General features: G+C 61.9%; 49 protein-coding genes and 1 pseudogene (1 of these 50 running past the window's edge). 33 read left to right on the forward strand and 17 right to left on the reverse strand.

The window, feature by feature from the left end; genetic code table 11:
* Window positions 1–65: 65 nt before the first annotated feature.
* From EXW71_RS27850 to EXW71_RS27870, 5 genes are all read left to right on the forward strand, one after another.
* Complete coding sequence (locus EXW71_RS27850; RefSeq protein ID WP_134661193.1) at window positions 66–866, forward strand: GNAT family N-acetyltransferase; 801 nt, start codon at window positions 66–68, stop codon at window positions 864–866.
* Window positions 867–950: 84 nt separating this feature from the next.
* On the forward strand, window positions 951–1,880 hold the full coding sequence (gene pcaQ, locus EXW71_RS27855) for a pca operon transcription factor PcaQ (protein WP_134661194.1): 930 nt from the start codon (window positions 951–953) through the stop codon (window positions 1,878–1,880).
* Window positions 1,881–2,009: 129 nt separating this feature from the next.
* Complete coding sequence (pcaH, locus tag EXW71_RS27860; protein WP_134661195.1) at window positions 2,010–2,729, forward strand: protocatechuate 3,4-dioxygenase subunit beta; 720 nt, start codon at window positions 2,010–2,012, stop codon at window positions 2,727–2,729.
* Between the two features lie 12 nt (window positions 2,730–2,741).
* Window positions 2,742–3,344 carry a protocatechuate 3,4-dioxygenase subunit alpha gene (pcaG, locus tag EXW71_RS27865; RefSeq protein ID WP_134661196.1) on the forward strand — a complete coding sequence of 201 codons (603 nt, stop codon included), beginning with the start codon at window positions 2,742–2,744 and terminating at the stop codon, window positions 3,342–3,344.
* Window positions 3,345–3,529: 185 nt separating this feature from the next.
* A complete protein-coding gene (locus tag EXW71_RS27870) occupies window positions 3,530–4,348 on the forward strand; it encodes an alpha/beta fold hydrolase (protein WP_134661197.1) in 819 nt (272 codons plus the stop codon).
* A gap of 236 nt (window positions 4,349–4,584) precedes the next feature.
* On the opposite strand, the gene EXW71_RS27875 is transcribed toward EXW71_RS27870, so the two are convergent.
* Window positions 4,585–4,971: a DoxX family protein gene (locus EXW71_RS27875; protein WP_123717997.1), complete on the reverse strand. Its 387-nt coding sequence runs from the start codon at window positions 4,969–4,971 to the stop codon at window positions 4,585–4,587.
* A 177-nt stretch (window positions 4,972–5,148) separates the two neighbouring features.
* Between EXW71_RS27875 and EXW71_RS27880 the strand changes: the two genes are divergently transcribed.
* Window positions 5,149–6,147 carry an NAD(P)H-quinone oxidoreductase gene (locus EXW71_RS27880; protein ID WP_134661198.1) on the forward strand — a complete coding sequence of 333 codons (999 nt, stop codon included), beginning with the start codon at window positions 5,149–5,151 and terminating at the stop codon, window positions 6,145–6,147.
* Here the strand turns inward: EXW71_RS27880 and EXW71_RS27885 are convergent, their stop codons facing one another.
* Together EXW71_RS27885 and EXW71_RS27890 are read right to left on the reverse strand one after the other, a co-directional pair.
* The gene (locus EXW71_RS27885) at window positions 6,148–7,272 is read right to left on the reverse strand and encodes an alkene reductase (RefSeq protein WP_134661199.1); all 1,125 of its coding nucleotides are present in this window, start codon (window positions 7,270–7,272) and stop codon (window positions 6,148–6,150) included.
* An 80-nt stretch (window positions 7,273–7,352) separates the two neighbouring features.
* The gene (locus tag EXW71_RS27890; RefSeq protein ID WP_134661200.1) at window positions 7,353–8,030 is read right to left on the reverse strand and encodes a type 1 glutamine amidotransferase domain-containing protein; all 678 of its coding nucleotides are present in this window, start codon (window positions 8,028–8,030) and stop codon (window positions 7,353–7,355) included.
* 157 nt (window positions 8,031–8,187) lie between these two features.
* On the opposite strand from EXW71_RS27890, the gene EXW71_RS27895 reads away from it, so the two are divergent.
* On the forward strand, window positions 8,188–9,144 hold the full coding sequence (locus EXW71_RS27895; RefSeq protein WP_123717993.1) for a GlxA family transcriptional regulator: 957 nt from the start codon (window positions 8,188–8,190) through the stop codon (window positions 9,142–9,144).
* Between the two features lie 30 nt (window positions 9,145–9,174).
* Here EXW71_RS27895 and EXW71_RS27900 read toward each other — a convergent pair whose 3' ends face one another.
* Complete coding sequence (locus EXW71_RS27900; protein ID WP_134661201.1) at window positions 9,175–9,681, reverse strand: GNAT family N-acetyltransferase; 507 nt, start codon at window positions 9,679–9,681, stop codon at window positions 9,175–9,177.
* Between the two features lie 376 nt (window positions 9,682–10,057).
* On the opposite strand from EXW71_RS27900, the gene EXW71_RS27905 reads away from it, so the two are divergent.
* Window positions 10,058–10,927 carry an undecaprenyl-diphosphate phosphatase gene (locus EXW71_RS27905; protein WP_134661202.1) on the forward strand — a complete coding sequence of 290 codons (870 nt, stop codon included), beginning with the start codon at window positions 10,058–10,060 and terminating at the stop codon, window positions 10,925–10,927.
* 144 nt (window positions 10,928–11,071) lie between these two features.
* Here EXW71_RS27905 and EXW71_RS27910 read toward each other — a convergent pair whose 3' ends face one another.
* Both EXW71_RS27910 and yghU read right to left on the reverse strand, forming a co-directional pair.
* Window positions 11,072–12,034, reverse strand: a complete 963-nt coding sequence (locus EXW71_RS27910; RefSeq protein WP_134661203.1) for a Dyp-type peroxidase — start codon at window positions 12,032–12,034, stop codon at window positions 11,072–11,074.
* Window positions 12,035–12,122: 88 nt separating this feature from the next.
* Window positions 12,123–12,950 (reverse strand): glutathione-dependent disulfide-bond oxidoreductase, encoded by an 828-nt coding sequence (gene yghU, locus EXW71_RS27915; RefSeq protein WP_123717989.1) that lies wholly within the window; start codon window positions 12,948–12,950, stop codon window positions 12,123–12,125.
* A gap of 88 nt (window positions 12,951–13,038) precedes the next feature.
* Between yghU and EXW71_RS27920 the strand changes: the two are divergent.
* The 3 genes and pseudogenes from EXW71_RS27920 to EXW71_RS27930 all read left to right on the forward strand — a co-directional run.
* A pseudogene (locus EXW71_RS27920) lies at window positions 13,039–13,218 on the forward strand (LysR family transcriptional regulator); the annotation flags it as partial.
* Complete coding sequence (gene mug / locus EXW71_RS27925) at window positions 13,215–13,748, forward strand: G/U mismatch-specific DNA glycosylase (protein WP_123717988.1); 534 nt, start codon at window positions 13,215–13,217, stop codon at window positions 13,746–13,748. The pseudogene EXW71_RS27920 and the gene mug, both read left to right, overlap by 4 nt.
* Before the next feature lie 30 nt (window positions 13,749–13,778).
* The gene (locus tag EXW71_RS27930; protein WP_134661204.1) at window positions 13,779–14,381 is read left to right on the forward strand and encodes a glutathione S-transferase family protein; all 603 of its coding nucleotides are present in this window, start codon (window positions 13,779–13,781) and stop codon (window positions 14,379–14,381) included.
* Between the two features lie 2 nt (window positions 14,382–14,383).
* Here the strand turns inward: EXW71_RS27930 and EXW71_RS27935 are convergent, their stop codons facing one another.
* Both EXW71_RS27935 and EXW71_RS27940 read right to left on the reverse strand, forming a co-directional pair.
* Window positions 14,384–15,424: a GGDEF domain-containing protein gene (locus tag EXW71_RS27935; RefSeq protein ID WP_167659707.1), complete on the reverse strand. Its 1,041-nt coding sequence runs from the start codon at window positions 15,422–15,424 to the stop codon at window positions 14,384–14,386.
* 2 nt (window positions 15,425–15,426) lie between these two features.
* The gene (locus tag EXW71_RS27940; RefSeq protein ID WP_177421611.1) at window positions 15,427–16,278 is read right to left on the reverse strand and encodes a hypothetical protein; all 852 of its coding nucleotides are present in this window, start codon (window positions 16,276–16,278) and stop codon (window positions 15,427–15,429) included.
* 334 nt (window positions 16,279–16,612) lie between these two features.
* Here EXW71_RS27940 and EXW71_RS27945 point away from each other — a divergent pair, with 334 nt between their 5' ends.
* From EXW71_RS27945 to EXW71_RS27955, 3 genes are all read left to right on the forward strand, one after another.
* Entirely contained in the window at window positions 16,613–17,488 is an 876-nt protein-coding gene (locus EXW71_RS27945; RefSeq protein WP_134661207.1) for a bestrophin family protein, read from the forward strand.
* 114 nt (window positions 17,489–17,602) lie between these two features.
* Window positions 17,603–20,011 carry a glucose/quinate/shikimate family membrane-bound PQQ-dependent dehydrogenase gene (locus EXW71_RS27950; RefSeq protein ID WP_134661208.1) on the forward strand — a complete coding sequence of 803 codons (2,409 nt, stop codon included), beginning with the start codon at window positions 17,603–17,605 and terminating at the stop codon, window positions 20,009–20,011.
* Window positions 20,012–20,067: 56 nt separating this feature from the next.
* Entirely contained in the window at window positions 20,068–21,333 is a 1,266-nt protein-coding gene (locus tag EXW71_RS27955; RefSeq protein WP_134661209.1) for a carbohydrate porin, read from the forward strand.
* Here EXW71_RS27955 and EXW71_RS27960 read toward each other — a convergent pair.
* Window positions 21,330–22,505 (reverse strand): XylR family transcriptional regulator, encoded by a 1,176-nt coding sequence (locus EXW71_RS27960; RefSeq protein ID WP_134661210.1) that lies wholly within the window; start codon window positions 22,503–22,505, stop codon window positions 21,330–21,332. The two genes, EXW71_RS27955 and EXW71_RS27960, sit on opposite strands and share 4 nt — an antisense overlap.
* A 139-nt stretch (window positions 22,506–22,644) precedes the next feature.
* On the opposite strand from EXW71_RS27960, the gene xylA reads away from it, so the two are divergent.
* From xylA to EXW71_RS27990, 5 genes are all read left to right on the forward strand, one after another.
* Window positions 22,645–23,961, forward strand: a complete 1,317-nt coding sequence (xylA, locus tag EXW71_RS27965) for a xylose isomerase (RefSeq protein ID WP_134661211.1) — start codon at window positions 22,645–22,647, stop codon at window positions 23,959–23,961.
* Between the two features lie 149 nt (window positions 23,962–24,110).
* The gene (gene xylF, locus EXW71_RS27970) at window positions 24,111–25,109 is read left to right on the forward strand and encodes a D-xylose ABC transporter substrate-binding protein (protein WP_123717980.1); all 999 of its coding nucleotides are present in this window, start codon (window positions 24,111–24,113) and stop codon (window positions 25,107–25,109) included.
* A 129-nt stretch (window positions 25,110–25,238) separates the two neighbouring features.
* Window positions 25,239–26,783, forward strand: a complete 1,545-nt coding sequence (xylG, locus tag EXW71_RS27980) for a D-xylose ABC transporter ATP-binding protein (RefSeq protein ID WP_134661212.1) — start codon at window positions 25,239–25,241, stop codon at window positions 26,781–26,783.
* A complete protein-coding gene (locus EXW71_RS27985) occupies window positions 26,784–27,920 on the forward strand; it encodes a sugar ABC transporter permease (RefSeq protein WP_123717978.1) in 1,137 nt (378 codons plus the stop codon). It abuts the gene before it with no gap.
* 460 nt (window positions 27,921–28,380) lie between these two features.
* On the forward strand, window positions 28,381–28,689 hold the full coding sequence (locus EXW71_RS27990; protein WP_123717977.1) for a DUF6124 family protein: 309 nt from the start codon (window positions 28,381–28,383) through the stop codon (window positions 28,687–28,689).
* A gap of 1,286 nt (window positions 28,690–29,975) precedes the next feature.
* Here the strand turns inward: EXW71_RS27990 and EXW71_RS28000 are convergent.
* From EXW71_RS28000 to EXW71_RS28010, 3 genes are all read right to left on the reverse strand, one after another.
* Window positions 29,976–31,226, reverse strand: coding sequence for a glycoside hydrolase family 68 protein (locus tag EXW71_RS28000; protein WP_134661214.1), 1,251 nt, complete (start codon window positions 31,224–31,226; stop codon window positions 29,976–29,978).
* Between the two features lie 251 nt (window positions 31,227–31,477).
* Window positions 31,478–32,416, reverse strand: coding sequence for a pectate lyase (locus EXW71_RS28005; protein ID WP_134661215.1), 939 nt, complete (start codon window positions 32,414–32,416; stop codon window positions 31,478–31,480).
* Between the two features lie 225 nt (window positions 32,417–32,641).
* A complete protein-coding gene (locus EXW71_RS28010) occupies window positions 32,642–34,141 on the reverse strand; it encodes a CoA-acylating methylmalonate-semialdehyde dehydrogenase (RefSeq protein ID WP_134661216.1) in 1,500 nt (499 codons plus the stop codon).
* 110 nt (window positions 34,142–34,251) lie between these two features.
* On the opposite strand from EXW71_RS28010, the gene EXW71_RS28015 reads away from it, so the two are divergent.
* The 4 genes from EXW71_RS28015 (at window position 34,252) to EXW71_RS28030 (ending at window position 39,416) form a co-directional block, all read left to right on the forward strand.
* Window positions 34,252–35,181, forward strand: a complete 930-nt coding sequence (locus tag EXW71_RS28015; RefSeq protein ID WP_134661217.1) for a LysR family transcriptional regulator — start codon at window positions 34,252–34,254, stop codon at window positions 35,179–35,181.
* 197 nt (window positions 35,182–35,378) lie between these two features.
* Window positions 35,379–35,831, forward strand: a complete 453-nt coding sequence (locus EXW71_RS28020; protein ID WP_134661218.1) for a (2Fe-2S)-binding protein — start codon at window positions 35,379–35,381, stop codon at window positions 35,829–35,831.
* The gene (locus EXW71_RS28025) at window positions 35,831–38,068 is read left to right on the forward strand and encodes a molybdopterin cofactor-binding domain-containing protein (RefSeq protein WP_134661219.1); all 2,238 of its coding nucleotides are present in this window, start codon (window positions 35,831–35,833) and stop codon (window positions 38,066–38,068) included. Before EXW71_RS28020 ends, EXW71_RS28025 begins: the two co-directional genes overlap by 1 nt.
* Window positions 38,069–38,084: 16 nt before the next feature.
* Window positions 38,085–39,416 (forward strand): cytochrome c, encoded by a 1,332-nt coding sequence (locus EXW71_RS28030; RefSeq protein ID WP_134661220.1) that lies wholly within the window; start codon window positions 38,085–38,087, stop codon window positions 39,414–39,416.
* Window positions 39,417–39,467: 51 nt separating this feature from the next.
* Here EXW71_RS28030 and EXW71_RS28035 read toward each other — a convergent pair whose 3' ends face one another.
* From EXW71_RS28035 to EXW71_RS28055, 5 genes are all read right to left on the reverse strand, one after another.
* Window positions 39,468–40,730 carry a HAMP domain-containing sensor histidine kinase gene (locus EXW71_RS28035; RefSeq protein ID WP_134661221.1) on the reverse strand — a complete coding sequence of 421 codons (1,263 nt, stop codon included), beginning with the start codon at window positions 40,728–40,730 and terminating at the stop codon, window positions 39,468–39,470.
* A gap of 26 nt (window positions 40,731–40,756) precedes the next feature.
* Window positions 40,757–43,834: an efflux RND transporter permease subunit gene (locus EXW71_RS28040; RefSeq protein ID WP_134661222.1), complete on the reverse strand. Its 3,078-nt coding sequence runs from the start codon at window positions 43,832–43,834 to the stop codon at window positions 40,757–40,759.
* Window positions 43,831–44,994: an efflux RND transporter periplasmic adaptor subunit gene (locus EXW71_RS28045; RefSeq protein WP_134661223.1), complete on the reverse strand. Its 1,164-nt coding sequence runs from the start codon at window positions 44,992–44,994 to the stop codon at window positions 43,831–43,833. The genes EXW71_RS28040 and EXW71_RS28045 overlap by 4 nt, the downstream gene beginning before the upstream one ends.
* Window positions 44,991–46,367 carry an efflux transporter outer membrane subunit gene (locus EXW71_RS28050; protein ID WP_134661224.1) on the reverse strand — a complete coding sequence of 459 codons (1,377 nt, stop codon included), beginning with the start codon at window positions 46,365–46,367 and terminating at the stop codon, window positions 44,991–44,993. Before EXW71_RS28050 ends, EXW71_RS28045 begins: the two co-directional genes overlap by 4 nt.
* 82 nt (window positions 46,368–46,449) lie before the next feature.
* A complete protein-coding gene (locus tag EXW71_RS28055) occupies window positions 46,450–47,118 on the reverse strand; it encodes a response regulator transcription factor (RefSeq protein ID WP_134661225.1) in 669 nt (222 codons plus the stop codon).
* Window positions 47,119–47,234: 116 nt separating this feature from the next.
* Between EXW71_RS28055 and EXW71_RS28060 the strand changes: the two genes are divergently transcribed.
* The 10 genes from EXW71_RS28060 to EXW71_RS28110 form a co-directional block, all read left to right on the forward strand.
* A complete protein-coding gene (locus EXW71_RS28060) occupies window positions 47,235–47,927 on the forward strand; it encodes a response regulator transcription factor (protein ID WP_134661226.1) in 693 nt (230 codons plus the stop codon).
* Window positions 47,905–49,263, forward strand: a complete 1,359-nt coding sequence (locus tag EXW71_RS28065) for a HAMP domain-containing sensor histidine kinase (RefSeq protein ID WP_134661227.1) — start codon at window positions 47,905–47,907, stop codon at window positions 49,261–49,263. Before EXW71_RS28060 ends, EXW71_RS28065 begins: the two co-directional genes overlap by 23 nt.
* A gap of 189 nt (window positions 49,264–49,452) precedes the next feature.
* A complete protein-coding gene (locus tag EXW71_RS28070; protein ID WP_134661228.1) occupies window positions 49,453–50,469 on the forward strand; it encodes an iron ABC transporter substrate-binding protein in 1,017 nt (338 codons plus the stop codon).
* Window positions 50,470–50,487: 18 nt separating this feature from the next.
* Window positions 50,488–52,062, forward strand: coding sequence for an iron ABC transporter permease (locus tag EXW71_RS28075; protein ID WP_134661251.1), 1,575 nt, complete (start codon window positions 50,488–50,490; stop codon window positions 52,060–52,062).
* Entirely contained in the window at window positions 52,059–53,126 is a 1,068-nt protein-coding gene (locus tag EXW71_RS28080) for an ABC transporter ATP-binding protein (RefSeq protein ID WP_134661229.1), read from the forward strand. Before EXW71_RS28075 ends, EXW71_RS28080 begins: the two co-directional genes overlap by 4 nt.
* A gap of 59 nt (window positions 53,127–53,185) precedes the next feature.
* Complete coding sequence (locus EXW71_RS28085; RefSeq protein WP_134661230.1) at window positions 53,186–53,950, forward strand: hypothetical protein; 765 nt, start codon at window positions 53,186–53,188, stop codon at window positions 53,948–53,950.
* 23 nt (window positions 53,951–53,973) lie between these two features.
* Window positions 53,974–54,402, forward strand: a complete 429-nt coding sequence (locus EXW71_RS28090; RefSeq protein WP_134661231.1) for a hypothetical protein — start codon at window positions 53,974–53,976, stop codon at window positions 54,400–54,402.
* Window positions 54,403–54,475: 73 nt separating this feature from the next.
* A complete protein-coding gene (locus EXW71_RS28095) occupies window positions 54,476–55,141 on the forward strand; it encodes a response regulator transcription factor (protein ID WP_134661232.1) in 666 nt (221 codons plus the stop codon).
* Window positions 55,117–56,463 carry an ATP-binding protein gene (locus EXW71_RS28100; RefSeq protein ID WP_134661233.1) on the forward strand — a complete coding sequence of 449 codons (1,347 nt, stop codon included), beginning with the start codon at window positions 55,117–55,119 and terminating at the stop codon, window positions 56,461–56,463. Before EXW71_RS28095 ends, EXW71_RS28100 begins: the two co-directional genes overlap by 25 nt.
* Before the next feature lie 1,052 nt (window positions 56,464–57,515).
* A protein-coding gene (locus EXW71_RS28110) for an ornithine cyclodeaminase family protein (RefSeq protein WP_134661235.1) crosses the window boundary here: on the forward strand, window positions 57,516–57,671 show its beginning. The gene runs 792 nt beyond the window's last position; only the first 156 of its 948 coding nucleotides appear in the window; it begins with the start codon at window positions 57,516–57,518; its stop codon lies off the right edge, out of view.

Raw genomic sequence — 57,671 nt, forward strand, 5'->3', positions numbered from 1 at the left:
CCCCGAGCGTACTGTTCCCCCCACCTCCCCCCACCTTCGAAATCCAAAAAAAAAGGACAACCAACATGGATCTTGAACTGGCTCACAAGATCGAGGCCGCAGAAAGCGAGTATTTACGCTCGCGTGTAGAGAGCCTGACAGCGGTCAGCGGAAACCCTTATGGCGCACGCGTTTTTCTCAACGGTGACTTCCCGTGCTTTGAAGTGAAAGCGTCGCCCAGCCCTATGTTCAACCGTATTTACGGTGACATCACCAACGATCCCCACGCAGTGCTGAAATGGCTCAAGAGGTCAACGACGCATTCGGCTGTCACTCCCCTTATCGGAAAACCTTCGGCGCTGGAGCAGTACGCTTTGGTGGGCGAAGCCCGGCTTGAGCGTTTGAGGGGGTGGACTCACTTGCAATTCGCTTATGCGATTGAAAAGTCGGTGTTGAGTCGTGCTTCATTCGACATTGAAGAGGTCACACCGAGCACTCTGGCGGTCTTTGCGGGCTTGCACGCGAGCGGCTTTCGTACCAAGCCGGAGCATCGGCTGCTGAATCAGGCGTCCTTTGCCGGGCAGTCGCCTGGCGGGCGTCTGAACATCTACCTCTTGAAAGCCCAAGGGGAGGCGGTAGCCGGGGCGTCGATGTATTTGGCCAGCAATGGGATTGCCTACCTTGGCACGGCTGCAACCCGAAAGGATGCCCGGGGCCGTGGCTACCATGGCGCGCTGATTGCTCACCGGATAGCGCAAGCAAAGAAGCTGGGCTGCCGCTGGGTCGCTGCGACCGCGTTGGCCAATTCCCAAAGCCGCCGAAACCTGGAGCGCGCCGGGTTGACGGCATCCCATGCCCAAGCGCTGTACCGCCTGGCCGATGATTGAGAAGCGCAACATCGGCAGCGTAACCGCCCAAACGCTTCACATCCGGCAATAATGGCGGCCATACCACGAAGGAAGCGCGTGCGATTGAACATAGATACTCGAATCAAATTCCGTCATCTGGTGTGTTTTCTCGAGGTGGCGCGCCAGGGCAGCCTGGCGCGTGCTTGCGACAAATTAGCAATCAGTCAGCCCGCCCTTTCCAAGACGTTGAAGGAATTGGAATCGCTGCTCGAAGCCAGCCTGTTTGAGCGGGGTAAAAAAGGCTCGACGCTCACCGAAGCCGGCGTGGCCTTTTTGCGCTACGCCGCGCCGAGCGTGCAATCGCTGCGCGAAGGGGTTCACCATTTACGCTCGGGCGTGCATAAGCCCATCACCGTGCAGTTGGGCGTCCTGTCCACCGTCGAAAGTCTGCTGGTGCCCGAAGCGGTGTGCCGCTTGCACGCCCTACACCCCGCGTTGGTGGTCAGTGTCGTGACCGGGCCCAGTGCCTACCTGCTGTCGCGGCTGCGCGTCGGCGAGCTGGACCTGGTGGTCGGCAGAATGACCGATAGCCCGTTGATTCAGGGGTTGGCGTTCGAACATCTCTACAGTGAATCCATGACGCTGGTGGTCCGCAACGGCCATCCGGCGCTCGCCGACTCACCAGGGCAGCAACACCTGGAAGACTACCCGCTGGTGTTGCCGTCTGAGGGGACAACGATCCGCAAGTTCGCCGACAGCCTGTTTGTGCAGCACGGGATAACGCCTTCGCGTCAGCGCCTGGAGACGCTGTCGGTAGCCCTGAGTCGACGCTACGTTCAATGCAGCCAGGCCATCTGGGTCGCCCCTCTTGATGCCGTCAGGCAGGACTTGCAGCAAGGTGCCTTGGTCGAGTTGGACCTGGGCATGCGCGAACCTGGCGGCTCCGTGGGGTTCTGCTCGAATCCGGCCTTGCCGCTGGCGCAGGCGGCACAATGGTGCGCGCAGGCGCTGCGCGAGGTGGGGCAGGAATACCGGGAGGGGAAGTATCCATAACCATTTGAATATGGATAAGGTCGATTTTTTCAATGTTGGGCTGGGCCGTTTGCGAGGACAGTAGGCGCAGGGACGCTGTCAAGGCAGCGTCCGCCGCCTCTGTCCAACCATAACAATAGGAAATACGACATGTCTGATGCGCATGACAGCCGCTTCGTCATTCGTGACCGTAACTGGCATCCCAAAGCCCTGACCCCTGACTACAAGACGTCGATCCTGCGCTCGCCTCGCCAGGCGCTGGTGAGCATCCCCCAGTCGTTGTCCGAAACCAGCGGCCCGGACTTTTCCCACCTGAAAATGGGGCCGCACGATAACGATCTGCTGTTGAATTTCAACCACGGCGGCCTGCCCATCGGTGAGCGCATCATCGTCGCCGGTCGTGTGTGCGATCAGTACGGCAAGCCGATTCCGCACACCTTGGTAGAGATGTGGCAGGCCAATGCCGGTGGCCGTTACCGGCATAAAAAAGACACTTACCTGGCCCCGCTTGATCCGAACTTCGGTGGCGTCGGCCGGGTTCTGACCGACAGCGAGGGCAACTACAGCTTCCGCACCGTAAAGCCCGGCCCCTACCCTTGGCGCAACGGCCCCAACGATTGGCGACCGGCCCATATCCATGTCTCGATCAGTGGCCCGTCCATCGCCACGCGGTTGATCACACAGCTGTATTTCGAAGGCGACCCGCTGATTCCGATGTGCCCGATCGTTAAGTCGATCGCAAATCAGGACGCCGTGCAAAGCTTGATCGCCAAGCTGGATATGAGCATGGCCAATCCCATGGATTGCCTGGCTTATCGCTTTGATATCGTCCTGCGCGGCCAGCGCAAGACCCACTTCGAAAACCGCTGAGGAGGCCTGCGCATGCCCGTTCAACTTCTGCCGGAAACCCCGTCGCAAACAGCCGGCCCGTATGTCCACATCGGCCTGGCGCTGGAAGCTGCCGGCAACGCGCCGCGCCCGCAGGAAATATGCAGCGAGATGGCCAGACCTGGCGCGCCCGGCGAGCATATTTTATTGATGGGCCACGTCTATGATGGGAATGGCCAGCTGATCCGGGATGCCTTTCTGGAGTTCTGGCAGGCCAATCACGAGGGTATCTACGACAGCGCCTACGACCTGGAAAAACTGTTCAACGGGTTTGGCCGTACCGCCACCACCGATGCCGGTGAATGGACGATCAAAACCTTGAAGCCCGGAAGCGTGAAAACGCCTTCGGGGGTTCCGATGGCGGCGCATATAAACGTCGCGCTGTTTGCTCGCGGTATCAACATTCACCTGCAGACCCGGCTGTATTTCGATGACGAGCCCGAGGCCAATGCACTGGACCCGGTATTGAATCTGATCGAACAGCCCCACCGTCGCGCCTCGCTGATCGCCAAGCGCTGTACGGTGGAGGGTCAACTGGCCTACCGCTTCGATATTTATGTGCAAGGCGAAGCGGAAACCGTATTTTTCGACTTCTGACGCCCGAAGTCAGGTGTCGAGACGCAAGTGCTCGGCACCTGGCTGTCGATACCCGCCTGAAGAACCGCGCCCACGAGCCCCGCCTCTTTACCTGAACCATCAACCGAGCACAGGCATACAAGACCTGCGTGCCGTTTCACACGATAGTGCCTATGAACCACTTGCCCCTGACCAAGGAGTTTTCCATGAGCACATTCGTAGCGAAAGACGGTACACAGATCTATTTCAAGGATTGGGGCAGCGGCAAGCCCGTCCTGTTCAGCCACGGTTGGCCGCTGGATGCCGACATGTGGGAATACCAGATGGAATACCTGAGCAGCCGCGGCTTTCGTACCATCGCATTTGACCGCCGTGGTTTCGGCCGCTCGGACCAGCCGTGGACCGGCAACGACTACGACACCTTCGCCGACGACATCGCCCAGTTGATCAACCACCTGGACCTCAAAGACGTGACCCTGGTCGGCTTCTCCATGGGTGGCGGCGACGTGGCCCGCTACATTGCACGCCATGGCACCGCCCGCGTGGCCGGCCTGGTACTGCTGGGCGCGGTGACGCCGCTGTTCGGGCAGAAACCGGATTACCCGCAGGGCGTGCCGACCGACGTGTTCGATGGCATCAAAGCCGGTCTGCTCAAGGACCGCGCGCAGTTCATCGCCGACTTCAATACGCCGTTCTTCGGCCTCAACAAGGGCCAGAAGGTCTCGGATGGCGTACTGACCCAGGCCCTGCAGATCGCCCTGCAAGCCTCGCTCAAATCCACCGTGGATTGCGTTACCGCGTTCTCGCAAACCGACTTCCGCCCGGACATGGCCAAGATCGACGTACCGACCCTGGTGATCCACGGCGACGGCGACCAGATCGTGCCAATCGAGACCACCGGCAAGGTCGCCGCGCAGATGATCAAAGGTGCCGAGCTGAAGGTCTACAAGGACGCGCCGCACGGGTTCGCGGCAACGCACGCACAGGCGTTGAATGAGGACTTGCTGGCGTTCCTGAACCGCTGAAACACCCTCTCCTTATTTGGTCGGGCCTGCCCTGATGCCAGTCAGTCAAGGGTGAACGCTGTATGTGTGGCGAGGGAGCTTGCTCCCGTTGGGCCGCGAAGCGGCCCCGCTCTTTGTTTACAAAGATGGGACTGCTGCGCAGTCCAACGGGAGCAAGCTCCCTCGCCACAGGTTACTCGTTGTCCGCTCTATCGCTTAACTGACTGGCATCAGGGCCTGCCCGGCCCTTTTTTTATTCAGGCCCAACGCTGAGCGACGGTAAAACGGCCAGGCCCACTGATCAGCACGCTGGTGAAAATGATCAACAGCAACCAGCCGAACTGCCCTTCGAACAACGTCCACTCGGGGTGCACCACCAGCATCGCAATCAGCAATACGGCCAGGATCGGCAAGCACGCCAGGCGGGTCAGCACCCCGGCGAGGATCAGCAACGGGCACAGCACTTCGGCGAAGATCGCCAACAGCAAAGTGACATTCGCGCCCAGGTGAAAAGGGTCTTCGATCAATTTCAGTTGCGCGCCGTAGTTCAGCACCTTCGGCAAACCATGGACCCACAGCAGGAACAGCGCCCCGCTGGCTCGCAAAAACAGCAGCCCGGCATCCTGGTGTTTTGATTCGTTCATAAGCACCTCGTGTGCAAGAAAACCGACCGGCGCCTGTGCACCGGAACCCGGTACGATTGTCTTGCAACGACGAGCCGGCGGCTTGCAGCCATGTGCTGACATGAAAGGGTTCCGATTGAATCAACGGCCGCGTAAGGTAGTCCCACTTCATATGTTCACGACTACAGGAATCGCACGATGTCCCTGCCCCAAGACATGACCTTGATCGAAATCACCAGCCCAGGCGGCCCCGAAGTGCTCAAGCCACGCTCGGCACCGGTGCCCTCCCCGGGAGCCGGCGAAATCCTGATTCGCGTGCGAGCCGCCGGGGTCAACCGCCCCGACGCGCTGCAACGCGCCGGCAAGTACCCGATGAAGCCCGGCATGAGCCCGATTCCGGGGCTGGAAGTGGCGGGTGAAGTGGTGGCATTGGGCGACGGTGTGACGGCGTACGCCGTGGGCGACAAAGTATGTGCGCTGACCAATGGCGGCGGTTACGCGCAATATTGCAGCGCGCCTGCCGGCCAGGTGTTGCCGGTCCCCGACGGCCTGGACTGGATTCATGCCGCCGCCATCCCCGAAACCTTCTTTACCGTTTGGGCTAACCTGTTCGGCCTGGGCGGTGCGCACAAGGGTCAGCGAGCCCTGATCCACGGCGGTACCAGCGGCATCGGCACTACCGCGTTGATGCTGTGTCGCGAGTTCGGCATCCAGGCTTTTGCCACGGCCGGCAGTGCCGACAAATGCGCCGCCATCACCGGGCTGGGTGCCGAGGCGATCAATTATCGCGAGCAGGATTTCGCCCAGGTCATCGCCGAGAAAACCGGCGGCCACGGCGTGGATGTGGTGCTCGACATCATGGGTGCCTCTTACCTCAACAACAACCTCAAGGCCCTGGCGATGGACGGCCGCCTGGTGATGCTCGGCTTCCTCGGCGGCGGCAAGGCCCATGACGTCGACCTGCTGACCATCCTGGCCAAGCGCGCCAACATCACCGGCTCGCTGTTGCGCCCGCGCACCCGGGAAGAGAAAGCCGCCATCGCCGACCAATTGCGCGAACACGTATGGCCGGTGCTGTCAGCGGGACGTTGCGTGCCGATGATCGACCAGGTGTTCGATTACACCGAAGCCGACAAGGCCCATGCGCGGATGGAAGGTGGCGACCATATCGGCAAGATTGTGTTGCGGGTAGCCTGATTACCCGGCGTAAACCGGGTAATCGGTGTATCCCACCTGCGTCCCGCCATACAAGCCTTCGGCCCGCAGCGGATTCAGTGGCCAGCCATTGAAGATCCGCTGCGGCAGGTCCGGGTTGGCAATGAACGGACGCCCGAACGCGATCAGGTCCGCCAGGCCCGCCTCGACCAACCGTGCGCCACGCTCAGCGGTATAGCGCCCGGCGTAGAGGATGCGGCCGCTGAAAGTGCTGCGTACGGCTTCGCGGAACGTGTCGGGCAGGTCCGGTGCGTTGTCCCAATCCGCTTCGGCGATCGAGACATAGGCAATCCCCGAGGCCTCCAGCACCTTGATCGCTTCGATATAGGTGTGATGCGGGTCGTCTTCCACCAGGCCGATATACACGCGGTCCTGTTCCGTGCCGCTGAACAGCGGCGAAAAACGCACGCCGAGGCGCTGCGGCCCGACCACCGCACTCACGGCCTCGACAATTTCCCGCAGGAAACGCAAACGATTGTGCAGCGAGCCACCGTACTCGTCGTCACGCTGGTTGGCATGGGCCGAGATGAACTGGTTGACCAGGTAACCATTGGCGGCGTGGATCTCCACCCCATCAAAGCCTGCGTCCAGGGCGTTGCGGGCGGCCTGGGCGTAATGCCCCACAAGCTCCTCGATCTCCAGCACGCTCAACGCCCGCGGTACGGGCGGTTGCACCAGCTCACCGGTGCCCGGCGCGGTTTCAATAAAGGCTTTCGCTTGTCGGGCAGCAATGGCGGACGGCGCGACCGGTGCGGCGCCCTCCGGTTGCAGCGCGTTATGGGAAACGCGGCCGACGTGCCACAACTGCGCAAAGATCACCCCGCCTTCGCCATGTACCGCGTCGGTGACTGTGCGCCAGCCGTCGATCTGCGCGGGGGTGTAGATGCCCGGCGTCCACGCGTACCCCTGGCCTCGGGGCTCGATCTGCGTGCCCTCGCTGATCATGAAGCCGGCAGTGGCACGCTGACGGTAATACTCGGCCATCAGCGCCGTGGCGATGTCGCCGGGTTGGGCACTGCGTTGGCGAGTCAGGGGCGGCAGGACGATACGGTTGTTCAAGGTATGGTTGCCCAGCTTGATCGGGGCATTTAAAACACTGTGGATCATGAGCGATATTCCAAATTCGGCGCGAACAAAAGCCTTGGCGACTCTAAAGAGTCGCCAAGCGATACAGCGGTTTTAGTGATTTACGCGGTGAGTTTCAGCAGGGCCTGGGCCACGTCGCTGGAGCTGGCCGGATTCTGCCCGGTGACCAGCAAACCGTCTTCGAGCACAAAAGACTGCCAGTCGGCGCCTTTTTCATAGTGGCCGCCGAGGGCCTTGAAATCATCTTCAATCAGAAACGGCACCACGTCGGTCAGGCCTACGGCCGCCTCTTCCGAATTGGAGAAGCCGGTGACTCGGCGGCCCTTGACCAGCGGCTCACCGTTCACGGCCTTGACGTGGCGCAGCGCACCCGGCGCGTGGCAGACAAAGCCGATGGGCTTGCCGGCACGTTCGAAAGACTCGATCAGCGCGATGGACGTAGGCGACTCAGCCAGGTCCCACAGCGGGCCATGGCCGCCGGGGTAGAACACGGTGTCGAAGTCAGCCGCCTTGACCGTGTCCAACCGGACGGTGCTCGCCAGCGCCTGTTGCGCCGCCGGGTCCGCCGCAAAACGCCGCGTCTGCTCGGTTTGCGCATCCGGTTGATCGCTCACCGGGTCCAGGGGCGGTTGCCCGCCGGCTGGGGAGGCCAGTACCACTTCGGCACCGGCGTCTTTGAATACGTAATAGGGTGCAGCAAACTCTTCAAGCCAGAAGCCGGTTTTCTTGCCGGTGTTGCCAAGCTGGTCGTGAGAGGTCAGTACCATTAATACTTTCATCGTTCAGTGCCTCGGGATGTCTGTGGGTTGAAGCTTATGAGCCGGGTGATCGCCGCACAACGTCATATCCGCAAGGTTTTCGGACATGCCATCGCGGCAGTTGCCGTTTGCCTGCCATCCACCGACAATCCTTCACCCCTGCCCCTGGAGAAACACGATGCACAGCATCGCGCTGTTGGTTTACCCGAACTTTCAATCCCTGAGCCTGAGCCTGGCTTCGGTGTTCGAATGCGCCAACCTGCTCCAGGGCGAGCCGGCTTACGCGTTCCATCTGGTGTCGGAGCATGGCGGTGCGGTGATGACGTCCCAGGGATTTTCGGTCAACACCACGCCGATGCGGCCTGAGGGCTATGACACGTTGATCGTCAGCGGTTACCTGGAGTTCCAATTACCCGAGGCCAACCTGCCGGCACTGGTCAAGACCGCCTCTGCGCAATCACGCCGGATCGCTTCGCTGTGCATGGGCATCTTCGTGCTGGCCGAAGCCGGGCTGCTCGACGACAAGCGTGCCACCACCCACTGGATTCACGCCCCGGCGTTCCGCAAGCGCTACCCCCACATTCATCTGGAAGAGGACAAACTGTTTGTCGTCGATGGCCAGGTGTGGACCGGCGCCGGCATGAGTGCCGGTATGGACCTGGCGCTGGCCATGGTGGAGAACGACCTGGGCAGCGACCTGGCCCGGCGTATCGCACGCAAACTGGTGATCGCCCAGCGCCGTGGCAGTGAGCAGTCGCAACTGTCGGCGCTGCTGGAGCTGGACCCCAAGTCCGACCGTGTGCAATTGGCCCTGGCCTATGCCCGCGAGAACCTGACCCACGACTTGTCGGTGGAGGCCCTGGCCGACGTGGCGCGACTCAGCCCACGCCAGTTCAGCCGGGTGTTTCGCGAAGAAACCGGGCAGACCCCGGCCAAGGCTATCGAGTCACTGCGGGTGGAAGCGGCCCGGGCCTTGATGGAAACCAGCCGGCATCCGGTCGAAGTGGTGGCCCGCGAAACCGGGTTCGGTGATCGCGAGCGCATGCGCCAGGCGTTCCTGCGCGCCTTTGGGCAACCGCCGCAGGCCATGCAGCAGCTGCTGTTCGCGACACGCACGGGGAGCACCCGCGCCTGACCGCCGGGCATCTCGACATCCACCCCTATCTCAGTGCAGCGCAGCCCGGGTGATCAGGTAATTCACCAACTGCGGCTCATCATCCAGTTCGATGGTTTGCACCAGGCGCGGCAGGTTATCCAGCACGGTGCGCCAGAACGCCTGCGCCACTTCATCTTGGTCATAGAAACGCAACAGCCACTGGGTATCGCCGCTGCACAGCACCTGGGTGGCGATGGCGCGGCCGATGCCTTTGCGGCGGTAGCGCTTGAGGATGAACAGGTCGGCCAGTTCCAGGGCGTGGATGCCCGGCAGTTCACTGCCTTCGATCAACAGGAAGCCGGCGATGCAGCCATCGACCAGCAACAGGTTGGCGCTCCACTGCGGGTCTTGCCAGTAACGGTCCAGGTGCTCGTCGTGGATGTAGAAACGGCCGTCCGCTTCGACATCTTCCTGCTCCCAGTCCGAAGACTCATAGGCGTAGTACTGGTAGAGATTGCGGATCAGCTCGGCGGCTTCGGGGCCGGTCTGGATCAGTTCGACGGTGGTTTCAGGCATGGGGCTCTCAGTGAAAAAACGCAGGGCGCCATTGTTCACAAAACCCGGAGGCAGGCCAATACATTGTCCAACCTTTCTGTTGGCTGAACCGATTGCGTATTTATCCCGCCCCGGCCAAAATCCTGAAACATTTAGAATAAACTTTACCGATTACCCCTAATGCCAGTCAGTTAAGCGATAAAGCGGACAACGAATAACCTGTGGCGAGGGAGCTTGCTCCCGTTGGACTGCGTAGCAGGCCCAGTCTTTTCAAGCCCAAAGCTGGGGCCGCTTCGCGACCCCCGCGGGAGCAAGCTCCCTCGCCACAGTGACTATGCTCCTCCTTAACTGACTGGCATTTACCGATCACCCCGCCCTTTATTCAAGGAAGCCTATCTTGACAAACGTTTGTACCGCCGGCCTGGACGTGGGTTTCGCCTCCCTGGATTACCTGCAAATCTTCATCCTGGGTGTGATCCAGGGCATTACCGAACTCTTGCCGGTGTCGTCTACCGCCCACATGCGCGTGGTGCCCGCCCTGCTCGGCTGGCAAGACCCCGGCTCGGCATTCTCCGCCGCCATGCAATTGGCCGCGCTGGCGGCGGTGGTCAGCTACTTCTGGCACGACGTACGCCAGGTGACCACCGGCAGCATCAGTGCAGTGCGCCGGGGTGACTACAACGACCGCTGGTTCAAGCTGGCGGTGGCGATTGTGCTGGCGACCATCCCGATTGGCATCGCCGGCCTGGCGCTGTCTTCCACCCTGAACGCCTGCAACTCGCCGTTGCGCGGCCTGATGGTCGTCGGCATTTCCTGCGTGGTGATGGCGGTGTTGTTGGCGGTGGCCGAGGTCCGTGCCCGACATACCCGGGAAGTGAGCGAAATGCGCCTGCGCGACGCGTTGATCGTGGGTATCGCGCAGATCGGCGCCTTGATTCCGGGCGTATCGCGTTCGGGCTCGACCCTGACCGCCGCACTGTTTCTCAACTTCAAGCGTGAAGAAGCCGCACGCTTTTCCTTCCTGCTGGGCCTGCCGGCCATTGCGTTGGCCGGTTTGAAGGAACTGTGGCTGCTGCACGTCGAGATGCCCGCCCATGCCTGGTCGCACTTGCTGTTCGGCCTGGTGGTTGCCAGCGTATCGGCGTTCTTTGCGATCTGGGGCCTGATGAAGTTCCTGGAGCGCTTCTCCACCTGGCCATTCGTGATCTACCGCGCGCTGCTGGGGATCTTCCTGATTGTGGCGGTCAGCACTGGTCTGCTGAGCTGACGCAAAATGAAGAAGGGAGTTCGCGCCTGACACCAGTCAATCAAGGCTTTTTGTAGCGAGCTTGCTCGCGAAAAAACTCACAGACGCCGCGCTCATTCAGGCAACACGCGTTATCGTTGACGTTTTTCGCGGGCAAGCCCGCTCCTACAGCCCGCTCGTACGCTCAGCCAGCGCTTCGAGCAGGTCGGCCGAAGGCACGAAAAACAGACCACCAGTGACGGCGGTGCTGAAGTCCAGCAAGCGGTCATAATTGCCGACCGGACGACCGACGAACATGTTTTCCAACATCTGCTCCAGTGGCTGCGGCGAACGCGCATAGCCGATGAAGTAGGTGCCGAACTCCCCGGCGCCGGGGCGGCCGAAAGGCATATTGTCGCGCAGGATCTTCACTTCTTCACCGTTCTCGTCGGTGATGACGGTCAACGCACTGTGGGAGTTGGTCGGCTTGGTCTCGTCATCCAGTTCGATGTCCGACAGCTTGGTACGCCCGATCACCTTCTCCTGGGCTTCCACCGTCAGGCCGTTCCACGCCGTCATGTTGTGCAGGTATTTCTGCACAAGCACGTAGCTGCCGCCACTGAAGCCCGGGTCTTCGTCGCCGACGAGGGTGAAAGCCTCGGCCTTGCGCCCCACCGGGTTCTCGGTGCCGTCGACAAAACCGATGATGCTGCGCATATCGAAGTAGCGGAAACCCTGGACTTCATCCACCACTTTCACGCTGTCGCCCAAGGCTGTCATCAGTTGGGTGGCCAGCTCGAAGCACAGGTCCATCTGGTCGGCGCGGATGTGCAGCAGGATGTCGCCGGGAGTGGCCACCGCCTTGCGCCCCTCCACGCCGAACTCGCGAAACGGATGCAATGCCGCCGGGCGCGGGGCGCCGAAAAGCCGGTCCCACGCCTGTGAGCCGAACCCGCACACACAGGTAAGGTTGCCCGACGGCACGCGTTTGCCCACCGAACGCACCAGGCCGGCGATGTCGGCGCACCAGGCACGCACGCCGTCGATATCACCGGGTGCGAGGGTGGCGACCATGAAAATCGCGCTGCTGGTGATCGGGTGGCAGACGGACTGCGGCTCCAGGGGCGGCTGTACAGGGCATGTTTTCATGAGGGTGTTCCACAAACAAAAGAGGGGTTGAATTCGGGCAGATCAAAAAAGCGAGCAGACTGGCTCGCTCCCGCACGTTGACTGAGGGTCAGTCCAAATCGCTGGCATCATGGCGCTCAAGTATGCCCTCGTCCGCCGAAGCGCGATTCACCCGCCGCCCCCGTTGCACCGCCGGGCGCGCCTCAATGGCCTCGGCCCAGCGCAACACATGCTTGTACTCATGCACCGACAAAAACTCCGCCGCGCCATATAAACGCCCTTTCACCAACCCACCATACCAAGGCCAGATCGCAATATCGGCAATGGTGTATGCGTCCCCGGCAATGTATTCGCTCACCGCCAGGCGCTGATCCAAAACATCGAGCTGGCGCTTGGTCTCCATGGCGAACCGGTTAATGGGGTATTCCATCTTGCTCGGCGCATACGCATAAAAGTGCCCGAAACCACCGCCCAGATACGGCGCGCTGCCCATCTGCCAGAACAACCAGGACAGGCATTCAGCGTGCGCAGCAGGCTCAGTGGGCAAGAACGCCCCAAACTTCTGCGCCAGGTACAGCAGGATCGCCCCCGACTCAAACACCCGGATCGGCGTATCGCCGCTGTGATCCATCAAGGCCGGGATCTTGGAGTTCGGGTTGACCGACACAAAGCCGCTGCCGAACTGATCGCCGTCACCGATCCTGATCAGCCAGGCGTCGTACTCGGCGCCGGCATGCCCCAACGCCAACAGCTCTTCCAGCAGGATCGTCACCTTCTGCCCGTTTGGCGTAGCCAGGGAATACAGCTGCAATGGATGTTTGCCGACGGGCAAGGCCTTATCGTGGGTGGCACCGGCGACAGGTCGGTTGATGCTGGCGAAGGTGCCGCCGTTTTCGGTGTCCCAGGTCCAGACTTTCGCAGGTACGTAATCGGTCATGCTGAGTGCTCCAGAAGCGCTTGCGATCAACGAAGCGCTCCAGACTAAGCCATTGGCGGGTGGTTGGTCACGCGATGGATGCCGCCACCTGGTCAGCCAGTTGCTCAGTCGCCAGGCGCGGGCAGACGGGTTGCTGTCGCCCCTGGCGCAAGCCACTATACGCGGGCCCCGTTGGGCATTGCTGGCCCATCGTGACAGTGAACACGAGCCCATGGCGCGCCGTTTCACCGCGTGGCTGCCGACCCATTTGCAGGTGAACCCTACATGAACGAGCGGCTTGAAGACATCCTCGCCGAGCACCTGAGCGTGGTGTTCTGCGGCATCAACCCCGGCAAGGGCTCCGCCGCCATCGGCCAGCACTTTGCCAATCGCAGCAACCGCTTCTGGCGCACGCTGCACCGGGCGGGTTTCACGCCCCATGAGATTCGCCCCGAGGACGGCCCCACGTTGTTGCAATACCGCTGCGGCCTGACCACGCTGGTGGAGCGGCCCACCGCCAGCGCGGGGGAATTGGCCCGGCATGAATTCATGCAGGCGGCGACGGCGTTCGAACAAAAAATTGGCCGCTGCCGGCCGCGCTACGTGGCGTTTCTCGGCAAGGCGGGTTACAGCGCACTGTCCGGCCGGCGCACGATTGCCTGGGGGTTGCAGCCGCAACCCTTCGCCGGGGCGAATGTGTGGGTGCTGCCCAACCCCAGCGGGCGCAACCTGGCATTCAGCCTGGAACAATTGGTGCAGGCGTACCAGCCACTGCGTGAAGCCATTGCGCACGCCGAGCCGGTGCCCTTACTCTCTTGAGCCCGACACCCCGAAAGCAATGGAGGCTTCATGAAACTGATCGGCATGCTGGACTCGCCCTACGTACGCCGCGTGGCCATTTCCCTGGACCTGTACGGGGTGGACTTCACCCATGAAGCGCTGTCGGTGTTCAGCACTTACAGCGAATTCGCGCAGATCAACCCGGTGGTCAAGGCGCCCACCCTGGTGCTGGACGATGGCACGGTGCTGATGGATTCGAGCCTGATCCTGGATTATCTGGAGACCCTGGCCCCGGCCGGTAAAAAGCTGTTGCCTCAATCGCCCGCTGCACGCGCTCACGACCTGCAACTGCTCGGGCTGGCCCTGGCCGCCTGTGAGAAAAGCGTGCAGATCGTGTATGAGCAAAAGCTGCGCCCCGCCGAGAAACAACACGCTCCCTGGCTCGAACGCGTCAGCGGGCAACTGCTGGCCGCCTTCGGCTTGCTCGACAAACAGCTGGGCCAGGCCGCTGGTAATGTGCTGTCCCAAGCGTCGCTGACGGCGGCAGTGGCCTGGTCCTTCAGCCAGTTCACCGTGCCCTCGGTGGTAAAGGCCGACGCATTTCCCAACCTGCAACGCCACGCCGAGCAGTTGGAGCAGCACCCGGCCTTCAAACGCTACCCCATCGAGTAAACTCACTCAGTCGTCGCACCGCACGGTGCGGCGACGGGCTCGCCCTCCAGATACACGCAATCCTTGCCATTACGCTTGGCGCTGTACAAATTCCTGTCGGCGACCTTGAGCACCACCGACATATCCGCCCCCGCCGAAAACCGCGCCATGCCCGCACTGCAGGTGTAGTTGTGCGGCGCGGCAACACTGCGCCGGATCGCCTGCAACAGGTCCAGGGCAAAGTCGCAGGCAAGCGCCGAGTCATCGCCCAGCCACAGCACGCCGAACTCTTCGCCGCCGATCCGGCCGAAACTGTGGCTGCCTTTAGCATTTCTCAGGCAGGCGGCCATGGCGCACAGGATCTTGTCGCCGACATCGTGGCCGTAGAGGTCATTCTTGGATTTGAAACTGTCGATATCCAGCATCAGGAAGTAGCCGCTTTGGCCATCGGCAAGCAGATCGTCGAAGCACTGCATGAACGCGCGTCGGTTGAGGATGGACGTCAGGTAATCGGTCTCCGCCATCACGCGGAACTCGCTTTCCACCAACAGTACCGAGCGCAGGGTCTTCAAATAGGAAAAGCTCAGGACAAAGCCGATCGACACCGACGACGCGCAAAAAAGCCACAGGAAGGTCTGCGTTTCAACGTAGACATCCGTCTGCATCAACGGCCACAGGATCAGCCATACCAGCGAAGTACAGATCAGATAGTCCTGGACACTGATAAACAGGATGGCGCTGCTGATGACCAGTATGACCGCCAACGGCAAGACGAAAACACGCAACTCGTCATGAGCGCCGATGACATAGGCAAAACCTGCCGACAACACCACCACGTAGACAACCCCCAGCAAGCGCCACAGGTGCAAGTTCTCGATGACGTAATGAAGCCGGCACACCACCAGCAGGCAAGCACTGAGCAACAACGAGAAACTGTCGAACTCAATGGCCGGATGAATCAGCAGCAGCGCCGCCCAGGCCACAATGCCAATCCCTTCGGCCTGGATGACCGCCGGCGAGAGCAACCGGCGCATTCTGAGTCTCAACTTCAAGTGAGCAGGCATCTCTACGCTCCCATCTCAACGGCATGCACGCTCACCGCAAATGAAAAAGCCATGAACCGCCGCACCAGGCTGGCAAACCGCGGCAGCACTTCCAATCGGGTTTTGGAGTGGACTTTGAAATAGCCCTTTTCAACCCCCTCCTGCACCACTCGGATAACGTGGGTTTTCGACACTGAAAGTTGTTTGGCCAAGGCCAGGTAGGAAGACGAACGAAACCGTGCCCGTTGATTGTCCGGCGCAAAAGCATCGTTGTAGATCGCGAGCATCAACATATGCCCGGCATCTCTTTTAACCAGCCAGTAACACTCGGGCAGCAACACATCGACGGTGAGGTCGGCGGCCAGAATGACGCCAAAGCCTTTGAAATAGGTGGCCAGGAACTGCTGATCGTCCAACGCGTGCATTTGCCGGAGGACGGCGCGTTCCGGGCACATCAGCGTCAATGAGTGAGTAATCGACGTCAACATCAAACGTACTTCGCGGCAAGCTTCTTCCGACGGCGCATACACCCGGAAGCGGCTGTCTTCGGGGTGCGGCGCGACGTCCATGAAGCCCAGCGCGCGTAACAGCGAAAAGATCGATTCCAGGCTGTTTCGCGAGCAATACCCCCGCGCCACACAAAAGCTTTTGACATCGGACAGTAACGGCGTCGGTTTGCAGAAGTAATCACTCAACAAAGCCACGGACACCATCAAACGGCTGTACTTGAGTGCGCTTTTGTAGAAAAACGGCCGTTTTGAATAGGGACCCAACTGCACCGTGTAATGCGCCCGGATGAAACGTTCAAAATCCACATGGCGTTCGAGCTCCTGCGCCGTGTGACATATAGCCAACTTCAACGAACTGACGTGCATGAATGAGCCCTGACCAACCAACTATCTTCCACTGATCTCGGCCACAGAAGTTCCTGTGACCCGGTCCCAAAACAACTCACGTCGCAAGACTTCAGGTAATAGCGCTTTGCCTGATGGCGCAATGTACAGCGATTGACCGACCAGACGTCATCAGTACCAAAGTTGTTCCAAGGGGCTAATCGCCCATAACCCAGAGAACGCTTGTGACACTTCTCCCGTAATTACGCCTTGCACTTATTGAATAACTCCATCCAGACATTGATCAGCGAACCTTCTCGGACTGCGCACGTCCGAATCAGAGCACTGTTATCAACCGTCCCTGCGAGGTCTTGATTTGAAAGCCGCCATCCTCAAGAAGTACCGTCTGATCATCAAAACCATGGGTTATGTGGGCTGGTCGCTGTTATGGCTGCTGTTGTGGGATATCGCCGTCACGGTGGACTTCATGCTGTTCCTCAATGCCAAGATCAACCTGCCGCTGATGCCCCTTACACTGCTGGGTTCGGCCCTGGTGGTATTGATCAGTTTTCGTAACAGCAGCGCTTATAACCGTTGGTGGGAAGCGCGCACGTTGTGGGGGGCGATGGTCAACAACTCGCGCAGTTACGCACGCCAGGTGTTGACCTTGCTCGATGATGCCCAAGGCGAAGTGAACCCGGTCAAATCGACCCTGTTGCGTCGCCATGTCGCCTACGTGAACTGCCTGGCGGCGCACCTCAGGGGCCGACCATGCCCCGATGAGGTGCGCGCGTTCATTCCTGCGGACGAGTTCGCACGCAACGGCGCCACCAATAACTTTGCCAATGACCTGCTCACCGGTTCGGCCACCTTGCTGGCCCGGGAATACCAGGCCGGGCGCCTGGACAGCATTCGCCTGGCGCGGCTGGAGTCGACCCTGGTGGATTTGTCCAACAGCCAGGGCGGCATGGAGCGGATTGCGAATACGCCGCTGCCCTACCCTTACGTGTACTTTCCCCGGTTGTTCATTACGCTGTTTTGCCTGATCGTGCCGGTGGGCCTGGTGGAGTCCCTGGGCTGGTTTACCCCGCTGGCTTCAACGGTGGTGGGCTTCATGCTGCTGGCGATCGAACGCATCGGCACCGACCTGCAAAGCCCGTTTCGCTCCAGCGAACACCAGATCCAGATGGAAACCATCTGCGAGAACATCGAGAAAAACCTGCAGTCCATGCAGCGTGATGCCCTGGCTTGATGCCGGGCATCATTGCCGAACCGGTAACAGACTATTCTCGAGCACAATGTACTAACTGGTTACTTATATTGCTAAAATCGCGCCTCTGCCTCTCACCTTCGAGCCTTTATCGATATGAAACGAGCATCGCGCGCCGCTGGCGCTTCAAGATTTCTCCTGCTGGGCCTGGGCATCATCATCGGCCTGCTCGGCGTGGCGCTGGCCGTGGGCGGTGCCAAACTGGTCAGCCTTGGCGGCTCCTGGTACTTCCTGGTCGGCGGCACCGCGATGGCGGTTTCCGGGCTGTTGATCGCCCAGCGCAAACCCGCCGGCGCCTGGTTGTTCGCGACGTTCCTGACAGGTACCGCCGTGTGGGCCATAGCGGATGTAGGCCTGGTGTTCTGGCCGTTGTTCTCGCGGGTGTTCATGTTCGCGGTGATCGGCGTGGCGGTGGCGCTGGTGTATCCGCTGCTGGTCAACCGGCCTGCACGCGGCGCCTATGGCGTTGCCGCCGTGCTGGCAGCAGGCGTGGCGGTCGCGGCAGGCAATATGTTTGTCGCCCACCCCAGCGTGGCGCCGACCGGTAAAGGCCCCGGCATCACGCCGGTGGCCGCAGCCGACGCACAAAAAGACTGGGCGCACTACGGCAATACCGAAGGCGGCAGCCGCTTTGCCGCGCTGGACCAGATCAACCGCGACACCGTCAATAAGCTCAAGGTGGCCTGGACCTACCACACTGGCGACGTGGCCATCAGCGACGGCAACGGCGCCGAAGACCAACTGACGCCACTGCAGGTCGGCAATAAGGTGTTCATCTGCACCCCGCACAACAACCTGATCGCACTGGATGCCGACACCGGCAAAGAGCTGTGGAAGAACGAGGTCAACGCCAAGTCGGCGGTCTGGCAGCGCTGCCGTGGCATGGCCTATTTCGACGCCACCGCGCCGATTGCCCAACCGACTCAGCCCAACAGCTCGCCGATCCTCGCCGCCAGCGTACCGGCCGGTGCGCAATGCCAGCGTCGCCTGCTGACCAACACCATTGATGCGCGCCTGATCGCGGTGGATGCCGACACCGGTAAATTCTGCGAAGACTTCGGCACCCACGGCCAGGTGGATCTGAAAGCCGGCCTGGGTGATGTACCGGACAGCTACTACCAATTGTCCTCGGCGCCATTGATGGCCGGCACCACCGTGGTGGTCGGCGGGCGCGTGGCGGACAACGTGCAGACCGACATGCCTGGCGGCGTGATCCGTGGTTTCGATGTGATCAGCGGGCAAATGCGCTGGGCCTTCGACCCGGGCAACCCCGAGGACAAACAAGCCCCCGCAGCCGGCAGCACCTACGTGCGCAGCACGCCGAACAGCTGGGCACCGATGTCCTACGATCCGTTGATGAACACCGTCTTCCTGCCGATGGGCAGCTCCTCCACCGATATCTACGGCGTGGAGCGCACCCAGCTCAACCACAAATACGGCGCCTCGGTGTTGGCCCTGGATGCGTCCACCGGTGCGGAAAAATGGGTGTACCAGACCGTCCACAATGACCTGTGGGACTTCGACCTGCCGATGCAGCCGAGCCTGATCGACTTCACCCCGCCGGGTGGCGACAAGGCCGTACCCGCCGTTGTGATCGGCACCAAGGCCGGGCAGATCTATGTGCTCGACCGCGCCACCGGCAAGCCACTGACCGACGTCAAGGAAGTGCCCGTCAAAGCGGCGAACATCCCTAACGAGCCGTACTCCCTGACCCAGCCAAAATCGGTGGGCATGCCACAGATCGGCGCGCAAACCCTGACCGAGTCGGACATGTGGGGCGCCACGCCGTACGACCAGTTGCTGTGCCGCATCGACTTCAAGGGCATGCGCTACGACGGCCTGTACACCGCACCGGGCACCGATAAATCGCTGAGTTTTCCAGGCTCCCTGGGCGGCATGAATTGGGGCAGCATTTCCACCGACCCGGTGCACGGCTTCATCTTCGTCAACGACATGCGCCTGGGCCTGTGGATCCAGATGATCCCGTCGCAGAACAAGGCTCAAGCCTCGTCCGGCGGTGAAGCACTCAACACCGGCATGGGCGCCGTACCGCTCAAGGGCACGCCGTATGCGGTGAACAAAAACCGCTTCCTGTCGGTGGCCGGCATTCCGTGCCAGGCGCCGCCGTTCGGCACCCTGACCGCCATCGACATGAAGACCCAGCAGGTTGCGTGGCAAGTCCCCGTCGGCACCGTGGAAGACACCGGCCCACTGGGTATCCGCATGCACCTGCCGATCAAGATCGGCCTGCCGACCCTCGGCGGTACGCTGTCGACCCAGGGCGGCCTGATCTTTATCGCCGGGACCCAGGACTTTTACCTGCGCGCCTTCAACAGCGGCAACGGTGAGGAAATCTGGAAAGCCCGCCTGCCCGTCGGCAGCCAGGGCGGCCCGATGACCTACGTATCGCCGAAAACCGGCAAGCAGTACGTGGTCATCACCGCGGGTGGCGCACGCCAGTCCACCGACCGTGGCGACTACGTGATCGCCTACGCCCTGCCCTGACCTCCCCTTGTTTGCGCGGTGCTCCTGCACCGCGCCTTCTGTCTGGAAGAACCTGCATGATCCCCGTTTCTCCTATTTCCATTGGGCGCCTGTTGCTGGGCCTGGCCTTTGGCGCCGCCCTGCCCGCTCAAGCCGATGACACCCGCCTGACCGGCGACTGGGGCGGCCTGCGCCGTGAATTCGACGAACAAGGCATCCGCTTCACCGGCGACTACAGCGGCGAGACCGCCTACAACGCCGACGGTGGCCTGCACCGCTCGGCGCGCTACTCGCAGAACATCAAGCTCGGCGTGCAGTTCGACCTGGGCAAGCTCTACGGTTTCAACCATGGCGACCGCATCCAGGTCACCGTCAATGACCGTCGCGGCAACAGCGCCTCCGAGGATCTGGTGGGCAACCGCCTGCCGATCCAGGAAAACTACGGCGGTCTCTACACCCGCCTCACCGAACTGAGCTACGAGCGCACGCTGTTCACCCCCGCGCTTAACGTCAAGCTGGGCTACATGGCCATGGGCAATGACCTCGGCGGCCTCGACAGCGGCATTCTGTGCAACTTCATGAACGCCGGTTTCTGCGGGCACCCGCTGAACATGTCCGGCGGCAGCGGTTGGACCAACTACCCGAATGCGCGCCTGGGCGCCCGAGTGAAATACGATTTTTCACCGGCGTGGCAACTGCGCGTCGCGGCGTTCAATGTCGACCCCGAGAGCAACGGTAATTCCAGCCGCGCCTGGCGCCTGGACCCGAAACACACCACCGGCACCGTGGTGCCGGTGGAGCTGGTCTACAAACACGCAGGCCCGCTGCCAGGTGAATACAAGCTGGGTTATTACTACGACAGCTCCACTGTCAAACGCATCGGCAGCAACAAGGACGTCAACGGACGCGGCGGCCATTACCTGCTGATCGATCAAGCGGTGTGGGCCTCCGACTCCTCCGCCGGCCGCACGCTGCATGCCTTCGGCCAGTACTCCGCGGCCAGCGCGGCGGCGTCGCCGTTCAGCAAGTGGTATGGCGCGGGTGTGGTGCTGTACAAACCGTTCGAAGGCCGGCCGCGAGACACGCTGGCCCTGGGGTATGGACGGGCCGTGCCGAACCCGCGCAGCCGTGATGTACAGGAACTGGCGGCGTTCAACGCGGGAACCGAGTACCCCAATCTGAACAATGCAGAGCAGTTGATCGAACTCAGCTATGGCTACCAGGCCACGCCCTGGCTGGCCCTGCGCCCGGATGTGCAATACATCATCGAGCCGGGAGCCTTTTCGGGTGAGCAAATCGACAACGCGCTGGTGCTGGGATTGCAGGTCAAAGCCGTGTTCTAGGCCGCGCCTTGCTGATATTCCCGTGGCGTGCAGCCGAACTCCCGGCGAAACACCGTGTGCAGGTACTGCGCCGATTTGAAGCCGCAGCGCGCGGCAATCTCGGCAATCGCCACGGTGTGGTTCTGCAGGCCCTTGGCGGCAGCCGCCAGTTTGAAACGCAGGATCTCGTCGTGCACGCTGCAGCCGCGCTCCTTGCGAAAGTGCGATTCCAGGGATGAGCGCGATACCCCCACGTACGCCGCCACCTGGGCGGTCTTGATGCCCTGGCACGCGTATTGGCGGATAAACAGCAGGGCCTGCATCACGTAGGGGTTGCCCAAGGGTTGGTGCAGGCTGGAGGCTTGCACGTTGATCGCCTCCGGTGGCACCAGAATCTGCGTACCGGCGCAGGGTTTGCCGTGCAGCATCTGGTGCAACAGGGCGGCGGCGGTGCGGCCCATGGTTTCGGTGCCCTGGATCACCGAACTCAGCGGCACCCGCGTAAGGGTGCGGGTCAGTGGGTCGTTGTCGATACCGATCAACGCCACTTCTTCCGGCACGGCGATCCCCGCCGTCAGGCAGGCTTGCAGCAGTTGCCGGGCGCGGGCATCGGTGACGGCGATGATGCCGATGGGTTTGGGCAGGCTTTCCAGCCAGGAGATCTGTTGCTCCACCGCGCTGTCCCACAGCGGCGCACTGGTGCCCAGGCCGCGATAGATCTCCACCGGTAAACCATCACGCGTCAACAGCGCGCGAAAGGCCTTTTCGCGCTCCTGCGCCCAGCGGTTGGCCTGGGCTTGGGGCAGGCTGAAACAGGCAAACCGGGTCAACCCCGCCTCAATCAAATGCTCATACGCCAGCTTCATCAAACCGTGATTGTCGGTGGCTACATAGGGAATGCCTTTGGGATAGGCGTGTGCATCCTCGTAGGAGCCCCCCACCGCCACCACCGGCAACCGGCTCCCGGCCAGCGCTTCGCCGATCAGCGGGTCGTCGAAGTCAGCAATGATGCCGTCGCCCTGCCAACGCTCGATGCCCCTGAGGCGGCACAGGAAGTCTTCCTCCAGAAACAGGTCCCAGGACGCACGGGTACTGCTCAGGTAATTGCCAATGCCGGCGATGATGCCGCGGTCGTAGATTTTGCTGCCGTTGAACAGCAAGGCGATACGGTGAACGGGCGGTAGGGTTTTCATTGTTGTTGTCCTGAGGCCAGTCGTCACAGACTAAACCTCACCACTCAAAATCGCACCCTCCCTTGGTGATTTTCATAATCGGCGGGCCCGACGCCGTTGCTAGTATCCAGACACCGCCAAGAACAATAAGGAAAACGCCATGCAGTATTTCCCCGGTGTCGAGAAGGTTCGCTTCGAAGGCCCTGACAGTGAGGCGCCCCTCGCCTTCCGCCATTACGACGCCGACAAGCTGATCCTCGGTAAACCCATGCGTGAGCACCTGCGCATGGCCGCCTGTTATTGGCACACCTTTGTGTGGCCCGGTGCAGACATGTTTGGCATGGGCACCTTCAAGCGGCCGTGGCAGCGCAGCGGCGAGCCGATGGACCTGGCGATTGGCAAGGCGCAGGCCGCTTTCGAGTTTTTCTCCAAGCTGGGCATCGACTACTACAGCTTTCACGACACGGACGTCGCCCCCGAAGGCAGTTCACTCAAGGAGTATCGCTACAACTTTGCGCAGATGGTCGATCACCTGGAGCGCCATCAGGAAGCAACCGGTATCCAGCTGCTGTGGGGCACCGCCAACTGCTTCAGCAACCCGCGCTTTGCCGCCGGCGCCGCCAGCAACCCCGACCCGGAGGTGTTTGCCTACGCAGCCGCCCAGGTGTTCAGCGCAATGAATGCCACGCTGCGGCTCAAGGGTTCCAATTACGTGCTGTGGGGCGGCCGTGAAGGCTATGAAACCCTGCTCAATACCGACCTCAAGCGCGAGCGTGAACAGCTCGGCCGGTTCATGCGCATGGTGGTTGAGCACAAACACAAGATCGGCTTCAAGGGCGACCTGCTGATCGAGCCCAAGCCCCAGGAGCCGACCAAGCACCAATACGATTACGACAGCGCCACGGTGTTCGGCTTCCTGCATGAGTACGGCCTGGAACAGGAGATCAAGGTGAACATCGAGGCCAACCATGCGACATTGGCCGGGCACAGCTTTCACCATGAAATTGCCACCGCCGTGTCCCTCGGCATTTTCGGCAGCATCGACGCCAACCGCGGCGACCCGCAGAACGGCTGGGACACCGACCAGTTCCCCAACAGCGTCGAGGAGATGACCCTGGCCACCTATGAAATTCTCAAGGCCGGCGGTTTCAAGAACGGCGGCTATAACTTCGACTCCAAGGTCCGTCGTCAGAGCCTGGACGAAGTGGACCTGTTCCATGGGCACGTGGAGGCCATGGATGTACTGGCCCTGGCCTTGGAACGCGCAGCCGCCATGGTGCAGAACGACCGCTTGCAGCAATTCAAGGACCAGCGTTATGCCGGTTGGCGGCAGCCGCTGGGCCAGGCCGTACTGGCCGGCGAGTTCAGCCTGGAATCGCTGGCCGAGCATGCGTTCGCCAATGAGCTGAACCCGCAGGCCGTGAGCGGGCGGCAAGAAATGCTGGAGGGCGTGGTCAACCGCTTCATCTATCGCTGACCCCTGTGGCGAGCGAGCTTGCTCGCGCTGGAGTGCGCAGCGCTCCCTGTTTTGTGGGGCCGCTGCGCAGCCCAACGCGAGCAAGCTCGCTCGCCACGCGTACGATGTTTGTCTAGAGTCTTCCAACAACAATAAAAGGACGCGCTACCATGAAGTCATTCAAACGTACCCTGCTCGCCACCGCCCTGGCCCTGCTCGCCCTGCCGGTGATGGCCGACTCCGCGCACCCGAAAATCGGTTTTTCCATCGACGACCTGCGCCTGGAACGCTGGTCCCGCGACCGCGACTACTTCGTTGCGGCAGCGGAAAAACTCGACGCCAAAGTCTTCGTGCAATCGGCCGACGCCAACGAGCAGAAGCAGATTTCCCAGATTGAAAACCTGATCTCCCGTGGCGTCGATGTGATCGTCATCGTGCCGTTCAACGCCACCGTGCTCACCAACGCCGTCGCCGAAGCCAAGAAGGCCGGGATCAAGGTCGTGTCCTATGACCGCCTGATCCTCAATGCCGATATCGACGCGTACATCTCCTTCGATAACGAAAAAGTCGGCGAGATGCAGGCCGGCGGCGTGCTGCAAGCGGCGCCCAAGGGCAATTACTTCCTGCTCGGCGGCGCGCCCACCGACAACAACGCCAAAGTGCTGCGCGAAGGTCAGATGAAGGTGCTGCAACCGGCCATCGACAAAGGCGATATCAAGATCGTCGGCCAGCAGTGGGTCAAGGAATGGAACCCCACCGAAGCCCTGAGCATCGTGGAAAACGCCCTGACCCGTAACGACAATAAGATCGACGCCATCGTTGCCTCCAACGACGCCACCGCCGGTGGTGCGATCCAGGCCCTGGCCGCGCAGAAGCTGGCCGGCAAGGTGCCGATCTCCGGCCAGGACGCCGACCTGGCCGCCGTCAAGCGCGTGCTCGACGGCACCCAGACCATGACCGTGTACAAGCCGCTCAAGCTGATCGCCACCGAAGCGGCCAAACTCTCGGTACAGCTGGCGCGCAATGAAAAACCGACCTACAGCTCGCAATACGATAACGGCAGCAAAAAGGTCGACACTATCCTGCTCACGCCCACCCCCTTGACCAAGGCCAATATCGACGTGCTGGAAAAAGACGGGTTCTATACCAAGGCACAGATCGGCCTGTAGGCGCCGGCTTGCCGGCGAAGATCGTCAACGAAAACGCGGGAAACCTGGATAAACGCGGTGACTTGACGTTTTTCGCGAGCACGCTCGCTCCTCCAGTAACGTCGTCAGTCCTTTGTGTGAGCCATGGTCATGTCCGATTACCTGCTGCAAATGCGCGGCATCGTCAAAACCTTTGGCGGTGTCCCCGCCCTGAACGGTATCGATATCAACGTGCGGCCGGGGGAATGTGTCGGCTTGTGCGGTGAGAACGGTGCCGGTAAATCCACCTTGATGAAGGTGCTGTCGGCGGTCTACCCGTACGGCACCTGGGACGGTGAAATCCTCTGGGACGGGCAACCGCTCAAGGCCCAGTCGATCAGCGAAACCGAGGCCGCCGGCATCGTCATCATTCACCAGGAACTGACCCTGGTGCCTGACCTGTCGGTGGCCGAAAACATCTTCATGGGCCATGAACTGACATTGCCCGGCGGGCGCATGAACTACCCGGCCATGCTCCACCGCGCCGAAGCCCTGATGCGCGAGCTCAAGGTGCCGGACATGAATGTGGCGCTGCCGGTGTCGCAGTACGGCGGCGGTTACCAGCAACTGGTGGAAATCGCCAAGGCCCTCAACAAACAGGCACGCCTGCTGATCCTCGACGAACCCTCCTCGGCCCTGACCCGTTCGGAAATCGAGGTGCTGCTCGATATCATCCGAGACCTCAAAGCCAAGGGCGTGGCGTGCGTGTACATCTCCCACAAGCTTGATGAAGTGGCGGCGGTGTGCGACACCATCGCCGTGATCCGCGATGGCAAACACATCGCGACCACCGCCATGGCCGACATGGACATCCCGCAGATCATCACCCAGATGGTCGGCCGCGAAATGAACAACCTCTACCCCACAGAACCCCACGCGGTGGGCGAGGTGATTTTCGAGGCGCGCAACGTCACCTGTTATGACGTCGACAACCCCAAGCGCAAACGCGTCGATGATATTTCCTTTGTGCTCAGGCGCGGGGAAATCCTCGGCATCGCCGGGCTGGTGGGCGCCGGGCGCACGGAACTGGTGTCGGCGCTGTTCGGTGCCTACCCCGGCCGCTACAGCGCCGAAGTGTGGCTGGACGGCGCCGTGATCGACACGCGCACGCCGCTCAAGGCGATCCGCGCCGGGCTGTGCATGGTGCCCGAAGACCGCAAGCGTCAAGGCATCATCCCGGATTTCGGGGTGGGCCAGAACATCACCCTGACGGTGCTGGAAACCTACTCCCACCTGACGCGCATCAACGCCGAGGCCGAGCTGGGCAGCATCGACCAGCAGATCGCACGCTTGCACCTCAAGACGGCCAGCCCGTCGTTATCGATCACCAGCCTGTCCGGTGGCAACCAGCAAAAAGCCGTGCTGGCGAAGATGCTGATGGCCAAGCCCAAGGTGCTGATCCTCGATGAACCCACGCGCGGGGTGGACGTGGGGGCCAAGTATGAGATCTACAAACTGATGGGCGCCCTGGCGGCCGAAGGCGTGTCGATCATCATGGTCTCCTCGGAACTGGCCGAAGTGCTGGGCGTGTCCAACCGCGTGCTGGTGATTGGCGACGGCCAGCTGCGGGGGGACTTCATCAACGACGGCCTTACCCAGGAACAGGTGCTCGCCGCCGCGCTCAGCCAACACAATAATGATCGGAAGACCGCGTAGATGAATCAGGTCAAACACCTTTTTACCCGCTACAAAATGCTTGCCCTGGTTATCGCCGTGGCGTTTATCTGGCTGTTCTTCAGTTGGCAGACCGAGGGCGGTTTCGTGACGCCGCGCAACCTGTCCAACCTGCTGCGGCAAATGTCGGTCACCGGGATCCTGGCATGCGGCATGGTGCTGGTGATTATCAGCGGCGAGATCGATTTATCGGTGGGTTCGTTGCTGGGGCTGCTGGGCGGGCTTGCGGCGATTCTGGACGTGGTCTACCACATTCCACTGCTGGCCAACCTGAGCCTGGTGGCGTTGTGCGGGTTGATGATCGGGTTGGCCAACGGCTACATGACCGCTTACCTGCGCATCCCGTCGTTTATCGTAGGCCTGGGCGGCATGCTGGCGTTTCGCGGGATTCTGCTGGGAATTACCGGCGGCACGACCATCGCGCCGGTATCGCCGTCACTGGTGTACGTGGGCCAGGGGTATTTACCGCATGCGGTGGGTGTCGGCCTGGGTGTGCTGCTGTTTGCGCTGACCTTGTTCCTCACCTGGAAGCAGCGGCGCAACCGGGCATTGCATGGTCTGGCGGCTCATTCCCTGGTGCGTGACGTGTTGCGCGTAGGGGTGATCGGCGCCGTGCTGGCCGGGTTCGTCACAACCCTCAACAGCTACGACGGCATCCCGGTGCCGGTGCTGTTATTGCTGGTGCTGCTCGGCGTGTTCAGCTACGTCACCAGCCAGACCGTGTTCGGCCGCCGCGTATACGCGGTGGGCAGCAACATGGAAGCCACGCGCCTGTCGGGCATCAACGTGCAGGCCGTCAAACTGTGGATCTTCGGCATCATGGGCGTGATGTGCGCCCTCGCCGGCCTGGTCAACACCGCCCGCCTCGCAGCCGGTTCACCGTCGGCGGGCAACATGGGCGAACTCGACGCCATCGCCGCGTGCTTTATCGGCGGCACGTCGATGCGCGGCGGGTCGGGCACCGTGTATGGCGCGTTGCTCGGGGCGCTGGTGATTACCAGCCTGGACAACGGCATGTCGATGCTGGATGTGGACAGCTACTGGCAGATGATCGTGAAGGGCAGCATCCTGGTGCTGGCGGTTTGGGTGGATGTGAGCACGCGGGCGGGTCGGCGCTGAACCACAAATCCCCTCTGCAAAAGGGGCTTGCCCTCGAGGGTGATGGGCCAGTGAAACCTACCTGGCTGATCCGTCGCTATCGGGAGTAAGCCCCCTGCTACATCGAGCGCATTCGATTGTTTGATCGGCGGGTGAGTGGCAGTTGGTCATGGTTTGTAAAGGGCCAGCAAGGCGGGTCGCTTTTAATTGCGGGACGTTTCCTAGACAATCCCTGCCGCCTTGTGCCTGTTGGAATCGGTGGCTAGTCTGCGGTCCGTCACTGCCAATTCAGTGATCGGGTTTAGTCGCCCGAACTCGGAACAGGCGCATGCCCCCATGAAGCTTTATGGTGGCTGTGCGCAGGGCGCCCTCGGGCGCGCCGGGTTCCTGTTCTGACCGGTCGACTAACCTGCGTACAGCCGCCACCTTCGTTTAGTCGCGAAAAGTGTCAGCTCCTTGATATTCAGACAGGAACTACACCATGAACAAAGTCCTACCCGACCCACCTCTCGATCCCGCCAAAGCCCGCGCAGCCTTCAACCGCGCTATCGACCACTACCTGCCCACCCAAGGCGTTCACTGCGTCAACGACGACCTGAGCTTCGAAGACGCCCTGCTCTACACCGCCAGTTTGCTCGACAGTGCTTCGGCGACTGCGCTGGACTGCGGCGAGCTGCTGGAAAACCCCGAGCGGGCGAAGATCCTCGCGGTATGGCATTTGCTGGAGATTGCCAGGACCACGGTGGATCGCTCCATCGAATGCCTGAAGCCGTCAACGGCGCCTGCCTGAAAAAAAGGCATAAAAAAGCCACTCCTGAGAGTGGCTTTCCAGACAGTTAAACGATAAAGCGGACAACGCGTAACCTGTGGCGAGGGAGCTTGCTCCCGTTGGACTGCGCAGCAGGCCCAGTCTTTTCAAGCCCAAAGCTGGGGTCGCTTCGCGACCCCACGGGAGCAAGCTCCCTCGCCACAGTGACTATGCTCCTCCGTAACTGACTGGCATTTCTCCTGAGAGTGGCTTTCCAGACAGTTAAACGACAGAGCGGACAACGAGTAACCTGTGGCGAGGGCGCTTGCTCCCGTTGGACTGCGGAGCAGGCCCAGTCTTTTCAAGCCCAAAGCTGGGGCCGCTGCGCGACCCAGCGGGAGCAAGCTCCCGTTGGACTGCGCAGCAGGCCCAGTCTTTTCAAGCCCAACGCTGGGGCCGCTGCGCGACCCCGCGGGAGCAAGCTCCCTCGCCACAGTGACTATGCTCCTCCTTACTGACTGGCATTTCTCCTGAGAGTGGCTTTCCAGACAGTTAAACGATAGAGCGGACAACGCGTAACCTGTGGCGAGGGAGCTTGCTCCCGTTGGACTGCGCAGCAGGCCCAGTCTTTTCAAGCCCAAAGCTTGGGGCCGCTTCGCGACCCAGCGGGAGCAAGCTCCCTCGCCACAGTGACTATGCTCCTCCTTACTGACTGGCATTTCTCCTGAGAGTGGCTTTCCAGACAGTTAAGCGATAGAGCGGACAACGCGTAACCTGTGGCGAGGGAGCTTGCTCCCGTTGGACTGCGCAGCAGGCCCAGTCTTTTCAAGTCCAACGCTGGGGCCGCTGCGCGACCCCGCGGGAGCAAGCTCCCTCGCCACAGTGACTATGCTCCTCCGTAACTGACTGGCATTTCTCCTGAGAGTGGCTTTCCCGACCGTTAAACGATAGAGCGGACAACGAGTAACTTGTGGCGAGGGAGCTTGCTCCCGTTGGACTGCGTAGCAGGCCCAGTCTTTTCAAGCCCAAAGCTGGGGCCGCTGCGCGACCCCGCGGGAGCAAGCTCCCTCGCCACAGTGACTATGCTCCTCCGTAACTGACTGGCATTTCTCCTGAGAGTGACTTTCCAGACAATTAAACGATAGAGCGGACAACGAGTAACCTGTGGCGAGGGAGCTTGCTCCCGTTGGACTGCGCAGCAGGCCCAGTCTTTTCAAGCCCAAAGCTGGGGCCGCTGCGCGACCCAGCGGGAGCAAGCTCCCTCGCCACAGTGACTATGCTCCTCCGTAACTGACTGGCATTTCTCCTGAGAGTGGCTTTCCCGACCGTTACTGACTCAACACAACATCACGCATCGCCGGGATGTAACCGTAGTCGTAAGCCTCCTGCACAAACGAGCGATCGCCCTTCAACACAATCCGCACCGTAGGTGCTTCGGTGCCACCGATGCGGTAGTCATCGCCGTGGGTGGGCACGCTGTCGATAAACGACGTCACCAGCCCGTTGGGCATTACGCAGTGGGAATAGGTCTGGAACGGCTGCGAAGGCGGATTGCCGAGCACCAGGCCGGAAGCATTCATCGGCGTATAGGGACCAAACAGGTGGTCGCTGACAAACCCATAGACGCCATCCGGGCCGGTCACGCCGTCCGCGTAGGTGAATTTGTGGCTGATGGTGAAAAGGTAATACCGGTTGTCCTGGAACACATAGTGCGGACGCTCGGTCTGGTCGTTGACCCCCACGGCAGTGACCAGCGGCGGCAGGATTTCCCATTCGTCACCGTTGAGATCCTTGGCGACGGCAATGCCGATGCAACCGACCTGGTAGCGGGCACCGCCCACGTCTTCGTGCCCCGGTGGCACCAGGCCCAGCTCGTTCGGCCCCACCTCGTGAGTACCGCGCTCGCCGGCAACGTTGCCTTCAAACACCATGTACAACTTGCCATCTTTGGGATCGATAAAGGGGCTCGGGTCGCGAAAGTTCCAGGTCGCGTTCTGCGCTTCGGTCTGGTAATAGGTGCCGTCGGCCTCGAACAACGCTTTGACCTGATCAAAGCCCTGCAGGGTGACGCCGGTGTCGGATGTGACGACCCGGCCCCTGACCTTGGCAATCGTGGCGCCCGGGGTGACGCAGGTGTAGTACAGGTCGATGTCACCGTTGTTGTTCAACAGGATCGGCGTGCCCGCCCATTCACGCGTGGTGGGCGAAACGCCTTCGGCCATGACGCGACCGCCGAAGATCCAGTCCTTGCCGGTGCGCGAATACCAGTAGCAGATACGTGCATGGCCGTGGCGGTCTTCCCAGTCGCGCTTGATGTCGTAGCGGCCATCGGCGTTGATGAATTGCGGATCATGGGGACGACGGTCGGCGGTCAGGGTGAAGATCACGGACCAGCCGTTGACCGATACCACCGTGCCATCCAGCTCACGCAAGGGCATGGTGTCCCAGATAAAGACCGTGTCACTCATGACAGGAAAGTCGGGACTCACTAACGGCTGTGTAGTCGTCGGGTCATTCTCATTAACTTTCAGCGCATCGGCCCGTGTCCAGCGAGTGGGTGTGTGATTCGCATGTTTCATGATGATGTCCTTTTGCTAACGCTTAAGTGGCAAGCGAAGATTAAATAGCTCCTGACAGCCAGCAACTTAATGATGACTGAAAGAGCAGTAGATAGTTAACTCCGCAAATGCGATACAAGGTTTAACATGGAAACCTTTCTATCACAACATGAAGAATTATTTAGATTAGAAACGCCATCACTGTATTTATATCCTTGATATAAAAACAATGGCACTTTCAATACAGCCTGACCAACTAGAAAGCTAGCTAATCAACTACCAAAGACCAAGGCCACAGACTGCGCACCGGCATTCTTCTGCGTGAAGTCTTTGGCTTGTGCGGCCGTCTTCAAGGTATAGGCGTAGTTGGAAGTTGCTGTCCATTGTGCCTTGGGCGACTTCTGGTTGGTGATTGCAGGCACACTGCCCGTGTCCGTGAAAGTGCCCGTGCCTTTATCATCCAACATGCCTTTATTTTGGCTGCCTTCGCCAAAGTAATTACTTTCGGAAAGGATATTGGCGTTCTGCGCCAGAGTGAAACCGAGGTGAAAGTTATTGACATAGTTGTTATACACATGGAAATAACCGTAGCGCATCAGGCCGGGCGCACGCACTTCCATATTCTCGAAGCGGTTATGGCACAGTGTCAGATGTGGGTAACCGTTGAACTCCACCTTGTTGTCATCCGCCGGATGACCGAAGATCAGGCCGTACTTGTGGCTGCCAAAGAAGCAGTTGCTGATGGTGGCATAATCGGCCTTTTCACCGATATACAGCAGTTTGTCCTCACTGCCGTCAGTGGTGGACCAGCTGTGCCCGACGAAAGAGCAATGGTCGATCCAGTACTTGCTGCCGTAGTTCAGATAGACCTGGATGTCGTCATTGGCCTTAATACTCGCCGAATGCTTGAAGATAATATTCTGCAGAATAATGTTCTGCGACTGCGCGGTTGCACGCAGGTGAATATTCTCCAGAGTGCGGTTCTGGAACGAGCCGATCAGGGTCTTGTTGGCGCCCATGTTTACTTTGGTAAGGCTTGATGCCGAAATATTGCCGTTGATCACCAGTACCCGAGGGGTGGTGTCGCCAATATTGGCCTTGAGTTGATCCAGGGTAGTGATACTGACCACCGGGCCGGACCACCCGCCGGTCACTTTTGCCGCTTGGGCGAAACCGGTCAACCCGGTAAGTTTGCTTTCTGGGTACGACATGAGTTCCCTCTCTATCAATAAATACGGCCCGATAAGACGGGCCTGTGCATCAAGTTAATCCGTTAACTTGCACACAGTGTTTGGCATGGCTGAAGTTGCCGGTGTTGGTCGGTCAGCGCTTAAACACTGTGTTTATATACAGTATTCAGCATTCGCCCAGCCGTCAACCCTTGCACGGTCAAAAAAAGTGGGAGGGTGCAGGCGCCCTCCCACACTTGCCTCGCGTTATCTGGACACCGGCATCGCGAACTCCGCGCCCTGCTCGATGCTCTCCGACCAGCGCTGCATGATCGATTTCTGCTTGGTGTAAAAGCGCACGCCCTCGGTGCCATACGCATGCATGTCGCCGAACAGGCTCTTCTTCCAGCCACCAAAGCCGTGCCACGCCATCGGCACCGGGATCGGCACGTTGATGCCGACCATGCCCACTTCAATCCGCCGGGCAAATTCACGGGCAATGTTGCCGTCGCGGGTAAAGCAGCTCACGCCGTTGCCGAACTCATGCGCGTTGACCAGCTGGATGGCCTCGGCGAAGTCATTCACGCGCACGCAGGCCAGCACCGGGCCGAAGATTTCTTCGCGGTAGATGCTCATGTCTGTGGTCACGTGGTCGAACAGCGTGGCGCCGAGCCAGAAGCCGTTTTCCAGGCCGGCTTCGGAGGGCACGTAGCCACGCCCGTCGAGCAGCAATTGCGCACCGGCCTGCACGCCTTGTTCAATGTAGCCGCTGATGCGTTCCAATGCGGCACGGGACACAATCGGGCCCATTTCGGCTTTCAGGTCCCGGCCGTCGGTGATGCGCAGTTGCCTGGCCCGTTCGCTCAAGGCGGCGATGACCTTGTCGCCCACATCACCCACCAGCACCGCCACCGAGATCGCCATGCAACGCTCGCCGGCACTGCCGTAGGCGGCGCCCATCAGCGCATCGACGGTTTTCTCGATATCCGCGTCGGGCATCACCACCATATGGTTTTTCGCGCCGCCCAGGCCTTGCACGCGCTTACCGTTATGCGCACCGGTTTCGTAGATGTACTGGGCAATCGGTGTGGAGCCGACGAAGCTCACGGCCTTGACGTCCGGGTGCTCGATCAATGCATCCACCGATTCCTTATCACCCTGCACCACGTTGAACACCCCTTTGGGCAAGCCGGCTTCGCGCAGCAGTTCGGCCATGAACAGCGAGGCGCTCGGGTCGGTCGGGCTCGGCTTGAGGATGAAGGTGTTGCCCGCCGCGATGGCGATCGGGTACATCCACATGGGCACCATCACCGGGAAGTTGAACGGTGTGACACCAGCGACCACGCCCAGGGGCTGGCGCATCGTCCAGTTGTCCATCCCACGCGACACCTGGTCGGAATGCTCGCCCTTGAGCAGGTTGGGAATACCGCAGGCAAACTCGAGGATGTCGATGCCACGGTCGACTTCGCCCTGGGCATCGGTGAAGACCTTGCCATGCTCGGCGACAATGATGCGTGCCAGGTCGTCTTTGCGCTCACGCAGCAGGTGCAGGTACTCGAACAGCACGCGGGCACGGCGGATCGGTGGCGTATCGGCCCAACCGGCGAACGCCGCCTGGGCGGCCGTGACGGCTTCGGCCACGGTCTGGCGGCTGGCCAGGGCGACGCGGCCAGTCTTTTCGCCGGTGGCCGGGTTGTAGACGTCCTGATAACGATTATCGCGGGACACGCGCTGGTCGTTGATGTAGTGCTCAATGGTGGTGGTCATGGCAGGGGGTTCTCAGGTCGGTGGCAATGGAAACCACGATAGGCTTTCGCTTTGTTCCGAACCAGAGCAGAATCCAGAACTTATTGTCCATTCAAGCGAACAATAGAACCATGGAAAAAGCCGAGATCGAGGGGCTGTGGACGCATATCCACTGGCTTTCGGTGCTGGAGGAACAAGGCACCTACACCGCCGCCGCGACGCGCCTGGGCGTGAGTAAATCCGCGGTCAGCCAACGCATTTCAGACCTGGAGAAAGCCACCGGCACCCGGCTGGTCACCCGCACCACACGCAGCGTGCGGCTGACCGATGCGGGGCAGTCGTTGACCCGGGAAGTGCGCAGCGCCTATGCCCATATCGCCCGCAGTTTCTCCTCGGTGCGCGACTCGGCCGGGGAGATTCGCGGCCTGGTGCGCCTCACCGCGCCGGTGGCGTTTGCCCGGCAACAGTTGGTGCCGCATCTGTCGGCGTTTTTGCAGCTCTACCCGCAGGTGCGCATTCAGTTGGATGTGTCCGATGCGTTAAGTTCGCTGGCGGCCGAAGGCTACGACCTGGCCGTGCGCCATGGCTTCCAGGTGCCGGAAACCCATGTGGCCTGGAAGTTGTGCGACACGACGTCGGTGCTGGTGGCCACCCGCGACTACCTGCAACGCCACGGCGAGCCGCGCGAACCCGGCGACCTCACTGCGCACAATTGCCTGTTCTACCCGCGCGGGTCCGACCAACCGGCCTGGACCTTCGAACGCAACGCCGAACGCCTCACGGTGCCCATCGCCGGCAGCTTTGCCACCAACAACAGCGAAGCCTTGCGCGACTCGGCGCTCAACCACCTGGGCATTGCCCTGCTCCCGGATTTCAGCGCCCACGCCGCGTTGGCCAACGGCACGCTGGTGCAGGTGCTCAAGGGCTGGACACTCAAAGGGGTATTTGCCGACGAGATCTACCTGATTCGCCCTTATTCGCCTCATGTACCCAAGTCGGTGAGTACATTGGTTGGCTATCTGAAGAGCAGGCTATCGGCCGGGTTCCGTTTCGTTGGGTAAACCACAGCCGCCGAAACAGCGCCCTCGCCGATTCCCGCGTTAGCTCAATTCTCTTGAATACTTGCCTGATCCTCTGAATTTATCGACTGGCGGATAGTTTGCACTTGCGCCGTAGTCTAGAGTTCGACAATAAGCGGCCAGCGCAAGACCTATTAAAACAAGGCCGCACCTACCGTTGATCAGCAGGTGAGTGAGCCATGGAATTACGTATCAACCAAAAGGCCTATCAAGTCGAGGCCGACACCGACACGCCCTTATTGTGGGTTATCCGCGATGACCTGGGGATGACGGGCACCAAGTACGGTTGCGGCCTGGCTCAGTGCGGCGCCTGTTCCGTGCTGGTGGACGGTAATGTCGTGCGCTCATGCGTGACCCCGGTGGCCGCAGTGGTCGGCCGTGAGGTCACCACTATCGAGGCCGTCGAAGCCGATGACGTGGGCAAGCGCGTGGTTGCGGCCTGGGTCGAACACCAGGTGGCGCAATGCGGTTATTGCCAGTCCGGGCAGGTAATGGCAGCCACGGCGCTGCTCAAGCACACGCCCGCCCCCACGGAGGCGCAGATCGACGCAGCGATGATCAACCTGTGTCGCTGCGGCACCTACAACGCCATCCATGCCGCCATGCATGACCTGGCGAAGGAGGTCGTCTGATGAATACGTCCGACGAAAGCCTCGACCTGGCTCTGGGCGCCCCGGTCAACCTGTCCCGCCGGCGCTTCCTCACCAGTACCGCGGTGGGCGCACTGGTAATTGGCTTTGGCCTGCCGCTGGGCTCGTCCAGGGTACTGGCCGCCACCGCCAACCCGGCAGAGCGCGGCACCCAGGTGCCGGCGTTCCTGGAAATCCGCCCGGACGGCAGCGTTCATCTGCGCAGCCCGTTTATGGAAGGCGGGCAAGGTACCCATACCGCCATGGCGCAGATTGTCGGTGAAGAGCTTGATGTCGACCCCGCTCATTTCGTGGTTGACGCCGCCCCGCCCGGCGAAGCCTATGTGGTGATGGAAAACGGTATGCGCATCACCGGCGGCAGCATGTCGGTACGCATGAGCTACCCGACCATGCGTCGCCTCGGCGCCCTGGCCCGCGCCATGTTGTTGCAGGCCGGTGCCGAGCAGCTTGGCGTGCCGGTGGCCCAACTGACCACCCAACCCGGCCGCGTGGTGCACACCGCCTCCGGCCGCTCGCTGGGTTATGGCGAGTTGGCCGCTCGCGCCCTGGACATGCCGGTGCCCGACCCGGCAACCATCACCCTGCGTGACCCGAGCCAGTTCCGCTGGATCGGCAAGCCGGTGAAACGCCTGGATGCCTACGATAAATCCACCGGCAAGGCGCTCTACAGTATCGACCTCAAGGTCGACAACATGCTCCACGCCGCGGTGCAGCACGCGCCGCGCCTGGGCATGACCGTGGGCAGCCTGCGCAACCAGGCGCAGGTCGAGGCCATGAAGGGTGTGCACTCGGTCCATCAACTGCCCGGCGCAGTGGCCGTGGTTGCCGAGCGTTGGTGGCATGCCAAGCGTGCCGTCGAGGCCATCCAGGTGGAATGGCTGGAAGCCCCGGCCGACTCGACGCTGCGGGTGATGCCTGCGGACTTTTCCACCGACAAGCACCGCGACTTCCTCGCCGCCCAGCAGGGGCCGGTCCGTGACGACGAAAAGCAAGGCGATGTGGCCGGCGCGCTGGCGAATGCCAAAACCAAGGTCGAGGCCACCTACCACAACCAATACCTGAACCATGCCCAACTGGAGCCGCCGTCGGCCCTGGCACGCTTCAACCCCGATGGCACCCTGGAGGTATGGCTGCCCAACCAGGCGCCGGACATGTTCCGCGCCGACATCGCCAAGCGTACCGGGCTCGACCCCGCAAAAATCACCCTGCACTCGCCGCTGCTGGGCGGCTTCTTCGGCCGGCACTTTCTGTATGACTCGGCCAACCCGTACCCGCAGGCCATTGCCTTGGCCCAGGCGGTCGGTCGCCCGGTCAAACTGATCTGGAGCCGTGAGGAAGAGTTCCTGCGCGATGTGCTGCGCCCGGTTGCCGTGGTCAAGTTCCGCGCGGCGCTGGACGACAAGGGCCTGCCGGTCGCCATCGAGGCAGTCAGCGCGACCGAAGGCCCGACCGAAGCCCTCGCCGGCAAACAGGGCGATAAAATCGACCCCACCGCCCTTGAAGGGTTGTCGGGCAAGGCCTATGCGATCCCGAATAAACGCATTGCACAAATCTACGTCAAAGGCGCGCCCATGCTCGGCTACTGGCGTTCGGTGGGCAATTCGCTCAACGACTTCTTCTACGAAGCGTTCCTTGACGAACTGGCCGACAAAGGCGGCCACGACCCGTACGAGCTGCGCCTGCATCTGTTGCGCGACAACCCACGGCTGACCACCCTGCTGCAAGCGGCGGCGGAGCTGTCCGGCGGCTGGAAGCGCGGGCCCTATACCGCAGAAGACGGCAGCAAGCGTGCTCGCGGCATCGCCATGGCCTCGCCGTTCGGTTCCCACGCGGCGGTGGTCGCCGAGGTGTCGATCGAGCAAGGTCAGGTCAAGGTGCATCACATCTGGGAAGCGATCGACCCAGGCAGCATCGTCAACCCGGCGATTGTCCAGGCTCAGGTCAGTGGCGCCGTGGCGCTGGGCTTGTCGCAAACCTTGCTGGAGGAGTCGGTGTGGGTAGACGGTAAACCCCGGGCGCGCAATTACGACCTGTACCCGATCCTGCCGCCTTCGCGCATGGCGCAGGTGCATGTGAAGATTGTCGAGAGTGGCGAGAAAATGGGCGGTATCGGCGAGCCGCCGTTGCCTGCCGTAGCGCCGGCCGTGGCCAATGCGGTGGCGCAACTGACCGGCCAGCGCATCCGCAGTCTGCCGTTGAGCCGATACACGTTCGCCTAACCGACAGGAACCACCCATGAACAACCCACGATTCGCAAGAACCGCAGGCTGGCTGGTGCTGGCCGGCCTGGTCGCAGCCGGCGCACTGGCCTGGTATGTCACGCGCCAGCCCGCCACGCCTTTCGAGCAGGCCCAAACCTTTGACCCCGCCCTGGTCAGTCGCGGCGAGTATGTCGCCCGCGTCAGCGACTGCGTGGCCTGCCACAGCCTGCTGGGCAAGGCGCCGTTCGCCGGGGGCCTGGAAATGGCCACGCCGCTGGGCGCGATCCATGCCACCAACATCACGCCTGACAAGGGTGCCGGCATCGGTGCCTACACCCTCGCCGACTTTGACCGCGCGGTACGCCACGGCGTGGCACCCGGTGGGCGACGGCTTTACCCGGCCATGCCGTACCCGTCCTATGTGAAGCTCAGCGACGACGACATCCGTGCGCTGTACGCGTTTTTCATGAAAGGTGTGCAGCCGGCCAACCAACCCAACATCCCCAGTGATATTCCCTGGCCGCTGAATATGCGCTGGCCCATCGCCTTATGGAACGGCCTGTTTGCCCCCAGCACGCCCTATGCGGCCAAACAAGGCCAGGATGCGCAATGGAATCGCGGCGCCTATATCGTCCAGGGGCCCGGCCACTGCGGCAGTTGCCACACGCCACGTGGCCTGGCCTTCAACGAAAAAGCCCTGGACGAGTCCGGTACACCGTTCCTTGCCGGCGCCCTGCTCGACGGCTGGTACGCCCCCAGCCTGCGCCAGGACCCCAACACCGGGTTGGGCCGCTGGAGCGAGCCTGAGATCGTGCAGTTCCTCAAGACCGGCCGCAACCGGCATGCCGTGGTGTATGGCTCGATGACCGAGGCGTTCAACAACTCCACCCAGTTCATGAACGACGAGGACCTGGCCGCCATCGCCCATTACCTCAAGTCACTGCCCGGCGACCCGCAGCGCGATGGCACGCCATGGCAATACCAGAACGCCGCCGTCGACACCCGCCCCGGCGCCCATACCTACGCCACCCGCTGCGCGTCCTGCCACGGCCCGGACGGCAAGGGCCAGCCCGAGTGGATGCCGCCCCTGGCCGGTGCCACGTCGGCATTGGCCTCGGAAAGTGCGTCAGCGATCAACATCACCCTCAACGGCTCGCAACGGGTGGTAGCCGCCGGCTTGCCGGACGCTTACCGCATGCCGGCATTTCGTGAGCAGTTGTCGGACGCGGAAATCGCCGAGGTGCTGACTTACGTGCGCAGTACCTGGGGCAATCATGGCGGTGCCGTCGATGCCGCAGCGGTGAGTAAGTTGCGCGGTCATACCGATCCTGCGAGCAGCAGCCCGATCATCCTGCACATGCGCTGACCGCAGACTTGCAGCGAGCGGGCTTGCCTCCAGCGCGGGCAAACCCGCTCACTACAACCCCACGGTGAAACAACACCCATTCGGCTCCCTGGCAGTCAGCTCGACCCGCCATTGCTGAACGCTGCAAATCCGCTGCACCAGCGACAGGCCCAGGCCCAACCCTTCGCCACGACTTTGCTCGCCGCGTACGAACGGCAGGAACATCGCTGCGCGCTTGTCATCGGGAATACCGATGCCACTGTCTTCCACACTGAAGCCATGCTCATTCAGGGTCAGGCGGATAAACCCGTGATCGGTGTAATGCCAGGCATTGCGCAGCAGGTTACCCATGACCGACTGCAGGAACGTCAGGTTGTACAACTGCGGCGAGGCGTTATCGCTGTCATAGATGAACGTCAAACCTTTTTCGCGAATCATCCGCCCCCAGATCTCGACCAACCCGTCCGCCACGTCTTTCAAGGTGGCCTGCACGCCATTGTCCCGGGCACTCGAAGCGCGTGCCAGCATGAGAAAAGTGTCCACCAGTTGGCGCATTTCATCACTGGCCCGAGCAATACGGCCAACCTGCGCCGCCGAGCGCTGATCCAGGGACGGGTCGCTGAGTAACAGTTCACAAGAGCTGGCCAATACCATCAGCGGCGTGCGCAATTCGTGGCTGACGTCACTGGTGAAGAGTTTTTCCCGGCTCAACGCGTCGCGCAGCCGACCCAGGGTCTTATCGAAGGACAGGGCCAACTCCCCCACCTCATCCACGGCGTAATCCAGATGCAGTGGAGGCGCCATATCCAGCAACTGGTCTCGATGGCGCACTTGCCGCGCCAGGCGGATCACCGGCGCCATGACCCGGCGCGCCAACAAACGGCCCAGCAGTATCGCCAATAGAATGCTCAGCACAAACCCTACCGCCACTGCACCGAACAGTACGCGTTCACGTTGCTCGAAGCTTTCCTGGTTGCGCAGCAACACGTATTGGCGACCGTCCACCATCTGGGACACCGCGTAGTAAGACTGCCCTTGATACTCGATTTCCTGGAACCCCGGCGCCAGTGTGGCCAGCGCCGGATCGAGGGCCATATCGCCCGAACCGCCCTGGGCAAAAAACAACGTGTCTTTTTCCGGGCGGTGGCTCCAGGTACCCACATCATCCTGGCGCAACAGGCGGTTCAAACCGCCCCCCAGGTCGGCACTGGTGAGTTTGTGCTCGACCACATGCACAGTCGCCACAATGCCGGCCGCAAATACGCCCGCCACGAAGGCACTCATCAGCGCAAACACCACCACAATCCGCTTCGTCAGACTTTGCCTGAAATCCATGCCCATACGAGTTTCCGCTGCCACGTTCACACTGCGCTACCGGAGGCGTCGGGCAATGCCTTGCGCCGCCGACGCTCGAACCAAAGATAGACCACAGGGGTGGTATAGAGTGTAAGAACCTGCGAAACCGCCAGCCCGCCGACAATCGCGATGCCCAACGGCTGGCGCAATTCAGCGCCGGCCCCATGCCCGAACGCCAGCGGCACCGCCCCCAGCAGTGCGGCCAACGAGGTCATCAGGATCGGCCGCAGGCGCAGCAGACAGCCTTCGCGCACCGCCTCGCGGGGCGACAGGCCCTGTTGCTGGGCCTGCAAAGTGAAGTCGACGATCATGATCGCGTTTTTCTTGACGATACCGATCAGCAGGATGATGCCGATCATACCCAGCACCGACAGATCCTGGCCACACAGCATCAACGCCAGCAACGCGCCGAACCCGGCAGACGGCAACGTCGAAATAATCGTCAGCGGGTGAATCGCATTCTCGTAGAGCACACCGAGCACGATATACACCGTGAGTATTGCCGCCAGGATCAGCCACGGCTGCGACTTCAGCGAATCCTGGAAGGCCTGGGCAGTGCCCTGGAAACTGCCCACCACCGTGTCCGGCATCGCCACCGCCAGGCTCGCCTGGTTGATCGCATCCACGGCGTTGCTCAGCGCTTGGCCAGGCGCCAGGTCGAACGACAAGGTGATCGCCGGGAACACGCCCTGGTGGTTGATGATGATCGGTACCTGCTCAGTCTGCACGCTCGCCAGCAGGTTGAGCGGCACCCGTGCGCCGGAACTGGCGCGCACGAACAGATGTTCCAGCGTGGCGGTGGAGGTTTGCCAGCTCGGGTCGAGTTCGAGGATCACATGGTTCTGGTCCAGCTGGGTGAACATCGTTGCGACCTGACGCTGGCCGAAGGCGTCGTACAGCACGTCGTCAATCGCCTGCACCGTTACGCCCAGGCGCGCGGCGGTCGGGCGGTCGATCACCAGGGTCGATTGGGCGATGGCCTGCTGCTGGTCGGAGGTCACATGCTGCAGCTGCGGCAAGGACTTGAGCTTGGCCAGCAGCACGCCGCTCCAGTGGTCCAGTTCGACACTGTCCGGGTCTTGCAGGGTGTACTGGTATTGGGTCTTGCTGGCACGGCCGCCGATCTGGATGTCCTGGTTGGCCTGCATGAACACCTTCACACCGTCCAGGCGATCCAGCGCCGGTTGCAGGCGGCGGATCACTTCACCGGCACTGGCGGTGCGCTCGCTGAAGGGCTTGAGGTTGATCATCACCTTACCCTGGCTGACGGTCGGGTTGGGGCCGATCCAGAAATACACGCGTGCCACCGCCGGGTCTTGGCCGATGACTTCGGCGACACGGTTGACCTGGGCACGCATAGCCACCGGCGAGATATTCGGCGCGGCTTCCGCCACGCCCTGGATCAGGCCGTTGTCCTGCTGCGGGAAGAAGCCCTTGGGGATGCCCACATACAGCGCCGCCGTCGCGGCAAAGGTGATGATCGCCACCGCCAGGGTGATGCGCTGGTTGTCCAGCACCCAGTCCAGGCTGCGCCGGTAGCCAGTGTGCAAGCGCGTGAAGGCACGCTCGCAGGCCTGGGCGAAGCGCCCCTCTTCCTGCTCGGCGTGAGGTTTGAGCAGCCAGGCACAGAGCATCGGCGTAATGCTCAGCGAAACGATGCAAGACATGATGATCGCCACGCTCACCGTCACCGCAAACTCACGCATCAGGCGCCCGACAATCCCTGACATCAACAAAATCGGCAGGAACACTGCAATCAACGAAACCGTCATCGACACAATGGTGAACGCCACTTCGCGCAAGCCATCCACCGCCGACTGCAAGCGAGACTTGCCCATCTCCAGGTGACGCACGATGTTTTCCATCACCACAATGGCATCGTCCACCACGAAGCCCACGGCAATCGCCAGGCCCATGATCGACAGGTTATCGAGGCTGTAGCCCAGCAGGTACATCACGCCGAAAGTGGCCAGCAGCGACAGCGGGATGGTCAGGCTCGGGATCAACGTGGCCGTGGCCTTGCGCAAGAAGATAAAGATCACCACAACCACCAGCGCAATAGACAACAGCAAGGTGAATTGCATGTCGTTGACCGAGGCTTCGATGGTTTGCGTACGGTCGCCGACCACTTGCACCTGCACATCGCGCGGCAACGAGGCGGTGAGTTCGGGCAGCTTGGCCTTGAGCGTGGCGATGGTGGACAGCAGGTTGAAGCCCGGCTGCTTGTGAATATCAACGATCACCGTCGGCTCGCGCCCCAGTTGCGCGGCCTGCTGGGTGTCCTCGGCCCCGGCGATTACGCGGCCGAGGTCGCCGAGCTTGATCGGCATGCCATTTTTATAAGCGATGACCTGGTCACGGTAATGCTGCGGGTCGAGCAACTGGTCGGTGGCGCCGAGGGTGATGGAGCGACTGGGCCCGTCGAGGCTGCCCTTGGGCTGGTCGAGGGTGCTGACCCCGATCACGCTGCGCACGTCCTCCAGCGTCAGGTCACGGGCGGCCAGCGCATCCGGGTCGATCTGCACGCGCACGGCGGGTTTCTGTTCGCCGTGAAAATCCACCAGGCCCACGCCGGGCATTTGCGACAGGCGCTGGGCGATGTAGTTGTCGGCGTAGCGGTCCAGCTCCGGCAAGGTGCGAGTGGGTGACGTGACCGCCAGGGACAGCACGGTGCCTTCGGCCGGGTTGACCTTGTTGAAGGTCGGCGCGCTGGACATGGTCTTGGGCAGGTTCGGCGTCGCGGTATTGATCGCGGTCTGCACGTCCTGGGCCGCGCCGTCGATGTCACGGCTGAGGTCGAACTGCAGGACGATCTGAGTCTTGCCTGCAGCGCTCGACGAGGTCATCGAGGTGACTTGCGGCACGGCGACAAACGCCCGCTCCAACGGAGTAGCCACCGATGAGGCCATGGTTTCGGCGCTGGCACCGGAAAGTTTGGCGGTGACCTGAATCGTCGGGAAATCCACGGTGGGCAACGGTGCCACCGGCAACTGGAAATAGGCAAACGCGCCCAGCAGCATCACGCCCACCGCCAACAGGCTGAGACCGACGCGGCGTTGAATCAAACCCGCAAGGCCCTTCATGGTTTAGTCTCCGCCAGCGCGGCGGTGTCGGTGTCGGCGGGCATTACCTTGACCCCCGGGGCGACACGGGATTGACCCTGGACCACCACGGTTTCGCCGGCGTTCAAGCCTTGACGAATCCACTGTTTGCCGTCGACCACAGTGCCGGCGTCGACCGGCCGAGGTTGCACACGTTGATCGTCGCCGACCACGTACACAAAGTTGCCTTGGCGGCCGAACTGCACGGCCTCGGCGGGCACCACGGTCACGTCCTGGCGGGTTTGCACCAGCAAGCGTGCGCTGACCAGTTCACCCGGCCACAGCTTGCCGGCAGCGTTGTCGAATTGCGCCTTGAGCTGCACCTGACCGCTGGCGGCCGCCACCTGGCTGTCGATAAAGCTCAAGCGGCCCTCGGCAATCGCCTGGCGGCCATCGCGGGTCATCGCCACCACCTTCAATGCGCCCTTGGCGTTTTCTTCAAGAATCTCGGCGAGGTCATCCTGGGACACGGCAAACGCCACCGAAATCGGGTTCATCTGGGTGATGGTCACCAACCCCGTGGCTTCGGCACCGTGGGCAATGGCGCCGACATCCAGCAGGCGCTGGCCGGTACGCCCGGTGAACGGCGCCTTGACCTGGGTGAACTCCAGTTGCAGGCGCGCGCTGTCCAGCGCGGCCTGATCGGCCTGCACCGTGGCTTGTTGCGCAGCGAGTTGGGCGCGGAAAGTGTCCACATCCTGGGTCGGCCCGGCCTTGGCGGCGGCCAATTTACTGGCCCGGTCGAGGTCGACCCGCAAGTTGGCCAGTTGCGCCTGATCCTTGGCCACCAGTGCCTGGGCCTGGGCGACTTGCGCCTGATACACCCGTGGGTCGATCACCGCGAGCAGGCTACCGGCGCTGACCATCTGGCCTTCGTTGAACAGAATCTTTTGCAACTCGCCGTCGACCCGCACCCGCACGTTGACACTGTTAAGCGCCTGCACATTGCCGATGGCGCTGACCCAGATCGGTAAGTCCTGACGGCTAACCGCGGACAGCCGCACCGGCACGGCACCCGCCTCTACCGGCTGCGGTGCGCCATGGGCGCGACGGACCCATTGAACGCCGCCGACCACGGCGCCCAGCGACAGCACGATCAAGGCGCCCAGAACCAGGCGACGACGGGAATTCAAGACACTCATGGCTGAGCCACCTGTACGGGAGATAGGGAAGCAAGGCTGGCGGCGGAAAAATCCCCGCCCAACGCGCGAAACAAGCCGACGGCGGCCTGCAAATGCTGCAGGCGCACCTGAAGCAGGCTGTCTTCGGCCTGGTATTGAGTGCGTTCGACGATCAACAGCGTCTGGAAATCGGTGGAGCCCAAGCGGTAGCGCACCTGGGCCAGGCGCGCGGCTTCGCGGGCCGAATCGACGGCGGCCTGATTGAGCGTGTAGCTCTTGTCCAGCTCACGGGCGGCACTCAGTTGGGTCTCGACGTCTTGCAGGGCCTCGATGATTGATTCGCGGTAGCTGGCAGTCAGCTCCTGCACATGGGCTTGATCGAAATGCAGTTGGCCCTTGAGTTGACCGCCCTGGAACAGCGGCTGGCTGAGGGTACCGACGGCGCTCCAGATTTGCCCGCCGGCAAGGGTGTCGATACCGCCCAGCAGGTCCAGGGACAGGTTGGGTAGAAATGCGGCACGAGCCACGCCCACGTCGAAGTTGGCCGACACCAGCCGCGCTTCGGCGGCCTGAATGTCCGGGCGCTGGCGCAGCAGGCCAATCGGCAGGCCCGTGGCCGGCTGCGGTACTTGCAGGCCCTTGAGCCCTTCCCCTTGCAAATGGAAGCCCTCGGGCGGCGCACCCACCAGCACCGCCAACTGATACAACGCCTGGTCGCGCTGTTGGCGCAGCGGCGGCATGGCCGCTTCGAAGGTTTGCATGGCGTTGCGCTGCTGGGCCACTTCCAGGTTGGACACGGCGCCCTGGCGGGCTTGCACTTCCACCAGGTCGAGCACTTGGCGTGCGTCGTCGGCGATGGACTGGGCCAGGCGCAGGCGCTCTTGCAGGGACAACACCTGGAAATAACTGTCGGCGATGCTCGCGCTCAAACTCATGCGTAAGGTGCCGGCATCAAACACCGTGGCCTTGGCCAGTGCGTCAGCCGAGTCTGCCGCTGCGCGCTGTTTGCCCCAGAAGTCCAACTCATAGGTGGCTTCGGCAAATACGCTGCGCTTTGGAGTGGTGCCGTAGTTGTTCTGGCGTTGGAAATTGCCGCCCAGGCTCAGCATCGGATATTGCGCCGCGCCCGTCACCTGAGACGAAGCGCGGGCTTCATCGATACGACTGACCGCCGCCTTGAGCGTGTAGTTGGCAGCCAGGCCACGGACGATCAGTTGGTCCAGCTCGGCGCTGTGGAATTCCCGCCACCAGCGCCCACCCTGCGCCGCCTGCGCCGATTGCCCGGCGTCCCATTGCGAGGCCAGGGGTAAGGTGGGCGTTTGATAATCCGGCACCATCGAGCAACCGCTGAGCAGCAGGCCGACGAGCCATAAAGAGGTTCTTGCAACTGACATGGGCACCCGCCCCCCGCTAAAGAATGCGGCGAGGATAGCGAGAGGTGCCTGCCAGGGCGTTCGCCGGTAGATAAACTTTTGTTTAAGGAGCCTGGAAGCTGTAGCCGGCCCCGGGGATGGTCTTGATCAGCGAGTATTCGAAGCCTTCGTCCAATTTGCGCCGCAAACGGTGGATATGTTTGTCGATCACGTTGTCGTTGGGGTCGAAGTCGTAGTCCCAGGCACTGTCGAGCAACATGTCGCGGGTCACCACCTGGCCGCTGTGGCGCATGAGCTTTTCCAGCAACAGGGCTTCGCGGTGCTGCAGGGCAATGCTGCGCCCCTGGCGCACGGCGGTGCGGGTGGCGCAGTCGAGTTGCAGCTCGCCGACGTGCAGGGTTCTGCCCGCTTGCTCACGGCCGCGCAATAACGCATCGAGTCTCGCCAATACTTCGGCAAACGCATAAGGCTTGGCCAGGTAATCGTCGCAACCCGCTTGCAGGCCCTCGACCTTGTCCTGGGTCGATGACTGGGCGCTGAGCATCAATACCGGCACCCGCGACTGGCGCGCGCGCAGGGCCTTGACCAGGGCGATGCCGTCCAGGACCGGCAGGCGCCGGTCGACGATCAGCACATCGTGAATGCCCTCCAGCGCCAGGCCGAGGCCACTGGTGCCGTCCGCGGCCACATCCACCACATGCCCGCTTTCGCTCAAGCCGCGCAGCAGGTAGGTGGCGGTCTGCTCGTCATCTTCAACCACAAGAATGCGCACGTTTGCGTCTCCAGCTCGAATCTAAACTTTAATTTATCTGGCGGGAACGTGGCGCCGCCCCAGGCTTTGCCACACTATGCCACCTCTGCCCTGAAGACGTGACCGGTTCTCTTGCCATGACTCATGTTCTGGTCGTCGAAGACGACTTAACCACCGCCCGCGAAATCGAACTGGCCCTCAGCGATTATGGCTTCACCGTGACTACGGCGCTGAACGGCCGCGATGGCCTGCTCAAAGCCTTGAGCGAGCCGTTTGACCTGATCGTGCTCGACCGCATGTTGCCCGGCGGCATTGACGGCCTGGGCGTGCTCACCGCATTGCGCGCGGCGGGCACCACCACCCCGGTGCTGATCCTCAGTGCCTTGAGCGCCCTGGATGAACGTGTGCGGGGGTTGCGTGCCGGTGGCGATGACTACCTGACCAAACCCTTCGAATTCATCGAACTGACCGCCCGCCTGGATGCGCTCAACCGCCGCCGCTCCGAGCCGCTGACCTCCGCGCAGGAAACCCACCTGCGTGTGGCCAACCTGGAAGTCGACCTGCTGCGCCGCACCGTACGCCGTGGTGAACGCACCATCGACCTGGTGCCCCGCGAATACGCCCTGCTTGAACACCTGATGCGCAACGCAGGCCAAGTCATCACCCGCACCATGCTGTTCGAGGCCGTGTGGAACTACAGCTACGACGAGCGCACCAATGTCATCGAAGTGCACATTGGCCGCCTGCGCCGCAAAATCGATGGCGAAGGTGAAGGCCAGATGATCCATACCGTGCGGGGAGCCGGCTATGTCCTTCGCACGCCTGAGTGAAATCCCGCGCACCATCAGCTTTCGTACCGGGCTGTTGTTCCTCGGCCTGTTCGGCTGCTCGTTCCTGGCACTGTTCGGCTACATCTACTGGCAGACTGCGTTCTACCTGAAAACCGAAGCGGATACCGCGCTGTATCGCCAAGTGGAAAACCGCAGCGCACAGGACCCCGAACTGCGCCTGCATGAAATCCGCAAACACGTCGCCCAGGACACCGAAGCCCGCCTGCCCCACAGCCTGTTCGATGCTCAGGGGCAGTTCATTGCCGGCGCAATTCGTGAGTTGCCGGCGTACACGGCCTTGGACAAACCCCAGGAATTCCGCTGGCTCAGGGCCAACGGGCACCACCGGCCCGTGCGATTTATCGTGCATCGCCTGGAGGACGGCAAGCTGCTGCTGGTGGCTCAGGACGTGCACGACATCCGCGAATTCGACGAACTGCTGATCAACGCACTGATCTCTGGCGGCCTGTTGCTGCTGCTGGTCGGCCTGGTGGGCGCGGTGGGGCTGGGCTACCTGGCGCATCGACGCCTGGACAAGGTCAGCCGCTCGATCAAGGGCATTATCGAAGGCGACCTGAGCGGCCGCCTGCCGGTGCGCGGCAATAACGACGACATCGACCGCCTGGCGCTGGTGGTCAACGGCATGCTTGATGAACTGGAGCGCTTGATGAGCGAAGTCAAAGGCGTGTGCGATGACATCGCCCATGACCTGCGTACTCCGCTGACCCGGCTGATCGCCGGGCTTGAGCGTGCACAACGCCGCGACATGGCGCCCACCGACTACGCCGCCAGCGTGGATGCCGCGCTGAGCGACGCCAAAGGTTTGCTGCTGACCTTCAAGGCATTGCTGCGCATCTCTGAAATCGAAAACAGTGCGCGTCGCAGCCACTTCGCCCCGGTAGATCTCAACCAGATCGCCGCCGACGCCGCCGAGCTCTACGAACCACTGGCCGAAGAGCGCGGTACGGTCCTTACCGTCGACACCCGCGAAGCCCCGGCGATCATGGCCGGTGACCCGCAACTGTTGTTCGATGCGCTGTGCAATTTGTTGGATAACGCCATCAAGTTTTCACCGGAGCACAGCCAGGTGCGGCTGAGCGTGATCAGCGATGCTTCCCGCACCGTCATTCAAGTGACCGACAACGGCCCCGGCATTCCCGAAGCCGAGCGCCAGGCGGTACTGCGCCGCTTGTATCGCGCCGAAGCGAGCCGGCACACACCGGGCAATGGGCTGGGGCTGAGCATGGTGGCAGCGGTGGCACGGCTGCATGATATGCAATTGACGGTCAGTGATGCGCAGCCTGGCTGTCGCGTGGAACTGGAGGCCAAGGGGTAGCGAAACCCACTGGATTCTCGTTGCGCCCACGTGCATCGCCGACGATATTTATCACGTTTTTTTGACGTTTTTTTCTCATTCCCGGCCCTACATTGCCGCGCCTCAATATGCAAATGATTCCTATTGGTTTAGTCTAGCCAACCTCTCGCGTATCTCCCGTACAGCAATAAAACCCGGAGCGCTCACCGCATGACCACCCGCCTTTCTTCGTTTGTCAAAAAAACCCTGCTTGCCACCGCCCTGGTCAGTGCCGGGCATGTGTATGCCGCCAACGAGTCGGTCGGCATTGTGGTGTACAACGCCCAGCACGAAAGCCTCACCAAGGCCTGGGTCGAAGGGTTCACCCAGGAAACCGGGATTCCGGTGACCATCCGCAATGGTGATGACACGGAGATGGGCAACCAGCTCGTGCAGGAAGGCGCTGCGTCCCCGGCGGATGTGTTCCTGACCGAAAACTCCCCAGCCATGGTGCTGGTGGACAACGCAGGGTTGTTCGCGCCGGTCGCCCCCACCACGCTGGAACAGGTGGATGCCGCCTACCGCCCGGCCCATGGCAAGTGGATCGGCATCGCCGCGCGCTCCACGGTGTTTGTGTACAACCCGAGCAAACTGAAAGAAGGCGACCTGCCCGGCTCCCTGATGGACCTGGCCTCGCCAAGCTGGAAAGGCCGTTGGGCTGCCTCGCCGGCCGGTGCCGACTTCCAGGCTATCGTCGCTGCCGTACTGGAACTCAAGGGCGAAGCCGCTACCCTCGACTGGCTCAAGGCGATGAAAGCCAACGCCAGCATCTACCGTGGCAACAGCGCCGTGCTCAAGGCCGTCAACGCGGGCCAGGTCGACAGCGGCGTGATCTACCACTATTACAGTTTCGTCGATCAGTCCAAGACCGGCGAAAACAGCAAGAACACCCAGTTGCACTACTTCAAGCACCAGGACCCGGGCGCGTTTGTGAGCATTTCCGGTGGCGGCGTATTGGCTTCCAGCAAACATAAAGAACAGGCACAGGCCTTCTTGAAGTGGATCACCGGCAAAGACGGCCAGGCGATTCTCAAAGATGGCAACTCGTTCGAATACGCGGTGGGCCAAAACGCCCAATCCAACCCCAAGCTGGCCCCACTGGCGCAACTGGATGCACCGAAGGTCGACGCGTCCAAGCTCAACAGCAAAAAAGCGGTTGAGTTGATGACCCAGGCCGGACTGCTCTGATTGTTGCCTGAACCTTCCCTGCGCGGCGTCGCCCACGCGGCGCCCCGCAAACGCCCTCGCGGCGTGTTCAAAAGCCGTGGGGGCACGTGGGTCACCAGCTTATCGGTACTGGTTTCACTGCTGGCGCTGTTGCCGATCGCGTTTGTGATCGGCGTGTCCTGGCAAATCGGCTGGGCCCAGATCGAGGCGCTGGTCTGGCGCCCGCGCGTAGGCGAGCTATTGCTCAATACCGTGCTGCTGGTGGTGTTCACGCTGCCCTTGTGCATGGCGCTGGGCGTTGCGCTGGCGTGGCTGACCGAGCGCAGCAACCTGCCGGGGCGTCGTGCCTGGTCGTTGTTGGCGGTGGCGCCGCTGGCGGTGCCGGCATTTGTGCACAGTTATGCGTGGGTCAGCCTGGTGCCGTCGATCCACGGCTTGCCGGCCGGTGTGCTGGTGTCGGTGATTGCCTACTTCCCGTTTCTGTACTTGCCGGTGGCGGCGACGTTGCGCCGGCTTGACCCTGCCATTGAAGACGTGGCCGAGTCCATGGGCCTCAAACCCTGGGCGGTGTTCTGGCGCGTGGTACTGCCGCAACTGCGCCTGGCGATCTGCGGCGGTGCGCTGCTGGTGGGCCTGCACTTGCTGGCCGAATATGGCCTGTACGCGATGATCCGCTTCGACACCTTCACCACGGCGATTTTCGATCAGTTCAAATCCACCTTCAACGGCCCGGCGGCCAATATGCTGGCGGCCGTGTTGGCGTTGTGCTGCCTGGCGATGCTCACCGTTGAATCCGCTGCGCGTGGCCACGCGCGCTATGCACGGGTCGGTTCAGGCAGCGCCCGGGAACAGCGCACCGTCATGCTGGGCACGGGCACCACCCTGCTCGCGCTGGCCCTCCAGGTCGCAACCTGTGTACTGGCCCTGGGCGTTCCGCTGGTGACCCTGGGTAAATGGCTGATCGCCGGTGGCAGTGAGGTCTGGCAACTCGGCGAACTGTTGCCGGCGCTGGAACAAACCGTGCTGCTGGGGATTGCCGGGGCGGTGTTGACCACTTGCGCGGCGGTACCGATCGCGTGGTTGTCGATTCGTGCGCCGGGGCGTTTGCAGCGCATTCTGGAAGGCTGCAATTACATCACCAGCTCGCTGCCGGGTATCGTCGTCGCGCTGGCCCTGGTCACAGTGACCATTCACTTCGCCCGGCCGATCTACCAGACCACGATCACCGTGCTGCTCGCCTACTTGCTGATGTTCCTGCCACGCGCGCTGGTGAGTCTGCGCGCCGGTATCGCCCAGGCGCCGGTGGAATTGGAAAACATGGCACGCAGCCTCGGCCGTTCGCCGGGCCGCGCGTTGTGGCTGATCACGATGCGCCTGGCCGCCCCGGCCGCCGCTGCGGGGGCTGCGCTGGTGTTCCTGGCGATCACCAATGAACTGACGGCAACGCTGTTGTTGGCGCCCAACGGCACCCGCACCCTGGCCACCGGTTTCTGGGCGATGACCAGCGAGATCGACTACGCCGCTGCGGCGCCCTATGCCCTGATCATGATCCTGCTTTCACTGCCGTTGACCGGCCTTCTCTACCACCAATCCAAACGCACGGCAGGCCGATGAACGCCCTCGAACTCCACGCCCTCTGCAAGACCTTCGGCAATCAGCGTGCCCTGGCGGACGTCAGCCTGTCGGTGCCCACCGGCAGCCGCACGGTGATCGTCGGGCCGTCCGGCTCGGGCAAGACCACCTTGCTGCGCATGATCGCCGGCTTTGAGTTCCCCGATACCGGCAGCCTGACCCTCAACGGCCAGCCCCTGGTGGACGCTACCCACGCCGTACCGGCGCACCAGCGCCAGATCGGCTACGTGCCGCAGGATGGCGCGCTGTTCCCGCACATGACCGTGGCCGACAACATCGGTTTCGGCCTGGCGACTAAAGGTGAGGCCCGGGACACCCGTATCGCCGAGCTGATGGACAGCGTGGCCCTGGACGCCAACATGGCCCGGCGCTGGCCCCACGAGCTGTCCGGCGGCCAGCAGCAACGGGTCGCCCTGGCCCGTGCACTGGCGCAACAGCCTCGCCTGATGCTGCTGGATGAACCCTTTTCGGCCCTGGACACCGGCCTGCGCTCGGCCATGCGCAAGATGGTCGCGCGGCTGCTCAGCGACGCGGGCATCACCACCATTCTGGTGACCCACGATCAAAGCGAGGCGCTGTCGTTCGCCGACCAGCTGGCGGTGATGCGCCAGGGCCGGCTGGTGCAATCGGGCCACCCGATGGACCTGTACCAGTACCCAATCGATGAGCAAACCGCGCTGTTTCTCGGTGAAGCGGTGGTGCTGCCCGCCAGGGTCGAAGCCGGCTGGGCCCATTGCGGCCTGGGGCGTGTACCGGTCGACAACCCGTCCCTTCACGACACCACGCGGATCATGCTGCGCCCGGAGCAACTGCAGTTGAGCACCACCGACGGCTCCGGCTGCCCTGGCGTGGTGACCGAGCGCGAATTCGGCGGCAATACCTGCACGCTGACCGTGGTGTTGCACCCCAATGAGGACGAACCGGGCCAGGCGATCCTGGTGCGCAGTTCGGGCTTGCAGGCGCCGCCGACCGGCACCGTGGTGTACCTCACCACGATCGGCATGGCACACATTCTGAAAAAAGACGCGACGCTCAGTCTCAGCTAAGTTTCGGGGCTTACCTTCTCCCCTGCGCCAACCACAGCGCAGTCAAGGAGAGCTACCCCATGAATGCCACAGCAGCCCGCTGGCTGAACAAAGTACCCGAGGTGACGCTGTCATTCTGGGTGATCAAGATCTTGTCCACCACCGTGGGCGAAACCGGCGCAGATTACCTCGCCGTCAATGCCGGCTTCGGCGCCGGCTGGACCAGCATCGGCATGGCCGCGCTGCTGGCGGTGGCGTTGTTCTGCCAGATGCGCACCAAGGCGTACACGCCTTGGATCTACTGGCTGACCGTGGTGCTGGTGAGCATCTTCGGTACGCAGATCACCGATATCCTCACCGATAAGCTCGACGTGAGCCTGTACACCAGCACGGCGATTTTCTCTGTGCTGCTTGCACTCAATTTCATCATCTGGTTCCGCACCGAACGCAGCCTGTCGATCCGCGACATCGTGACCCCACGGCGTGAATGGTTCTACTGGACCACGGTGCTGTGCACCTTCGCCCTGGGCACCGCCGCCGGTGACCTGGCCACCGAAGCGCTGGGCCTGGGTTTCACCCTCGGCGCAGTGATCTTCGCCGCTCTGATCGCGGTGGCCCTGGTGGCCTGGCGCCTGGGCGTCAACAGCGTGCTGACCTTCTGGATCGCCTACATCCTCACCCGGCCGTTCGGTGCGTCCCTGGGCGACCTGCTCACCCAGGCCAAGACCTACGGCGGCCTGGGCATGGGCGCCAGTTGGACCAGTGCGCTGTTCCTCTGCGTCATCGTACTGCTGGTGGCCGTCGCGCAAATCAGCGTCGGCAACCGCAAAGCCATCACTCAATAATCTCTGCTATCAAGGACATCCTCATGCGCATCGCTCAAACTCTGATTCGTCGCGTCGCAATCGCTTCGGCCATCTGTATGTTGACCCTCGCCACGGGCTGCTCGAAACCGGCCGACAAGCCCAAGGACACCACCGGCGCCAGCCCGACCAGCAGCCAGGCGCATGCCTCGAAACTGGGCGACTTGTCCGAATTCCGCACCATCGCAGCGGACGTGTCCGCACTGGTCGCCAAGAACGACCTGGCCGGCGCCAAGGCCCGTATCAAAGACCTGGAAACCAGCTGGGACGCCGCCGAAGCCGGCATCAAGCCACGGGCTGCGAGCGACTGGCACGTGCTGGACAAAGCCATCGACCGCGCCCTCTCGGACCTGCGTGACGGCAGCCCGAACCAGGCCACCTGCAAGGCCTCGATGGATGACCTGCTCAAGACCTTCGACTCGATGAAAGGCTGACGCTTGCCGGCACAGGTGCTTCAATACACACGCGGCGATCCTTTCGCCGCGTTTTTTTTGCCTGGAGAGGAACATGCGGATACTGCTGGTCGAGGACGACCCGATGATTGGCGATGCCATCCAGCGCGCGCTCAACGATGCGAGCTATGCCGCTGATTGGGTCAAGAACGGTGTCACGGCACTGGCTGCCCTCGACACCCATCCCTACGACCTGGTGCTGCTGGACCTTGGCCTGCCCGGAAAAGACGGCCTGCAAGTGCTGGAGACTATCCGCGGGCGCAACAACCCGGTGCCGTTGCTGATCATCACCGCCCGCGACAGCCTCGATGACCGCCTGCGCGGACTCGACGGCGGCGCCGACGACTATGTGCTCAAGCCCTTCGACATGCCCGAACTGCTGGCCCGCATGCGCGCCGTGCTGCGCCGTAAAGGTGGCAGCGCCTCTTCCTCCCTCAGTAACGGCGTGGTCTCGCTGGACCTGCTTTCCAAAGAGGCCAGCACTGCAGAACAACCGGGCGTAGCACTCTCCAGTCGCGAGTTTGCGCTGTTGCAAGCCTTGTTGATCCGCCCGGGGGCGATCCTGTCGCGCAGCGAATTGGAAGACCGCCTGTATGGCTGGGGCAATGAGGTGGAAAGCAACGCCATCGAGTTCTTGATTCACGCCTTGCGGCGCAAGTTGGGCACTCACGTGATCAAGAACGTCAGGGGCATGGGATGGATGGTTTCAAAAAGCGTTTGAGTGAATCGGTGCAACTGCGGTTATCGGTGACCTTGTCCCTGGCGATTCTGTTGGTGGCGCTGGTGGCCAGTGTGTTTGCCTTTGTCTCGGCTTTTGAAGAAGCCCACGAACAACAGGACGATACCCTGCGCCAGGTGGCGATGCTGTTCGACCGCCAGCAGATGAGCCTGAACTATCCGCAAGGCAAGGCCATCGAGGGGGATGATGAGGAGTCCCGAGTGATCATCCAGTACCTGGGCGACAGCCAGCATTCGACAGGCACCACCGATGAGGCGCTGCCCCTGCCCTTTCCCACCACGCTCACCGATGGCCTGTCCACCGTGGCGGTGGCCGGCGAAGCCTTCCGTGTGCTGGTGCGCACCACATCCAAGGGCGAGCGCATTGCCGTGGCTCAGGAACAGGATGCCCGTGACAAGGACGCCCGCGAGAGCGCATGGCGCAGTTTGTTGCCGTTTCTGATTTTGTTTCCGGTGCTGTTGCTGGTAGTGGGCGACCTGGTGCGCAAGCTGTTCCGCCCGATCGGAGTGCTGGCGGCGGAGATCGACCAGCGTGCCGAACAGGAACTGCACCCGATTGATGAGCAGCATCTACCGACCGAAGTGCGCCCTTTCGTGGTGGCGATCAACCGCTTGCTGGCGCGTGTCGCCCAGTCCATGGACAGCCAGCGCCGCTTTGTCGCCGATGCCGCCCATGAACTGCGCTCGCCCATGACGGCCCTGTCGCTGCAAGCCGACCGACTGGCCGCCACCGACATGTCGCCAATGACCCGCGAGCGCTTCCTGCCACTGTCCCAGGGCATCGAGCGTGGCCGCAAACTGATCGACCAACTGCTGAGCCTGGCATCGGCGCAATCGGCGGCGGATCGGGCGCCAACCCGACTGTCTGTGCATGACGTGTTCCGGCAGGTACTGGAGGATCTACTGCCATTGGCCGAAGCCAAGCAGATCGATATCGGCGTCGACAGTGCCCTGGATGTGCCGCTGATGTTCAACCCGCTGGACCTGTTCACCCTGGTCAAAAACCTGGTGGATAACGCCATCCGCTACACCCCGCCGGGTGGCCGGATCGACCTGTCGGTGCTGGCGATGGCAGACGCGGTGCAATTGCAGATCAAGGACTCGGGGCCGGGTATCAGTGTGCAAGAGCAGGCGCGGGTATTCGACCCGTTCTATCGCAGCCTGGGCACCGAGGAGGCCGGCTCCGGGTTGGGCTTGTCGATCGTCAAGGCGATTGCCGACCGCACCGGGGCACGGCTGCAGTTGGGGTTTACCGATGAGGTGGAGCAGCACGGGTTGTGTGTCACGGTGTGGCTGGCGAAATAACACTGGTCTCGGGAAATGCCAGTCAGTTAAGGAGGAGCATAGTCACTGTGGCGAGGGAGCTTGCTCCCGCTGGGTCGCGAAGCGGCCCCAGCTTGGGCTTGAAAAGGCTGGGCCTGCTACGCAGTCCAACGGGAGCAAGCTCCCTCGCCACAAGTTACTCGTGTCCGCTCTATCGTTTAACTGCCTGGAAAGCCACTCTCAGGAGAAATGCCAGTCAGTAAGGAGGAGCATAGTCACTGTGGCGAGGGAGCTTGCTCCCGCTGGGTCGCGAAGCGGCCCCAGCTTGGGCTTGAAAAGACCGGGCCTGCTGCGCAGTCCAACGGGAGCAAGCTCCCTCGCCACAAGTTACTCGTTGTCCGCTCTATCGTTTAACTGTCTGGAAAGCTACTCTCAAGGAAAAATGCCAGTCAGTAAGGAGGAGCATAGTCACTGTGGCGAGGGAGCTTGCTCCCGCTGGGTCGCGAAGCGGCCCCAGCTTTGGGCTTGAAAAGACTGGGCCTGCTACGCAGTCCAACGGGAGCAAGCTCCCTCGCCACAAGTTACTCGTTGTCCGCTCTATCGTTTAACTGCCTGGAAAGCCACTCTCAGGAGAAATGCCAGTCAGTCAGGAAGAGCATAGTCACTGTGGCGAGGGAGCTTGCTCCCGCTGGGTCGCGAAGCGGCCCCAGCTTTGGGCTTGAAAAGACTGGGCCTGCTACGCAGTCCAGCGGGAGCAAGCGCCCTCGCCACAGGTTACTGGTTGTCCGCTCTGTCGTTTAACTGTCTGGAAAGCCACTCTCAGGAGAAATGCCAGTCAGTCAGGAAGAGCATAGTCACTGTGGCGAGGGAGCTTGCTCCCGCTGGGTCGCGCAGCGGCCCCAGCTTTAGGCCTGAAAAGACTGGGCCTGCTACGCAGTCCAACGGGAGCAAGCTCCCTCGCCACAGGTTACTCGTTGTCCGCTCTATCGCTTGACTGACTGGCATTACTGGCCTCGGGCTTTTTTTCGTCTGGATATTGCCCAATAGAACTAAAAGTCCATAATGGACAAATTAGTTTATACACGGAGATATTCATGTCCAGCACGCCTCAGGTGATCAACCAAGCCCAAGCCCGTGAATTACTCGCACAAGTCGATGTGCCTCACATCCTTCACACGCTGTTCCGCGACCTGGCTGCCGGGCAGGCGGTGCAGCCCGCGCAACAGTGGGTGGAGTTCCCGCACGGCGCG

Origin of the sequence: Pseudomonas sp. BCA17, assembly GCF_004519405.1 — a bacterium.
Taxonomy (GTDB): Bacteria; Pseudomonadota; Gammaproteobacteria; order Pseudomonadales; family Pseudomonadaceae; genus Aquipseudomonas.

Bases quoted from the DNA above. Each gene is read 5' to 3' on its own strand.
- EXW71_RS28095 (WP_134661232.1), top strand. From the start codon at position 54,476: ATGCGGATACTGCTGGTCGAGGACGACCCGATGATTGGCGATGCCATC.
- pcaG (WP_134661196.1), top strand. From the start codon at position 2,742: ATGCCCGTTCAACTTCTGCCGGAAACCCCGTCGCAAACAGCCGGCCCG.
- EXW71_RS27955 (WP_134661209.1), top strand. From the start codon at position 20,068: ATGATCCCCGTTTCTCCTATTTCCATTGGGCGCCTGTTGCTGGGCCTG.
- EXW71_RS27990 (WP_123717977.1), top strand. From the start codon at position 28,381: ATGAACAAAGTCCTACCCGACCCACCTCTCGATCCCGCCAAAGCCCGC.
- EXW71_RS28010 (WP_134661216.1), bottom strand. From the start codon at position 34,141: ATGACCACCACCATTGAGCACTACATCAACGACCAGCGCGTGTCCCGC.
- EXW71_RS27985 (WP_123717978.1), top strand. From the start codon at position 26,784: ATGAATCAGGTCAAACACCTTTTTACCCGCTACAAAATGCTTGCCCTG.
- EXW71_RS28090 (WP_134661231.1), top strand. From the start codon at position 53,974: ATGCGCATCGCTCAAACTCTGATTCGTCGCGTCGCAATCGCTTCGGCC.
- EXW71_RS28085 (WP_134661230.1), top strand. From the start codon at position 53,186: ATGAATGCCACAGCAGCCCGCTGGCTGAACAAAGTACCCGAGGTGACG.
- EXW71_RS28045 (WP_134661223.1), bottom strand. From the start codon at position 44,994: ATGAGTGTCTTGAATTCCCGTCGTCGCCTGGTTCTGGGCGCCTTGATC.
- xylG (WP_134661212.1), top strand. From the start codon at position 25,239: ATGTCCGATTACCTGCTGCAAATGCGCGGCATCGTCAAAACCTTTGGC.
- EXW71_RS28040 (WP_134661222.1), bottom strand. From the start codon at position 43,834: ATGAAGGGCCTTGCGGGTTTGATTCAACGCCGCGTCGGTCTCAGCCTG.
- yghU (WP_123717989.1), bottom strand. From the start codon at position 12,950: ATGACCGATTACGTACCTGCGAAAGTCTGGACCTGGGACACCGAAAAC.
- EXW71_RS28080 (WP_134661229.1), top strand. From the start codon at position 52,059: ATGAACGCCCTCGAACTCCACGCCCTCTGCAAGACCTTCGGCAATCAG.
- EXW71_RS28060 (WP_134661226.1), top strand. From the start codon at position 47,235: ATGACTCATGTTCTGGTCGTCGAAGACGACTTAACCACCGCCCGCGAA.
- EXW71_RS27875 (WP_123717997.1), bottom strand. From the start codon at position 4,971: ATGAACGAATCAAAACACCAGGATGCCGGGCTGCTGTTTTTGCGAGCC.
- EXW71_RS27910 (WP_134661203.1), bottom strand. From the start codon at position 12,034: ATGAAAACATGCCCTGTACAGCCGCCCCTGGAGCCGCAGTCCGTCTGC.
- EXW71_RS28100 (WP_134661233.1), top strand. From the start codon at position 55,117: ATGGATGGTTTCAAAAAGCGTTTGAGTGAATCGGTGCAACTGCGGTTA.
- xylF (WP_123717980.1), top strand. From the start codon at position 24,111: ATGAAGTCATTCAAACGTACCCTGCTCGCCACCGCCCTGGCCCTGCTC.
- EXW71_RS28015 (WP_134661217.1), top strand. From the start codon at position 34,252: ATGGAAAAAGCCGAGATCGAGGGGCTGTGGACGCATATCCACTGGCTT.
- EXW71_RS27890 (WP_134661200.1), bottom strand. From the start codon at position 8,030: ATGAAAGTATTAATGGTACTGACCTCTCACGACCAGCTTGGCAACACC.
- EXW71_RS27885 (WP_134661199.1), bottom strand. From the start codon at position 7,272: ATGATCCACAGTGTTTTAAATGCCCCGATCAAGCTGGGCAACCATACC.
- EXW71_RS28030 (WP_134661220.1), top strand. From the start codon at position 38,085: ATGAACAACCCACGATTCGCAAGAACCGCAGGCTGGCTGGTGCTGGCC.
- EXW71_RS28020 (WP_134661218.1), top strand. From the start codon at position 35,379: ATGGAATTACGTATCAACCAAAAGGCCTATCAAGTCGAGGCCGACACC.
- EXW71_RS27880 (WP_134661198.1), top strand. From the start codon at position 5,149: ATGTCCCTGCCCCAAGACATGACCTTGATCGAAATCACCAGCCCAGGC.
- xylA (WP_134661211.1), top strand. From the start codon at position 22,645: ATGCAGTATTTCCCCGGTGTCGAGAAGGTTCGCTTCGAAGGCCCTGAC.
- EXW71_RS27900 (WP_134661201.1), bottom strand. From the start codon at position 9,681: ATGCCTGAAACCACCGTCGAACTGATCCAGACCGGCCCCGAAGCCGCC.
- EXW71_RS27940 (WP_177421611.1), bottom strand. From the start codon at position 16,278: ATGCACGTCAGTTCGTTGAAGTTGGCTATATGTCACACGGCGCAGGAG.
- EXW71_RS27950 (WP_134661208.1), top strand. From the start codon at position 17,603: ATGAAACGAGCATCGCGCGCCGCTGGCGCTTCAAGATTTCTCCTGCTG.
- EXW71_RS27895 (WP_123717993.1), top strand. From the start codon at position 8,188: ATGCACAGCATCGCGCTGTTGGTTTACCCGAACTTTCAATCCCTGAGC.
- EXW71_RS28050 (WP_134661224.1), bottom strand. From the start codon at position 46,367: ATGTCAGTTGCAAGAACCTCTTTATGGCTCGTCGGCCTGCTGCTCAGC.
- mug (WP_123717988.1), top strand. From the start codon at position 13,215: ATGAACGAGCGGCTTGAAGACATCCTCGCCGAGCACCTGAGCGTGGTG.
- EXW71_RS27930 (WP_134661204.1), top strand. From the start codon at position 13,779: ATGAAACTGATCGGCATGCTGGACTCGCCCTACGTACGCCGCGTGGCC.
- pcaH (WP_134661195.1), top strand. From the start codon at position 2,010: ATGTCTGATGCGCATGACAGCCGCTTCGTCATTCGTGACCGTAACTGG.
- EXW71_RS27960 (WP_134661210.1), bottom strand. From the start codon at position 22,505: ATGAAAACCCTACCGCCCGTTCACCGTATCGCCTTGCTGTTCAACGGC.
- EXW71_RS28005 (WP_134661215.1), bottom strand. From the start codon at position 32,416: ATGTCGTACCCAGAAAGCAAACTTACCGGGTTGACCGGTTTCGCCCAA.
- EXW71_RS28065 (WP_134661227.1), top strand. From the start codon at position 47,905: ATGTCCTTCGCACGCCTGAGTGAAATCCCGCGCACCATCAGCTTTCGT.
- EXW71_RS27850 (WP_134661193.1), top strand. From the start codon at position 66: ATGGATCTTGAACTGGCTCACAAGATCGAGGCCGCAGAAAGCGAGTAT.
- EXW71_RS28070 (WP_134661228.1), top strand. From the start codon at position 49,453: ATGACCACCCGCCTTTCTTCGTTTGTCAAAAAAACCCTGCTTGCCACC.
- EXW71_RS27935 (WP_167659707.1), bottom strand. From the start codon at position 15,424: ATGCCTGCTCACTTGAAGTTGAGACTCAGAATGCGCCGGTTGCTCTCG.
- EXW71_RS28035 (WP_134661221.1), bottom strand. From the start codon at position 40,730: ATGGATTTCAGGCAAAGTCTGACGAAGCGGATTGTGGTGGTGTTTGCG.
- EXW71_RS28025 (WP_134661219.1), top strand. From the start codon at position 35,831: ATGAATACGTCCGACGAAAGCCTCGACCTGGCTCTGGGCGCCCCGGTC.
- EXW71_RS28000 (WP_134661214.1), bottom strand. From the start codon at position 31,226: ATGAAACATGCGAATCACACACCCACTCGCTGGACACGGGCCGATGCG.
- EXW71_RS27870 (WP_134661197.1), top strand. From the start codon at position 3,530: ATGAGCACATTCGTAGCGAAAGACGGTACACAGATCTATTTCAAGGAT.